Source organism: Coriobacteriia bacterium, from assembly GCA_014859305.1.
Lineage (GTDB): Bacteria > Actinomycetota > Coriobacteriia > Anaerosomatales > Kmv31 > Kmv31.
Genome location: JACUUM010000002.1, coordinates 1 through 55,851 on the forward strand (window position 1 = coordinate 1; position 55,851 = coordinate 55,851).

At 71.5% G+C, this 55,851-nt stretch carries 58 protein-coding genes and 2 tRNA genes (1 of these 60 only partly in view); 17 read left to right on the forward strand and 43 right to left on the reverse strand.

The window, feature by feature from the left end; genetic code table 11:
- The 8 genes from IBX62_00435 to IBX62_00470 all read right to left on the reverse strand — a co-directional run.
- Positions 1-1,092 (reverse strand): hypothetical protein (locus IBX62_00435; protein MBE0475559.1); only part of this gene is annotated, 1,092 nt, incomplete at its 3' end.
- Positions 1,093-1,310: 218 nt separating this feature from the next.
- A tRNA-Met gene (locus tag IBX62_00440) sits at positions 1,311-1,387 on the reverse strand.
- 185 nt (positions 1,388-1,572) lie between these two features.
- Positions 1,573-1,809 (reverse strand): DUF433 domain-containing protein, encoded by a 237-nt coding sequence (locus tag IBX62_00445; protein ID MBE0475560.1) that lies wholly within the window; start codon positions 1,807-1,809, stop codon positions 1,573-1,575.
- A gap of 176 nt (positions 1,810-1,985) precedes the next feature.
- Positions 1,986-2,537 (reverse strand): nucleotidyltransferase domain-containing protein, encoded by a 552-nt coding sequence (locus IBX62_00450; GenBank protein ID MBE0475561.1) that lies wholly within the window; start codon positions 2,535-2,537, stop codon positions 1,986-1,988.
- Positions 2,538-2,571: 34 nt separating this feature from the next.
- On the reverse strand, positions 2,572-2,994 hold the full coding sequence (locus tag IBX62_00455; GenBank protein MBE0475562.1) for a PIN domain-containing protein: 423 nt from the start codon (positions 2,992-2,994) through the stop codon (positions 2,572-2,574).
- Complete coding sequence (locus IBX62_00460; GenBank protein ID MBE0475563.1) at positions 2,991-3,233, reverse strand: antitoxin; 243 nt, start codon at positions 3,231-3,233, stop codon at positions 2,991-2,993. Before IBX62_00460 ends, IBX62_00455 begins: the two co-directional genes overlap by 4 nt.
- Before the next feature lie 68 nt (positions 3,234-3,301).
- Positions 3,302-3,730 (reverse strand): DUF86 domain-containing protein, encoded by a 429-nt coding sequence (locus tag IBX62_00465; protein MBE0475564.1) that lies wholly within the window; start codon positions 3,728-3,730, stop codon positions 3,302-3,304.
- A complete protein-coding gene (locus IBX62_00470; protein ID MBE0475565.1) occupies positions 3,727-4,335 on the reverse strand; it encodes a type II toxin-antitoxin system HicB family antitoxin in 609 nt (202 codons plus the stop codon). The genes IBX62_00465 and IBX62_00470 overlap by 4 nt, the downstream gene beginning before the upstream one ends.
- A 135-nt stretch (positions 4,336-4,470) precedes the next feature.
- On the opposite strand from IBX62_00470, the gene IBX62_00475 reads away from it, so the two are divergent.
- The 4 genes from IBX62_00475 (at position 4,471) to IBX62_00490 (ending at position 9,793) form a co-directional block, all read left to right on the forward strand.
- Positions 4,471-5,502 carry a site-specific integrase gene (locus tag IBX62_00475; GenBank protein ID MBE0475566.1) on the forward strand — a complete coding sequence of 344 codons (1,032 nt, stop codon included), beginning with the start codon at positions 4,471-4,473 and terminating at the stop codon, positions 5,500-5,502.
- Between the two features lie 153 nt (positions 5,503-5,655).
- Positions 5,656-7,011, forward strand: coding sequence for a C40 family peptidase (locus IBX62_00480; GenBank protein ID MBE0475567.1), 1,356 nt, complete (start codon positions 5,656-5,658; stop codon positions 7,009-7,011).
- On the forward strand, positions 7,008-8,450 hold the full coding sequence (locus IBX62_00485; GenBank protein ID MBE0475568.1) for a TldD/PmbA family protein: 1,443 nt from the start codon (positions 7,008-7,010) through the stop codon (positions 8,448-8,450). Before IBX62_00480 ends, IBX62_00485 begins: the two co-directional genes overlap by 4 nt.
- Entirely contained in the window at positions 8,447-9,793 is a 1,347-nt protein-coding gene (locus IBX62_00490; GenBank protein MBE0475569.1) for a TldD/PmbA family protein, read from the forward strand. The genes IBX62_00485 and IBX62_00490 overlap by 4 nt, the downstream gene beginning before the upstream one ends.
- A gap of 461 nt (positions 9,794-10,254) precedes the next feature.
- Here the strand turns inward: IBX62_00490 and IBX62_00495 are convergent, their stop codons facing one another.
- Genes IBX62_00495 through IBX62_00540 form a run of 10 tightly spaced genes read right to left on the reverse strand, consistent with a single transcriptional unit; the run spans position 10,255 to position 19,379 of the window.
- A complete protein-coding gene (locus IBX62_00495; GenBank protein MBE0475570.1) occupies positions 10,255-10,887 on the reverse strand; it encodes a V-type ATP synthase subunit D in 633 nt (210 codons plus the stop codon).
- A 28-nt stretch (positions 10,888-10,915) separates the two neighbouring features.
- Positions 10,916-11,107 carry a hypothetical protein gene (locus IBX62_00500; protein ID MBE0475571.1) on the reverse strand — a complete coding sequence of 64 codons (192 nt, stop codon included), beginning with the start codon at positions 11,105-11,107 and terminating at the stop codon, positions 10,916-10,918.
- A gap of 3 nt (positions 11,108-11,110) precedes the next feature.
- Entirely contained in the window at positions 11,111-12,607 is a 1,497-nt protein-coding gene (locus IBX62_00505; protein MBE0475572.1) for a V-type ATP synthase subunit B, read from the reverse strand.
- On the reverse strand, positions 12,608-14,470 hold the full coding sequence (locus IBX62_00510) for a V-type ATP synthase subunit A (GenBank protein ID MBE0475573.1): 1,863 nt from the start codon (positions 14,468-14,470) through the stop codon (positions 12,608-12,610).
- Positions 14,470-14,781 carry a V-type ATP synthase subunit F gene (locus IBX62_00515; protein MBE0475574.1) on the reverse strand — a complete coding sequence of 104 codons (312 nt, stop codon included), beginning with the start codon at positions 14,779-14,781 and terminating at the stop codon, positions 14,470-14,472. The genes IBX62_00510 and IBX62_00515 overlap by 1 nt, the downstream gene beginning before the upstream one ends.
- Positions 14,782-14,796: 15 nt before the next feature.
- On the reverse strand, positions 14,797-15,795 hold the full coding sequence (locus IBX62_00520; GenBank protein ID MBE0475575.1) for a V-type ATPase subunit: 999 nt from the start codon (positions 15,793-15,795) through the stop codon (positions 14,797-14,799).
- A gap of 5 nt (positions 15,796-15,800) precedes the next feature.
- Positions 15,801-16,388, reverse strand: coding sequence for a hypothetical protein (locus tag IBX62_00525; GenBank protein MBE0475576.1), 588 nt, complete (start codon positions 16,386-16,388; stop codon positions 15,801-15,803).
- 3 nt (positions 16,389-16,391) lie between these two features.
- Positions 16,392-16,871: a V-type ATP synthase subunit K gene (locus IBX62_00530; GenBank protein MBE0475577.1), complete on the reverse strand. Its 480-nt coding sequence runs from the start codon at positions 16,869-16,871 to the stop codon at positions 16,392-16,394.
- Positions 16,872-16,897: 26 nt separating this feature from the next.
- Entirely contained in the window at positions 16,898-19,069 is a 2,172-nt protein-coding gene (locus IBX62_00535; GenBank protein ID MBE0475578.1) for a hypothetical protein, read from the reverse strand.
- A 4-nt stretch (positions 19,070-19,073) separates the two neighbouring features.
- Positions 19,074-19,379 carry a hypothetical protein gene (locus IBX62_00540; GenBank protein ID MBE0475579.1) on the reverse strand — a complete coding sequence of 102 codons (306 nt, stop codon included), beginning with the start codon at positions 19,377-19,379 and terminating at the stop codon, positions 19,074-19,076.
- Positions 19,380-19,543: 164 nt separating this feature from the next.
- On the opposite strand from IBX62_00540, the gene IBX62_00545 reads away from it, so the two are divergent.
- Together IBX62_00545 and IBX62_00550 are read left to right on the forward strand one after the other, a co-directional pair.
- Positions 19,544-20,740, forward strand: coding sequence for a CapA family protein (locus tag IBX62_00545; protein ID MBE0475580.1), 1,197 nt, complete (start codon positions 19,544-19,546; stop codon positions 20,738-20,740).
- On the forward strand, positions 20,737-21,666 hold the full coding sequence (locus IBX62_00550; GenBank protein MBE0475581.1) for a hypothetical protein: 930 nt from the start codon (positions 20,737-20,739) through the stop codon (positions 21,664-21,666). The genes IBX62_00545 and IBX62_00550 overlap by 4 nt, the downstream gene beginning before the upstream one ends.
- An 81-nt stretch (positions 21,667-21,747) precedes the next feature.
- Here the strand turns inward: IBX62_00550 and IBX62_00555 are convergent, their stop codons facing one another.
- Positions 21,748-21,948, reverse strand: a complete 201-nt coding sequence (locus IBX62_00555) for a DUF951 domain-containing protein (protein MBE0475582.1) — start codon at positions 21,946-21,948, stop codon at positions 21,748-21,750.
- 116 nt (positions 21,949-22,064) lie between these two features.
- Here IBX62_00555 and IBX62_00560 point away from each other — a divergent pair, with 116 nt between their 5' ends.
- The 4 genes from IBX62_00560 (at position 22,065) to IBX62_00575 (ending at position 27,344) form a co-directional block, all read left to right on the forward strand.
- Entirely contained in the window at positions 22,065-22,364 is a 300-nt protein-coding gene (locus IBX62_00560) for an ACT domain-containing protein (GenBank protein MBE0475583.1), read from the forward strand.
- Between the two features lie 29 nt (positions 22,365-22,393).
- A complete protein-coding gene (locus IBX62_00565; protein ID MBE0475584.1) occupies positions 22,394-23,758 on the forward strand; it encodes a PFL family protein in 1,365 nt (454 codons plus the stop codon).
- Positions 23,759-24,007: 249 nt separating this feature from the next.
- Positions 24,008-26,707 carry a hypothetical protein gene (locus tag IBX62_00570; GenBank protein MBE0475585.1) on the forward strand — a complete coding sequence of 900 codons (2,700 nt, stop codon included), beginning with the start codon at positions 24,008-24,010 and terminating at the stop codon, positions 26,705-26,707.
- 169 nt (positions 26,708-26,876) lie between these two features.
- Positions 26,877-27,344 (forward strand): hypothetical protein, encoded by a 468-nt coding sequence (locus IBX62_00575; protein MBE0475586.1) that lies wholly within the window; start codon positions 26,877-26,879, stop codon positions 27,342-27,344.
- A gap of 87 nt (positions 27,345-27,431) precedes the next feature.
- Here the strand turns inward: IBX62_00575 and IBX62_00580 are convergent, their stop codons facing one another.
- The 4 genes from IBX62_00580 to IBX62_00595 form a co-directional block, all read right to left on the reverse strand.
- Positions 27,432-28,508, reverse strand: a complete 1,077-nt coding sequence (locus IBX62_00580; GenBank protein MBE0475587.1) for a hypothetical protein — start codon at positions 28,506-28,508, stop codon at positions 27,432-27,434.
- Positions 28,505-29,245 carry a response regulator transcription factor gene (locus tag IBX62_00585; GenBank protein ID MBE0475588.1) on the reverse strand — a complete coding sequence of 247 codons (741 nt, stop codon included), beginning with the start codon at positions 29,243-29,245 and terminating at the stop codon, positions 28,505-28,507. The genes IBX62_00580 and IBX62_00585 overlap by 4 nt, the downstream gene beginning before the upstream one ends.
- 160 nt (positions 29,246-29,405) lie before the next feature.
- Positions 29,406-30,773, reverse strand: a complete 1,368-nt coding sequence (gene gltA, locus IBX62_00590; protein ID MBE0475589.1) for an NADPH-dependent glutamate synthase — start codon at positions 30,771-30,773, stop codon at positions 29,406-29,408.
- Positions 30,774-30,844: 71 nt separating this feature from the next.
- Entirely contained in the window at positions 30,845-31,687 is an 843-nt protein-coding gene (locus IBX62_00595; protein MBE0475590.1) for a sulfide/dihydroorotate dehydrogenase-like FAD/NAD-binding protein, read from the reverse strand.
- Between the two features lie 73 nt (positions 31,688-31,760).
- Here IBX62_00595 and IBX62_00600 point away from each other — a divergent pair, with 73 nt between their 5' ends.
- Both IBX62_00600 and IBX62_00605 read left to right on the forward strand, forming a co-directional pair.
- The gene (locus IBX62_00600) at positions 31,761-32,849 is read left to right on the forward strand and encodes an FAD:protein FMN transferase (protein ID MBE0475591.1); all 1,089 of its coding nucleotides are present in this window, start codon (positions 31,761-31,763) and stop codon (positions 32,847-32,849) included.
- A gap of 781 nt (positions 32,850-33,630) precedes the next feature.
- The gene (locus IBX62_00605) at positions 33,631-34,206 is read left to right on the forward strand and encodes a M23 family metallopeptidase (protein MBE0475592.1); all 576 of its coding nucleotides are present in this window, start codon (positions 33,631-33,633) and stop codon (positions 34,204-34,206) included.
- 34 nt (positions 34,207-34,240) lie between these two features.
- Here the strand turns inward: IBX62_00605 and IBX62_00610 are convergent, their stop codons facing one another.
- From IBX62_00610 to metG, 14 genes are all read right to left on the reverse strand, one after another.
- The gene (locus IBX62_00610) at positions 34,241-34,807 is read right to left on the reverse strand and encodes an aminoacyl-tRNA hydrolase (GenBank protein MBE0475593.1); all 567 of its coding nucleotides are present in this window, start codon (positions 34,805-34,807) and stop codon (positions 34,241-34,243) included.
- A 6-nt stretch (positions 34,808-34,813) separates the two neighbouring features.
- Complete coding sequence (locus tag IBX62_00615; GenBank protein MBE0475594.1) at positions 34,814-35,449, reverse strand: 50S ribosomal protein L25; 636 nt, start codon at positions 35,447-35,449, stop codon at positions 34,814-34,816.
- A 64-nt stretch (positions 35,450-35,513) separates the two neighbouring features.
- Positions 35,514-36,476 carry a ribose-phosphate pyrophosphokinase gene (locus tag IBX62_00620; GenBank protein ID MBE0475595.1) on the reverse strand — a complete coding sequence of 321 codons (963 nt, stop codon included), beginning with the start codon at positions 36,474-36,476 and terminating at the stop codon, positions 35,514-35,516.
- A gap of 3 nt (positions 36,477-36,479) precedes the next feature.
- Positions 36,480-37,877 carry a bifunctional UDP-N-acetylglucosamine diphosphorylase/glucosamine-1-phosphate N-acetyltransferase GlmU gene (gene glmU / locus IBX62_00625; protein ID MBE0475596.1) on the reverse strand — a complete coding sequence of 466 codons (1,398 nt, stop codon included), beginning with the start codon at positions 37,875-37,877 and terminating at the stop codon, positions 36,480-36,482.
- 48 nt (positions 37,878-37,925) lie between these two features.
- Positions 37,926-38,000: transfer RNA gene (locus IBX62_00630), tRNA-Gln, on the reverse strand.
- Between the two features lie 103 nt (positions 38,001-38,103).
- The gene (gene spoVG / locus IBX62_00635) at positions 38,104-38,406 is read right to left on the reverse strand and encodes a septation regulator SpoVG (protein MBE0475597.1); all 303 of its coding nucleotides are present in this window, start codon (positions 38,404-38,406) and stop codon (positions 38,104-38,106) included.
- Positions 38,407-38,573: 167 nt separating this feature from the next.
- Positions 38,574-39,341, reverse strand: a complete 768-nt coding sequence (locus tag IBX62_00640) for a nucleotidyltransferase family protein (GenBank protein MBE0475598.1) — start codon at positions 39,339-39,341, stop codon at positions 38,574-38,576.
- The gene (locus IBX62_00645) at positions 39,338-40,243 is read right to left on the reverse strand and encodes a 4-(cytidine 5'-diphospho)-2-C-methyl-D-erythritol kinase (GenBank protein ID MBE0475599.1); all 906 of its coding nucleotides are present in this window, start codon (positions 40,241-40,243) and stop codon (positions 39,338-39,340) included. Before IBX62_00645 ends, IBX62_00640 begins: the two co-directional genes overlap by 4 nt.
- An 85-nt stretch (positions 40,244-40,328) precedes the next feature.
- The gene (locus tag IBX62_00650) at positions 40,329-40,601 is read right to left on the reverse strand and encodes a Veg family protein (protein MBE0475600.1); all 273 of its coding nucleotides are present in this window, start codon (positions 40,599-40,601) and stop codon (positions 40,329-40,331) included.
- A 205-nt stretch (positions 40,602-40,806) separates the two neighbouring features.
- Positions 40,807-41,676 (reverse strand): 16S rRNA (adenine(1518)-N(6)/adenine(1519)-N(6))-dimethyltransferase RsmA, encoded by an 870-nt coding sequence (rsmA, locus tag IBX62_00655; GenBank protein MBE0475601.1) that lies wholly within the window; start codon positions 41,674-41,676, stop codon positions 40,807-40,809.
- 5 nt (positions 41,677-41,681) lie between these two features.
- Positions 41,682-42,704, reverse strand: coding sequence for a G5 domain-containing protein (locus IBX62_00660; GenBank protein ID MBE0475602.1), 1,023 nt, complete (start codon positions 42,702-42,704; stop codon positions 41,682-41,684).
- A gap of 182 nt (positions 42,705-42,886) precedes the next feature.
- Positions 42,887-43,465 (reverse strand): flavodoxin family protein, encoded by a 579-nt coding sequence (locus IBX62_00665; protein ID MBE0475603.1) that lies wholly within the window; start codon positions 43,463-43,465, stop codon positions 42,887-42,889.
- Positions 43,462-44,343 carry a TatD family hydrolase gene (locus IBX62_00670; protein ID MBE0475604.1) on the reverse strand — a complete coding sequence of 294 codons (882 nt, stop codon included), beginning with the start codon at positions 44,341-44,343 and terminating at the stop codon, positions 43,462-43,464. The genes IBX62_00665 and IBX62_00670 overlap by 4 nt, the downstream gene beginning before the upstream one ends.
- 22 nt (positions 44,344-44,365) lie before the next feature.
- Positions 44,366-45,922 carry a methionine--tRNA ligase gene (gene metG / locus IBX62_00675; GenBank protein MBE0475605.1) on the reverse strand — a complete coding sequence of 519 codons (1,557 nt, stop codon included), beginning with the start codon at positions 45,920-45,922 and terminating at the stop codon, positions 44,366-44,368.
- 119 nt (positions 45,923-46,041) lie between these two features.
- On the opposite strand from metG, the gene IBX62_00680 reads away from it, so the two are divergent.
- Positions 46,042-46,287 carry an AbrB/MazE/SpoVT family DNA-binding domain-containing protein gene (locus tag IBX62_00680; protein MBE0475606.1) on the forward strand — a complete coding sequence of 82 codons (246 nt, stop codon included), beginning with the start codon at positions 46,042-46,044 and terminating at the stop codon, positions 46,285-46,287.
- Between the two features lie 52 nt (positions 46,288-46,339).
- Here the strand turns inward: IBX62_00680 and rsmI are convergent, their stop codons facing one another.
- The 5 genes from rsmI to IBX62_00705 form a co-directional block, all read right to left on the reverse strand.
- Entirely contained in the window at positions 46,340-47,170 is an 831-nt protein-coding gene (gene rsmI / locus IBX62_00685) for a 16S rRNA (cytidine(1402)-2'-O)-methyltransferase (protein MBE0475607.1), read from the reverse strand.
- Between the two features lie 2 nt (positions 47,171-47,172).
- Positions 47,173-48,345, reverse strand: a complete 1,173-nt coding sequence (locus tag IBX62_00690; GenBank protein ID MBE0475608.1) for a hypothetical protein — start codon at positions 48,343-48,345, stop codon at positions 47,173-47,175.
- Between the two features lie 36 nt (positions 48,346-48,381).
- On the reverse strand, positions 48,382-49,464 hold the full coding sequence (locus tag IBX62_00695; GenBank protein ID MBE0475609.1) for a DUF362 domain-containing protein: 1,083 nt from the start codon (positions 49,462-49,464) through the stop codon (positions 48,382-48,384).
- Between the two features lie 38 nt (positions 49,465-49,502).
- Positions 49,503-50,477: an ROK family protein gene (locus tag IBX62_00700; protein MBE0475610.1), complete on the reverse strand. Its 975-nt coding sequence runs from the start codon at positions 50,475-50,477 to the stop codon at positions 49,503-49,505.
- A 121-nt stretch (positions 50,478-50,598) separates the two neighbouring features.
- Positions 50,599-51,093: a hypothetical protein gene (locus tag IBX62_00705; protein MBE0475611.1), complete on the reverse strand. Its 495-nt coding sequence runs from the start codon at positions 51,091-51,093 to the stop codon at positions 50,599-50,601.
- Positions 51,094-51,257: 164 nt separating this feature from the next.
- Between IBX62_00705 and IBX62_00710 the strand changes: the two genes are divergently transcribed.
- The 4 genes from IBX62_00710 to IBX62_00725 all read left to right on the forward strand — a co-directional run bounded on the left by IBX62_00710 (position 51,258) and on the right by IBX62_00725 (position 55,422).
- Complete coding sequence (locus IBX62_00710; protein ID MBE0475612.1) at positions 51,258-53,156, forward strand: HEAT repeat domain-containing protein; 1,899 nt, start codon at positions 51,258-51,260, stop codon at positions 53,154-53,156.
- On the forward strand, positions 53,153-54,634 hold the full coding sequence (locus tag IBX62_00715; protein ID MBE0475613.1) for an HD-GYP domain-containing protein: 1,482 nt from the start codon (positions 53,153-53,155) through the stop codon (positions 54,632-54,634). The genes IBX62_00710 and IBX62_00715 overlap by 4 nt, the downstream gene beginning before the upstream one ends.
- 128 nt (positions 54,635-54,762) lie before the next feature.
- Entirely contained in the window at positions 54,763-55,263 is a 501-nt protein-coding gene (locus IBX62_00720) for a TMEM165/GDT1 family protein (protein ID MBE0475614.1), read from the forward strand.
- Between the two features lie 18 nt (positions 55,264-55,281).
- Positions 55,282-55,422 carry a TMEM165/GDT1 family protein gene (locus tag IBX62_00725; GenBank protein MBE0475615.1) on the forward strand — a complete coding sequence of 47 codons (141 nt, stop codon included), beginning with the start codon at positions 55,282-55,284 and terminating at the stop codon, positions 55,420-55,422.
- A 9-nt stretch (positions 55,423-55,431) separates the two neighbouring features.
- Here IBX62_00725 and IBX62_00730 read toward each other — a convergent pair whose 3' ends face one another.
- Positions 55,432-55,851, reverse strand: the 3' portion of a protein-coding gene (locus IBX62_00730; GenBank protein MBE0475616.1) for a SpoIIE family protein phosphatase. Its footprint extends 1,119 nt past the window's final position; the window shows 420 of its 1,539 coding nt (coding positions 1,120-1,539); its start codon lies beyond the right edge, outside the window — the gene reads right to left on this strand; it ends in the stop codon at positions 55,432-55,434.

A 55,851-nucleotide genomic window follows, 5' to 3' on the forward strand; every position in this document is an offset into this window, starting at 1 on the left:
CGGAGACTCTGCCAGGCCGCGATTGACGGTGTCGCCGCTGACCCACGTCACCGTTGCCTCGAACGCTGCCGCCTTCGACTTCTTGCCTCCGCGAAGGAATGTGCGGTCGGCGAGAAACGAGAAACACTCGCAACTCCTCGAATCCCCTAGTAGCCCGAGTGAGTCCGTGAGGGCACTCTTGCCGCTCCCCTTGTTGCCGATTACAGCAACCAGCCCAGGATTGAACGGAACTCGCACGCCTTCGAACCAGCGTTCGTCAGTAGTCTTCGCGCCCGTCCGGCTGAACTCGATCTCCTTCATGTACCGGGTCTTGTCCTGATCAACCCTCGACAAGATCAGCGGACTCCCGGCGTTGCAGACTCTGCTTCTTGGTTCGTTGAGCAACTGTCGGAGGCCTCTGAAAGTGGGAAGAGCCTTAATCCAGGACAGACCAGTAGGGTCATAGGCGGCGACGTCGTGGTTGTCGGAAGCGACGAGGAGAGGAATCGTCTTCTTCACCGAAGGGAAGACGATGGTCTGATACTCCGCCTCATCCGCCTCCTTGCCGATCTCGAATAGGTCAATCTGATTTCGCAGGGCATCTGTCTTGAATGCCCGCTTGAAGGCATCATTGTTCGGAATGCTCTCGAACGAGTTCGACTTCGTTCCCGCATGTACGAAGACGAGACCACTCAGCTTGTGTATGTGGGTCGCACCTTTTTCGAATGGAACGTAGATCTCTTCGTCCTTCTTGCCCTGTAGATCAGCAGGCGTCAGCTCGAGATTCCCCTGGAGGCTGGTCCAGAGACTGTCCAGATCGGCGTTCTCGGGAAACAGGCCGATGTAGTGAACGGCCAGCTTGCCGCCGAGTTCGCAACGTAGCTCGAGGCCGGGAAACACTGTCAGCCGGCCCTTGCCTCTTTCGCGTATCTCCTTGATGCCCCGGACATCTATTGTGTGATGATCTGTGATCGCGACCGCAACGATGCCAGAACTCACCAAAGCATCAACGATGCCCTTGCTGGTCGCGGCCTTGCCCAGATAGTCGAAGGACGCTGGGGTGTGGAAATGAAGATCCCACTTCCCCCACTGCGAGCCAAGCGACTTGTCCACTCCCCCGCCTCCAAGATCTGGTAGCACACGCTATCCATGCTACCACCCGCCCCCAAGATGGCAGGCAGAGTCGCCCGGAGACTGAGAGCCTCACGATGAGAGTCGACAGGGATGTGCGTGGGGGACGGGACTCCTTCACTGGGATGACCAGAGAGACCGTGGCCTTCGGGCAAACAAGAAGGCCGGAGCCACTTCTCGGCTCCGACCTGCATGTTCTTTGGTAGCGGGGGCCGGATTCGAACCGACGACCTTCGGGTTATGAGCCCGACGAGCTACCAGACTGCTCCACCCCGCAATATCCTGTTCGCGGCCCGGCCGCGGGTGAGTAATCTACCACGGCCTCATCAGCGATGCAATACCCCTGACCGGCTCGATCTCGGTCTCTACCCCCGGTCAACTCAGCCACGTACTCGACATCATGGCCCTCAGCCCTTAGCCGGCCGACGACTTGGGCCTCGACGCCCTCATCCGCCAAGATCTTCACGCGACCGACTTGGGTGTCGGGTACGTGACATCCGCCTTCAATGCCTCGGCGCCGAAGCGCACCGCAGCGAGCACGCCTTCTCGGGTGAGACGCGGGTGAGCCTCGAGAACCTGCTCGATCGACTCGCCGGCGCCAATATCCTCAAGAATGGACTCCACGGTGACCCGGGTGCCGTCAACGACGGGCTTACCCATCATCACGTTCGGGTCGGATGTGATTCCCTGCGCACACACTTCAGTTCACCTCCTGGTCCGCTCAAACGATACCACCAGGCGGGGCGTCGCAACCGCAGAAGAGGTGTCGAGGCGAAGTCTGCGTTCCGTCACATTACCCTCCCCGCACTCTATCGCGCCGCTGCCCTCAAGCCGACGTCCCCGTGATGATGCCCTCAACGCGTCTCCCCCGACGTTCAGTCCTCCGCACCTTCATCGATTGACCCCCACTCCGCCGGCGGCGTCCCCGCCACCGACACACCGTCGCGGACGACACCCGTCATCAGGTTGTCGCCCTCGGCGAGGAGGGATCTCGCTCGGTCCATCGTATAGCCGGACACTGACACGCTCGCGCCGAATCCGGCGTGCAGTTCCGCGGCGCGGTCATCGAACGCGCGAAGGCTCTGCTGCAGAGACCGCTCGTCGTCGGCGACGATCAGCAGGTCGATGTCGCTCTCGGGCGTCTGATCGCCACGCGCGTAGCTGCCGAACAGCACGGCGGATCGCACTTGCGGCGGAATGACGGCCCTCAGCTCGGCCGCGAGACGGTCGAACGAGGCATCCTCCGCGGCGAAGGCGGGCAGCACGAGGTCGCGGGCGATGAGGCTCCGCCGCTCCAGCCAGTGGACACGGGACCTGCCTGTCACCGTGACCGCGACCACGCCGAGCTGCACGAGCCCGTCGAGTGCGTCCGCGGCGGCGACATGACTGATCCGCGCCTGCGCCGCGACCTGCCGGATCGACAGCATGATCGCCCTCAACGCGTCCGGCGCGGGGCGTTCCCTACGCGCCCTTCGCAGCTATCGCCGCGAGCAGCTCGAGCGGTGCCAGGACAGGCATCGTTGCCTGGGCGAAGTCGAGGCCGTCGCGTGTCACGACGGCGGTTGCGCCGGCGGCTTGGGCTGATTCGTGCAGGACGGCATCCTCGTAGTCGGTCATACGAAGGTCGAGTGCGCGGTCGAGGACGTCTCGGTCGACCGGGGCGACATCGAACAGGCCCAGGAGATCCCGCACCAGCGTCACCGCCCGCCGACTCCCGAAGCTCTTGGCGGCGATGTGGTGGATGGTGGTCGCCGTCGTCGCGCAGATCATGCCCTCGATACGCCCGTTGTCGACCAGAGCGAAGAGCTTGGACGCGACGTCCACGTGCGGCTCCCTGTCAAGGAGGACGTCAAGCACGACATCCGTGTCGAAGACCACCCTCACCGGTACTTCTCCTCGAGGTGCCGGCGGTAGTCCTCCTCCGACACGGTGGCTCCCTTCAGGGATCCGATCATCGCGCGCACGCGGGGCGTCAGCTCGGTTCCCGGGACGTCCACGTCCGCCTCGATCAGTTCGAAGTAGTCCGCTACGAGCTGCGAGACGGACTTGCCTGACCGGTCCGAGTAGCGCTTCGCCTTGCTGACGAGGCGGTCGTCGAGACGTAGCGTCAGTTTCGTGTGCATCGCCTGCCTCCTGACGTACAAACCCTAACCCGATTATACGTCACCCGGGCGTTCAGGCAAACCGCCCGCTACCGCGTCGCCCACTCCCAGAGCCGGCGCGCGAAGCGCCTCAGCTCCCGCGCTCCCCGAAGCGCTTCATAGACGCGCGTGTGGTCCAGCCGCAGGTACTCGTGCGCCAGCGCGTTGCGCAGCCCGCTCGCCGCGACGAGCGCCCGGCCGAGCTCCTCCTCGACGATGCCGAGGCGGACCAGCGCCTCGATCGCGTCGCCGTACGTCTCGATCGGGCGCGCTCCCTGCGTCACCGCGACGTGCGCGGCCGCGTCGAGCATCGCCTGCAGCGCGATGAACAGGCGGTGCTCGAGCTCGTAGCGGAGGCTCTCCGCCTCCTGCGAGGCGTACTCAGTAGCCGACGCCGGAAGCCTCGCGGCGATCGCATCCGTCTCCACGACCACCCTGTCGAGCCGCTCGCGCAGCGCCTCCCTGTCGAGCTCCCTCACAGCCCCAGCCTCTCGCTAAGTCGCCGGTCGAGCATCCTCGAGACCTCGCGGAAGTCCGAGTACTCGCGCATGGCCGCGATCTCGGCCTCCGCCGCCGCCCGGCTGCGCTCCCCGTACACGCGGCTCCCCCGCACCACCGCGCGGTGCGTCAGCGGCACGCCGGCATCGGGCAGCACCGCCACATCCACACGCTGTACGCCGAGGACACCCGGCAGCCGGCTCATCAGGTCGGACCGCAGCGCCCAGCGCGCCTCGGCGTCCCGCTCGCCGGCCGGCAGCACGGCGACGTCGACGTCGGATACGGGTCCCGCCGTCCCCTCCCCCACGCTCCCGAACACCCACGCCGCCTCGACGTCGTCGCGCGCGGAGAAGAACGCGCGCAGCAGCGCCTCGACGGACGCGAGATCCAAGCGGCCTTCGGCTCCGCGCCGCGGCTCGGCCACCGGCGCGTAGGGAGCGACCGCCTCCCGCGCCATCCCCCCCTCGGTGAACGAAGTGAGGGCCTCAGCGATCAGGGCGCTGCGCGTGTATCGGTGCCGGCGGGCGTACTCGTCGGCAGAAGCGAGGATGTCCTCGGGAAGGGTGATGTTGATGCGCTTGTACACGCATCGAGTCTAGCATGAGTGTGTATCGGTGTGTATCGGCGACAATGCTCTGAACATTCTCTCATCGCACACTCTTCGCGTTCAGCCGCCCGAGGAGTCAGACCCCGGTAAGCCCTCCCCGCTACCCTCGGCCCCGTGCCGCACTCCGCCGACATCCCGCCTGCCGCCGGAACCGCCGGGCCCTCCACGCCCGCCGGGCCCGCCGACCTCACCTTCGCCGAGGCCTGGAAGCTGTGGCTCGCCTACCGGTCCTCGGGCGCCCGGCCGCTGCGCGCTTCCACGCGCGCGGACTACGAGAGCGCCTACCGGAGGCATCTCGCGCCCGCGTTCGCCGCCGTGCCGCTGTGCGCGATCGACGGCATGGCCGTCGCGCGGCTCTCGATCGCGCTGGGCACCGGCGGGCTTACGGCCAAGCGCGTCTCCAACATCCTCGTGCCGCTTCGCGCCTGCCTGCGCTGGCACCACCGCATCGGGACGCTTCCAGCCGACCCCTCCCCCTGGTTCGAGGCCTCCGCCCGGCCCGCGGACGAGCGGTGCGTTCTCACGCCGGTGCAGGTCGAGGCGCTGCTCGCAGCCCTGCCGCCGTTCTACCGCCCCATGGTCGCCTTCGCGGCGGGCGTGGGCGTGCGGGCCGGCGAGCTGCGAGCGCTCACCTGGCACGACCTCGACCTGTCCGCGCGCACCGCGCGCATCGACAAGTCCTTCTACCGCGACCGGCTGCAGCGCTGTACCAAGACCGGCGCGGGCCGCACCGTCCCGCTGCCGCCGCACGTCGTCGAGACGCTCCTCGACTGGGGGGCGCACTGCCCGCGAAGCGATCCGGCGCTCGTCTTCCCGCGGCCCAACGGGGCGCCGCTGGACCTCGACACCTTCCGCGCCCGCGTCTTCAAGCCCGCCGTCGCACGCGCGGGACTGCCGGCGAGGTTGCGCTTCCACGACCTGCGTCACACGAGCGCGACGCTGTACCTGCGATCCGGAGCGACGGTGCGAGAGGTGATGGAGATCCACGGCTGGACCCAGATGCAGACGGCGATGCGCTACCTGCACGCCGGAGACGGTCTCGCCGAGGCCGCCGAGCGGTTCTCGAGAGCGCGAGCGGATGCGCTTCGCGCCGCCTCCGGAAGCCGAACTTGGGAAAGACACAAGTTGCCCACAAGTGGAAGGTAGGATGACGGCGCCGACAGCTGAGGGCGCGCCGCACGAGAACGCCTGGTGAGAGGGACGTGCGGTTGGAAGGTACAGGCAGTACCTGGTATGATTGTTCATTGCACCGCCGGCGTTGGCCGGTGACGACGGACGCGGCGCGACTGGAAGGGATCTATGCGAACCGGGTTCCTCAGGGGTAGCGCGACCAGGACGGTCTCGATCGCCCTGCTGGTGTCGCTGACCCTCGGCACGATCCCGGCCTTCGCCGAGCCCACCGCCTCGGTCACCGCCACGACCACGCCGGAGCCTCCGGCGCCCAAGCCCGCGCCCCAGCCGCCCGGCGGCGGCTCCACCCCCGCTCCCTCCCCGAGCACGCCGCCGCCTTCGCCCTCGCCGAGCACCCCGGCGCCGGACAGCGGCACCCGCAGGGCTCCCGAGGACCCCTCGGCACTGCCGGTGCCCGAGGACGAGCAGACCAGGGAGTTCCGCGAGGAGTTGGCCAGGCGCCAGGCGCGCCTGGACGAGTTCATGGCGCAGCTCGACGAGCTCGACCGCGAGCTGGCGCTGGCCGCCGAGGCCTACAACGAGGCCGTCGACCGGCTGCGCGCCACCGAGAAGCGCCTGGAGCTGAGCGAGGAGGACCTCGAGAAGGCCAAGCAGGCCTTCGACATCCAGAACGAGCTGCTCGAGGCCCGCGCCAAGACGATCTACCGCGGGGGCGGCACCGGCTTCGCGGCCATCGAGGTGCTGCTGGCCTCCAAGTCCGTCGGCGACTTCTTCGCGCGGTTGCGCTTCCTCAACCAGATCGGCGTCAAGGACGCCGAGGTCGCGGCGATGCTGCAAGCCCAGAAGGATCAGATCGAGGCATACACGCGCGACCTCAAGGACGCCGAGACGCTGGCCCAGGCGCTCGAGTTCGATCTTAAGGCCCGCCAGCTCGAGATCATGATGCGCATCCAGGAACGCCAGGAGATGCTCGCCGGCGCCCAGGCCGACCTGCTCGAGCTGCTGGATGCCGAGGCCGCCCGCCGTCAGCTCGCCGACATCGCGCTGCTGCAGCAGATCCTCGCCAGCGCCGAGAAGATGGGCGTGGACGTCTCGCCGGGCAGCCCCGTGGAGACCGCGCTGGCCTACCACGGCGTCCCGTACCTGTGGGGAGGCGAGACGCCTGCCGGCTTCGACTGCTCGGGCCTGATCCTTTACGTCTTCCGCCAGCACGGCGTCACGCTGCCGCACTACTCGGGCAGCCAGTTCGCGCTGGGCACGCCGGTCCTGCCCACCGACCTGCACGCCAACGACGTGGTCTTCTTCGGCAACCCGATCCACCACGTCGGCCTCTACATCGGCGGCGGCTACTTCCTGCACGCGCCGAGGACCGGCGACTTCGTCAAGGTGAGCCGGCTGGCCGAGCGCCTCGACTACGCGGGAGCGCGCCGCTACGCGTGGCAGCCCCGCCTCGGCGCGCCGATCGGCATCTCACAGATCCCCGCCAACGCCAACCACACCACCGGCGTGCAGCTGACGCCGTGAGGCGATTCCTGACCGAGTGCCTGGACGCGGCCACCGCCGCCGGGGCCGCCTATGCCGACGTGAGGGTCGTGCAGACCGAGCAGGAGAACGTCTCGGTCCGTTCGGGACGCGTCGACGCGATCGGATCCGCCGCCTCGGTCGGCTTCGGCGTGCGCGTCATCGCCGACGGGGCCTGGGGCTTCTCCTCCTCGGCGGAGATGACCGAGGCCGAGGCCGTGCGCGTGGCGCGCGCGGCGGTCGCCATCGCCAAGGCCTCCGCCGGCGTGGGCGGCAGGCGCGTCGCGCTCGCGCCGGTCGAGGCGTACGAGGACGCCTGGGAGTCGGCCTGCGAGGTCGACCCGTTCGCGGTGAGCCTGGAGGACAAGCTCGCGGTGCTGCTCGCGGCCGACGAGGCGCTGCGCGGGCAGGAGGCGGTCAAGGTCTCGCGCGCCCACATGGACTTCCAGCGGGTGCACAAGCACTTCGCCTCCACGCTGGGCAGCTTCATCGAGCAGCGCACCACGCACAGCGGCGGCGGCATCGTGGCCTACGCGGTGGCCGAGGGCGAGGTGCTGCCGCGCAGCTACCCGAACTCGCACGGGGGCGGCTGGGCGCAGGCCGGCTACGAGTTCGTGCGCGGGCTGGACCTCGTCGGCAACGCTCCTCGGGTGGCCGAGGAGGCCGCGGCGCTGCTGTCCGCCGAGGAGTGCCCGAGCGGCGTCACCACGCTCATCGTCGACGGCAGCCAGCTGGGGCTGCAGGTGCACGAGTCGATCGGGCACCCTAGCGAGCTGGACCGCGTGCTGGGCGACGAGGCCGCCTTCGCGGGCACGTCCTTCCTGAGCACGGAGGACCTCGGCTCCCTTCGCTACGGCTCCGAGCACGTCACCGTCACCGCCGACGCCACCGTGCCCGGCTCGCTGGGCTCCTTCGCCTACGACGACGAGGGTGTGCCGGCGCAGCGCGACCACATCGTGGACCGGGGGCTGTTCGCGGGCTTCCTCTCGAGCCGCGAGAGCGCGCCGGCCATCGGGCGGGCGAGCAACGGCTGCATGCGCGCCGACGGCTGGAACCGCATCCCGCTCGTCCGGATGACGACGGTGAGCCTCGAGCCGGGCCAGTGGAGCCTGCCGGATCTCATCGCCGACACACAAGACGGCCTCTACGTCGAGACCAACAACTCGTGGTCCATCGACGACAAGCGCCTGAACTTCCAGTTCGCCTGCGAGATCGGCTGGCTGGTCGAGAGCGGCAGGCTCACGCGGATGGTGAAGAAGCCCAACTACACCGGCATCACGCCGAGGTTCTGGAACGCCTGCGACGCGGTGTGCTCGCGGGAGCACTGGCGCGTGTGGGGGCTCGCGAACTGCGGCAAGGGCGAGCCGATGCAGGTCGCCCACGTGGCGCATGGCGCCGCGCCCGCCCGCTTCCGCGACGTGCAGGTGGGGGTGGGCAGATGAGCGAGCGCTTCGACGAGGCACGGATCGCGGAGCTGGCCGCCTCGACGGTGCGGGCGACGCGGGCGGAGCAGGCCGAGGCGATCGTGCTGGCCTCTTCCTCGGCGTACACGCGCTTCGCGGGCAACCGCATCCACCAGAACGTCGAGGAGCGCGACGTCCAGGTCTCGGTGCGCGCCGTGCTCGGCAAGAGGCAGGGCGTGGCGGCCACGAACCGCGTCGACGAGGACGGGTTGCGCGAGGCCTGCGAGCGCGCGGTGGCCTTCGCGCGGCTCGCGCCGGAGGACGAAGGCTTCCCCGGGCTCCCGGGTCCGGAGCCGATCGAGCGCGTCGAGCGCTTCTCGGCGGCCACCGAGGGGTTCGGCCCCGAGGAGCGGGCGCGTGCGGTGGCCGGCATCGTCGCGCAGTCCGCCGAACGCGGGCTGACCGCTGCCGGGACGGTGCAGCGCGAGGTGCGCGTGGTCGCGGTCGCCAATTCGCTGGGCGTCTCCACCTCGGCGCCGCTGACCGACGTGCGAGCGACCGTGCTCTCCATGGGGACCGCCGGCGGGTCGGGCTGGGCGTCGTTCACCGGCAGCGATGCCGCCGGCCTCGCGCCCGAGGCCCTCGGCGCCCAGGCGGCCGACCTCGCCTCGCGCTCCGAGGAGCCCGGCGACCTCGCCCCCGGCCGCTACACGGTCCTGCTCGCTCCCGAGGCGGTCTCGACGATCCTGCAGTTCCTCGCCTACACCGGCTTCTCGGCGAAGTCCGTCGAGGAGGGCAGCTCGTTCATGACCGGCCGGCTCGGCGAGCGCGTGATGTCGGAGACCGTGACGATCGCCGACGACGCGCTCGCGCCCGAGGCACTCGGCGCGACCTTCGACTTCGAGGGCGTGCCGAAGCGCCGCACGCCCCTGGTGGAGCGCGGCGTGGCCGTCGCACCGGTGACGGACTCGTACTGGGCCGCCCGCACGGGCCGGAAGAACACCGGGCACGCGCTGCCGGCTCCGAACGCGTTCGGCCCCTACCCCCTCAACCTCGAGATGGCGCCCGGCGAGACCACCGAGGACGCCTTGCTGGCCTCGGTCGACCGCGGCGTCTACGTCACGCGCTTCCACTACGTCAACGTCGAGGACCCGGTCAAGGTCCTGCTGACCGGCATGACCCGCGACGGGACCTTCCTCATCGAGGGCGGCGCCCTGACGCGCCCGTTGAAGAACCTGCGGTTCACGCAGGGCGTGATCGAGGCGCTCGGCGAGGTCGCCGGCATCGGCGACGTACGCCAGCACGTGGGGGAGGCCGGCGAGTCGGCACTCGTGCCGGCGCTGCTGCTGGACGGGTTCGAGTTCACCGGCCAGACCAGCTAGCCCTCCGGCACGTCCCGCCGCCTGCGCCGCCGGCCGCGCTCCCGCCGTCACCGCGCTCCTCGCCGCCGCACGCCCGAGACGCTCCAAGGCCCCGGCGCTTCCGCCGAGGCCTTGGGGTGGGACGCGGTTCCCGAGTGGAGGGGCGCCACCGGATGGGAACCGCGTCCATCAGGCACCTTTGTCCTGACAATCTCGTTATCGGGCACTGTGACCTGGCACTTTAGCGACATCGCGCGGTGTGACACCGGTCACATCGGACGGGCGCGGACGCGCGGCGGGGACCGCGGAGGCGGCGTGCACGGGAGGCCGGCGGCGGGGACCGAAGCGAACACTCCGCAGCCGGGGAGGGCGGCGAAGCCGCCAGGGGGCCCCGGCGAGGACCGTGAGCGCAGCGTCCCCGCCGCCGGCCCACCCCGGCGGGGACCGTGAGCGCAGTGTCCCCGCCGCCGGCCCGACGGACGCTACCGCTTCTCCTGCGCCGCGATGATCTCCTTGACCTTCATCAGCCGCGTCAGGTTTCCGCGCTCCGCCTCCTCCAGCTTCATCTGGATGGAGCGGATGGTCTCCTGCAGCTGGGGGATGAGCACGTGCTCGAGCGCGTTGACGCGGCGGCGGGTGCGCTCGATCTCCCCGGCGAGCAGCTCGATGGCCTTCTCGCGCTCGGCCAGCTCGACCAGCCTGGGCGCGACGGCCGCGAGGCGGTCCAGCGCCACGTCGAGCACGGCGGGCGTGCTCAGCAGCGAATAGCCGCCCGGCACGCGCAGCGGCGCCAGCGTGAAGACCGGGATGCGCACGCTCATCAGGCTGCGCTCGGTCACGGTCAGCACGTCGGCGGGCTCGCCGGAGGACAGCGCCTGGGCCAGCAGCGCCCGGCCGGTCTCGCCCCGCGCGACCGCGATCCAGCCGTACGCCGCGTTCAGCTCGCGTTCGACGTCGCGGCGCAGCCTGCTCGTCTCCCCGACGCGCTCGAGGAACTCCTTCATCAGCTCGTCGAGCTTGTCCTTGAGCAGCTTGTGGCCGCGCTGCGCCACGGCGGTGCGCCGGCGCAGCTTGAGCAGCTCCATGCGGTTGGGGTTGACGCGCAGCGCCGGCATCAGCGCCTCCCCCTTCTCGGACAGCGGCTCACGGCCGGGTCACCCGCCACAGCGCGTAGGCCAGGATGCCGAGGACCGCGAGGTAGTTGAGCACGCGGATCGCGGTCACCGTCCTGTTCGGACGCAAGCCCAGGCGCCGCAACGCACGCTGCCCGATGAGCTGCAGCACGGCCAGCACCAGCAGCAGCGCCGCGACGGCCAGCCAAGCCACCGGGCTCACGCACTACGCCCCCTCGGTCGATATCGTGCCCTCGGCCAGCGTGCCGGTGGCCGGGCCGACGAGTTGCGAGGGGTACTCGAGCCCCTCGGCGCCGTGCTTGGTCGGCAGGTAGCGCTCGACGTACTCGTCCTTGATGCGCTTGAGCTCGGTCACCGGCAGCATCGCGGCGAGCTCCCAGCCTATCCGCAGGGTCTCGGCAACGTCGCGGTCCTCGTGCTCGCCCTGGGCGATGAAGCGCTCCTCGAACGCGTCGGCGAAGCTCGAGAACGCCTTGTCGGTATCGGAGAGCGCCGCCTCACCGAGGATGACCGCCAGCTCCTTGGCCTGGATGCCGCGCGCGTACGCGCCGAAGAGCTGGTTGGACAGGTCGGCGTGATCCTCGCGGGTCTTGCCGGGGCCGATGCCCTTCTGCTTGAGGCGCGAGAGCGACGGCAGGACCGCCACCGGCGGGTAGACGCCGCGGCGGTGCAGGCTGCGGTCCAGGATGATCTGGCCCTCGGTGATGTAGCCGGTCAGGTCGGGGATCGGGTGGGTCTTGTCGTCCTCGGGCATGGTGAGGATCGGTATCTGCGTGATGGAGCCGGCGCGGCCCTTCACGCGCCCGGCGCGCTCGTAGATGGTCGCCAGGTCGGTGTACATGTAGCCGGGGAAGCCGCGGCGCCCGGGGACCTCCTTGCGCGCGGCGGAGACCTCGCGCAGCGCCTCGGCGTAGTAGCTCATGTCGGTCAGGATGACCAGCACGTGCATGTCGAGCTCGTAGGCGAGGTACTCGGCGGTGGTCAGCGCCATGCGCGGCGTGGCGATGCGCTCCACGGCCGGATCGTCGGCGAGGTTGAGGAAGAGCACGGCGCGCTCGATCGCCTCGGTGTTGCGGAACTCGCTGATGAAGAAGTCGGCGTCCTCGAAGGTGATGCCCATCGCCGCGAACACCACGGCGAAGGCGCCGGGGACCTTGCTCCCCGCGCGCTGCGCGTCGTCGCTGCGCTCCAGCACGCCGGACTGCCGCGCGATCTGGGCGGCGAGCTGGTTGTGCGGCAGGCCGGAACCCGAGAAGATCGGCAGCTTCTGCCCGCGCACCAGCGGGTTGAGCCCGTCGATGGAGCTGACGCCGGTCTGGATGAAGTCGTCGGGGAAGTCGCGCGCGGTCGGGTTGATGGGGCTGCCGTAGATGGAGCGCCGGTCCTCGGCGATGATCTCGGGCCCGCCGTCGCGCGGGCGGCCCAGGCCGTCGAAGACGCGGCCGAGCATGTCGCGGCTCACCCCGAGGGTGAGCCCGCGGCCCAGGAAGCGCACCTTGGTCTGCGACGGGTTCGAGCCGCGCGTGCCGGCGAAGGCCTGCACGAGCGCGACGTCCTCGGTGACCTCCAGCACGTTACCGAGGCTCTGCGTGCCGTCGGGGAACTCGAGCTCCACGAGCTCGCCGTAGGCGACGCCGGACACGTCCTCCACCAGCAGCAGCGGGCCGACGATGTCCCGGGTGGTCATGTACTCGCGTTCCATCTACGCCTCCCCCCCGGCCATCGCGTAGGCCTCTTCGGTCCCGGGGCCCACGACCTGCGTGTCGATGTCGGAGGAGATCTCGGCGAAGAGCCGCTCGGCCTCGTCCTCCTCGGCGTACTTGAAGCGCGCGATGCGCTCGCGCACCGGAGCCGCGAAGATCTCCGCCAGCGCGGCGCCGCCCGCCTGCGCCTCGATCGCCTTGACGTGGAAGCGCAGGATGAGCTCCAGCAGCCTGTCCTGCTTGGCCAGCGACGTGAACTGGTCGTCGTCGCGGAAGGCGTTCTGCTGCAGGAAGTCCTCGCGGATCGACTTGGCGACCTCCATGATGATCTGCTCCTCCGCGGACAACGCCTCGACGCCCACGAGCCGGGCGATCTCCACCAGCTCGCTCTCGCGCTGCAGGATCGCCATGCACTCGTCGCGCCGCCGGCGGTAGGCCGGCGAGACCTGCTGCGACCAGTATGCCGAGACCTTGTCCAGATACAGGGAGTAGGAGACGAGCCAGTTGATCGCTGGGAAGTGCCGCTCGTACGCCAGGCGGTCCTCCAGCGCCCAGAAGGTCTTCACGACCCGCAGCGTGTTCTGCACGACCGGCTCGGACAGGTCGCCGCCGGGCGGCGAGACCGACCCGATGACGGTGACGGAGCCGAGGCGCTCGTGGCCGTCGGCGGGCGAGGCGTCGTAGACGCGCTCGCCGTCCTCGGCCTCGTGGCGCTCGTGACCCGGCACCGGGCCGCCGAGGCACACCACGCGCCCGGCCCGCTCGTAGAAGGCCGCCAGCCGGGTGCCGAGGTAGGCCGGGAAGCCCTCCTCGCCGGGCATCTCCTCGAGGCGCCCGGAGATCTCGCGCATCGCCTCGGCCCAGCGCGACGTGGAGTCGGCCTGCAGCACGACGTTGTAGCCCATGTCGCGGAAGTACTCGGCCATGGTGACGCCGGTGTACACGCTGGCCTCGCGAGCGGCCACGGGCATGTTCGACGTGTTGGCGACGAGCACGGTGCGCCTCATGAGCGGCTGGCCGGAGTACGGGTCGACGAGCTCGGGGAACTCCATGAGCACGTCGGTCATCTCGTTGCCGCGCTCACCGCAGCCGATGAAGACCACGATCTCGGCGTTGGACCACTTGGCGATCTGGTGCTGGGTGACGGTCTTGCCGGCACCGAAGGGCCCGGGGATGCACGCCGCGCCGCCCTGCACGCACGGGAAGAACGTGTCGATCACGCGGGTGCCGGTCACCAGCGGGCGGTCCGCCGAGACCTTGCGCCCGTACGGGCGCGGGATGCGCACCGGCCAGCGCTGCATCATCGTGAGCTCCTCGGTGCGGCCGTCGCCGGTGTTCAGGACCGCCACCGTGTCGGTGACCGTGTGCGTGCCGCCCCGGATCGACTCCAGCACGCCGGAGAGCCCCGGGGGCACCATGACGCGGTGGCTGATGACCTCGTTCTCCTGCACCACCCCTATGACGTCGCCGCCGCGCAGGCGCTCGCCCACCTCGGCGGCGGGGGCGAAGAGCCACTGCGCCTCGCGATCCAGACCCGGCGCATGAACGCCGCGCTCGAGGAAGGAGCCCGAGCGGGCCTCCAGAGCGTCCAGCGGGCGCTGCACGCCGTCGTAGACGCCGCCGAGCATGCCCGGCCCGAGCTCGACCGAGAGCGGCGCGCCGGTGGAGACGACGGGGTCGCCGGGGCGCAGGCCCTCGGTCTCCTCGTAGACCTGTATCGAGCTGCGCTCCCCGCGCATCTCGATGATCTCGCCCATGAGGCCCTCGTCGCCCACGCGCACGAGGTCGTACATCTTCGAGCCGGCCAGCCCCTCGGCGATGACCAGGGGCCCCGCGACCTTGACCACCTTGCCTTGCTCCATCAGTCTTCCTCTTCCTTGACGAACGCCGTCGTCCCGAGCGCCCGCACTATCGCATCGTCCAGCTTGGCCTGCCCCACCCCGGCCGCTCTGCCCGCGCCGGGGATCACCGTCACCGCCGGGACGGGCCTGTCCACCACCTCGGCCGCCAGATCGGCCACCGCCTCGTATGCCGGCTCGGTCACCAGCACGACGCCGTACTCGCCCGCGACCAGGCGCGGCCAGGCCTCCCGCGCCTCCTCGGCCGTCTCGGCCGGGAACACGGCGATGCCCAGCGGCCTGAACCCCGCTACGCTCGTCCTGTCTCCCAGCACCGCGATCCTCATCGCCTACACGACCGTTTCCCTCATGCGTCCGCGAAGCACGTCCACGCTCACGCCGGCGAGCTTCCCCAGCAGCAGGGTGCGGACGGCCTGGTTCTGCGATCGCATCGACATCACGTACGCCAGCACCGGCTCCGGCCCGACCGCGATGCGGTGGGCGCGGTGCAGGAAGCGCGCGAGCTCGGTGTCGAGCGCGACGTCGGTGCGCTCCGGGTCGACGAGCTTCTCGACCGAGGCCCGCCTGAGCTCCCCGGCACGCGCGAGCCGCTCGACGGCCTCGGGCAGCGGCAGCCGGTAGAGCGCCGCCAGGTCGCGGCGCTCGAGAGAGCCGCCCTCGGGGAGCATCGGCCACACCGCGGCCGCGGTGAGCTCGCGGGCCCGCCCGCGGACGAAGACCCTCACGTTCCCCGAGTCGATCAGCAGCCGCACCAGGTCGCGCAGGAACGCGCTGCCCGACTCCTCGGCGTTCAGCCGCATGTCGGTCAGCATCGCGGCGTCCACGACGCGGTCGGCGATCTCGGGCATCAGCTGCCCGTCCGGGCCGGCCGCCGAGGCGCGCGCCGCCGCCTCGGTCTCGGCCAGCCGTCCGGTGAGGCGACCGGTCGGGCCGAACGCCTCCGCCGGGACCCGCCCGAGCGGCTCGAGCATCTCGTCGATGGGGATGCCGAGCGCCTCGGCGCGCAGCTTGGCCTTCAGGTTGTCGTAGTCGTGCTGCACGCGCAGCAGGGACACGAAGGGCTCGGGCAGGTTCGAGCGCTCCAGGAGGTCCACGTACAGCTCCTCCAGGGCGCGGTCCAGCGCCAGCTCGACGTCCACCGAGGTGTGGGCCCGCTCCAGCAGGCCGCCGTAGACGGTCTCGGAGAGGATGCGCTTCTGGTCCTCGAACGCAGGGGCGTCCGCCAGCCTCTCGTAGGTGCTCCGCCCGAGCAGGCGGGCCTCGAGCACGCGCACGCGCCCGACGGCGTAGCCGTAGCGCAGCGGGTCGCCTATCGCGCGCGCGAACATCCCGGCTATCCCTCCTCGCCGAAGAGCACCTCGGCCGCCTTGGCCGTCAGCTCCTCGGACCTTGCCCGCACCATCGCCGCGGGCGACACCTCGACGCGCATGCGCGACCCCTCCAGCATCACGCCCCGCTCCACGGGCGCGGGCTCCCGCGCGACGGTCACCTCGGGCCCTCCCGCGGCCCGCACGGCCTCCGCGAGCCTGCCGTCGAGCCGCGCGGCGTCGGCGGGTGCGATCAGCACGCGCTCCCCGCCGCGAGCACCTCTCGCCACGCCGGCCGCGAGCAGCGCGACATAGGCGTCGTCGGGCAGGGCGTCCAGTTCGCGGACGGCCTCGGACAGCGCGTGCTCGACCACCCGCCTGCGCTCGGCCACCGCCCGGTCCCGCGCGCGCAGCCTGGCCCCGGCCAGCATCGTGCGCGCCTCGGCGTCGGCCTCCGCCCTCGCGCGCGACACCGCGGCCTCCTTCTCGGCCGCCGCCCTCGCCTCGGCCTCACGGACCCGCTCCTCGGCGGCGTGCCGGGCGGACTGCACCATCGCCGCCGCCTCCCTGCGGGCGTCCGAGTGGATCCGTTCGAGTATGTCCGCCAGCGCCACCTCTCACGCTCCGGCGGCCTGGGAGGCGAGCAGGAGCAGGAGGATCGTCACGATGAGCGAGAACACCGCGTACGTCTCGACCAGCGCGGGCAGGATGAGCGCCTTGCCGGCGTCCTCCTCGCGCCTGGCCACCATGCCCGCCGCGCCGACGGCTGCGGCACCCTGGTAGATGCCGCTGAACAGGCAGATGAACGCGACCGGCAGGCACGAGAAGAAGATGCGCAGCCCCTCGGCGACGCTCAGGTCCGGCGGGCCCTCGAAGAACCCGAAGAAGATGAGCACGAGCAGCGCGGTGATCAGCCCGTAGATGCCCTGCGTGCCCGGCATCGCGATCAGCGGGAGGACCTTGCCGAACTTCTCGGGTTCCTCGGAGATGATCCCGGCGGCCGTGTTGGAGATGGTCGTGATGCCGATGGCCGAGCCGATGCCTCCTCCGATCGCCGCCAGTGCGGCGCCGAAGTAGGCCCACTCGAGCCCCCCCATCCCGGATAAGCCCAGTATCACGTCGTTCACGACCCGGTTCCTCCTTCCGGCCGACCCTGTGACGGGTGCAGCACCAAAGACTTCCTGCGCAGCGAGAACGGTGTGAAGTTGCGCCCGCCGCCTTCGTAGAACTTACTGAAGAACTCGACGTACTGCAGGCGCGTGGGGTGCACGAACGCGCCGAGCAGGTTGATGGTGAGGTTGAACGCGTGGCCCACCACGATGATCAGCACCGCGAGCAGGATGCCGAGGACCGGCAGGGAGCCGGAGACCAGCCCCGCGAGGCGGTTCATCACATCCCCCACCAGGAAGCTCGCCAGCCCTAGGGCGGCCAGGCGGGAGTACGACAGGAAGTCCGACGCGAAGCCGACCAGCCCGTAGACCCCGTACAGCCCCGTGAGCGTGCCGACGACGGCGGCCCTCGCCGCGCGCGAGACCGCCAGGCCGAGCACCGTGACGGCGAGCAGGGGCCACCCGAGGCGGACCGGCAGCGCGAAGGCCGCCGCGAGTATCCAGGCCGCCAGCAGCGCGACGAACGCCCAGCCCAGCGCCCGGTCCCACAGAGCCGCCCCTTGCGGCTTCAGCGGGGCGGCGAAGACGCGCCCCTTGGCGAACACGGTCGCCCCGAAGCCGGCCAGCAGCACCGTGGACACCGGCGCCGCGGCCGCCGCCGGCACGAGGCCGATGACGATGGCCAGCGCGTAGAGCGCCACGCCGATCACGAACACGGTGGAGAGCTCGTCGAGCACGGCGTCGGCCCACTCCCCCTCGCGGAAGTGACGGTACGCGCGCGTGAGCACCCCCACCAGCACGTGCACGACGCCGATGGCCACGGAGAAGACCAGGAGCGGCAGGATGTCGATGGGCAGCTCTATGAGGGCGTCGTAGGCCAGCGGTCCGGGCAGCGCCGTCGAGGCGATCGAGAAGTACGAGCCCGTGGCGACACCGACGATGAACGTGGCGACGCTGCCCATCATGAGCAGGTCCATGAAGCGCTTCACGCCGTCGGCCACGTCGAGCCTGTGCTTGATCAGCCAGGCCACGGCGAAGAGCACCACCCCGTAACCGGCGTCGCTCAGCGCCATGCCGAAGAACAGGAAGAAGAACCCCGCCAGCAGCGGCGTCGGGTCGAGCTCGCCGTAGCGCGGCCGGCCGTAGAGGTCGGTGAGCACCTCGAAGGGCCGGATGAGGCGCGGGTTGGCCAGCGTCACCGGCGGCTCCTCGGAGGGGTCGGGTCTCTCGAAGGACACGTCCACCCTGGAAGCCACCGGCTCCAGCTCCCGCAGCAGCGCGTCGCGCTCGGCCTCGACGACCCAGCCTTTGAGCACGAACGCGCGCTCGGTCGAGCCGAACGACTCCCGAAGACCGACCGCGTCGCGCCGCGACAGCAGCGACTGCACCAGGGCGACGGAGCGGTGGTAGTGGCGCGCGGAGAGGTCCCGGGCGCGCGCCACGGCCTCGGCCTCCTCCTGGTCCAGGCGTCCCAGGCGCTCCTCGGCGCGGCTGATCTCCTCGGCGGGATAGTCGCTCAAGCCCGGGAAGGAGACCTCCTCGAACTCCGTGGTCGCCAGCACCGCCTTCACCTCGGACACGACGTCGCGGTGGGCCATCACGACCCAGGCCTGCCGCTCGGCGACCACGCCGAGCTCGGCCACGGTCACCTCGTCGACGGCCCCGCGCAGCGCCTGCCGGATGTCTTCCGAGCGCGACGGGGGCACCGTGCCGGTGAACAGCGCCACGTTCTCGGTGCCGCGCCACATGGAGATCTGGAGGTGGAAGTCGCGCCATGGATGGAGGTCGTGGACCACGTCGCTCAGGCGCTCGCGCTCGCGTTCGATGGTCGCGACGGCGTCGGCGAGCTGCTCGGCCTCCCGGTACAGTGCCCAGAAGGGCTCGTCGGCGGCCAGCGCGAGGTACTCGTCGCGGGCGATGTGCACCTTCTCGGACACGAACGTCGAGAACCGGCCGGTCATCCGGTGGTACCGCCCGAGGAAGTCCCGGACGAACTGCGCGGAGGCGATCTGCTCGTCGAGCCCGCGCAGCCGCTCGAGGTCGGCTTCCTCCAGCCGCGGCGGCGCCTGCTCGAAGCGCTCCTCGGTGACCTCCACCGCGCCGGCGTTCTGGAGCCTGCCGACCACCTCGTCGAGGTCCGGCCGGTACCCGAACACGGTGATCCTCAGCATCCTCGCGACGGCCATGACGCTACCCCGCGACCTCCCGGACGACCGCCGCGACGGCGGAGGGCAACCGCTCCTCGGCACGGCGGAGCTGTTCGGAAAGGCGCGACTCGGCGTCCCGTTCCACCTCGGCGCTCTCGACGCGTGCGCTCTCCAGCGCGCGGTCGCGGATCGCGGCGGACCGGTCGGCGGCCTCCCGTTCGGCGGCCGCCATGGCCGCCTCGGCCTCCTCGGCCGCTTCGCGCGCGATCGTGCGCGCACGCTCCCTGGCGGCGTCCATGGCGCGGCGAGCCTCTTCCTCGGCCCGCAGGATCTGGTCGAGCTTCTCCATAGCCCCTCACTCCGGCCCGGCGCGTTCCCGCGATTGTAGCACTGGCCTCCCGGAGTACCTCGGGGGTGCCTGGGAGCGTGTCGCCAGCCTCGGTGAGCGGTCTGCGTTACGGCGCGAGCGGCCGTATAATCGTGCGCGTGAGCCCCTCACCCCTCAGGCGGCCGGTGCCCCTCCGCACGTACGGCAGGGCGAGGCGTCGGAGCGGCCGCGCGCTGCGCGGCGCCGGCGCCGTGCTGCTGCTGGTCGCCGTCGTCGCCGCGGCGGTCGCGCTGGTCTCCGGCGTACCGCTGCCGCTGGCCCGGGGATCGCGGGGCGCGGGCGCGGCATCGCCCCCCGCCTCCGAGCCCTCGACGGCGGCCATCCCGGCTCACGCGGCCGAGCCCGAGCCCGAGCCCGTCGAGTCGCGCCAGGCGACGCTGACCGTGGCGGCGGTCGGCGACATGATCTTCGACCGCAAGGTCGCCGCCCTCATCGCGGCCTCCGGCGGTGAGGCGCCGCTTGCGCGCGTCGCGCCCCTGCTCGCGCGAGCCGACATCGCCGTCGGGAACCTGGAGTCGCCCCTTGCCTCCGGTGGCACCAGGAAGGCCGACAAGGACGTGACCTTCCGAGGAGACCCGCGCGGCATCGAGGGGCTACGGCTGGCCGGCTTCGACTTCCTGTCGCTGGCGAACAACCACGCGCTCGACTACGGCCCGGAGGCGCTGGCCGAGACGGTCGCCGCGCTGGACGCCGCGGCCATCGGTCACGCGGGCGCCGGCGGGGACCGCGAGGCCGCCTGGCGGCCGGCGATCGCCGAGCGGCACGGCGCGTCGGTGGCCTTCCTGTCGTTCTCGCACATCCTGCCCGCGGGCTTCATCGCCACCTCCGGGAAGGCCGGCATTGCGCAGGGCCGCGAGAACATGCCCGCCGTGCTCGAGGCGATCCGGGCCGCCAAGGAGGAGCACGACTACGTGCTCGTCTCGTTCCATTGGGGCGTGGAGTACGCCGACCACGCCAACGGCGACCAGGTCCGCGACGCCAAGGCGGCCGTGGACGCGGGAGCCGACATGGTGCTGGCGCACCACCCGCACGTGATCCAGGGCGTGCAGCGGTACCGGGGGGCGCTCATCGCCTACTCGACCGGCGACTTCGTCTTCGACCACTACTCGCGCAAGACCGGCGAGGCGTTCATCCTCGACGCCGAGCTCGGGCCGGACGGCGTGGGAGACGTGAGCTTCACGCCGGTCTACCTCGACGGCAACGGCCGCCCCGATGTGGTGACCGGCCCCGAGGCGCGCGTCATCCTCCAGAGGCTTCGCGACATCTCCGCGCCGCTGGGGGGCAAGGTCGTCCTGACCGGCGACACGGCGGTGCTGCGATGAGCCGAAGACCGTTCGACGCCGAGCGCGACACGGTCTCGTTCGCGCCTCCGCGCGCGGAGCGGCCCCCGGGGCCGCAGGCGCCTCGGCTGGGGGCGGTCAGGGACACCGGCATCCTCCTCGGGCCGCCGCGGGCGCGCTGGGGACGCCGACGACGCCACCCCCTCGCTGCGCTGCTGACCGCGGCCCTGCTCGTCGCGGCGGCCTCCTTGCTCGCGTGGTCCCTCTCCGCGCGCGGCGCGGCCCGGTCCGGCGGAGGGACGGGAGAGGGCGCCTCGTACCGCCTCGAGGTGCTCCCCGATCCCACCCCGGTCTTCGCCACCTACCGCTCCCTGCAGATCCACCTGCCGCTGCGGCCCGAGGAGGCCACCGCCATCGCCTTCCACCAGGCCTCCGGCGGCGACAGCCTGCGTATGGGATCGCTCGTGCCCGACGCGGACATGGCTGCCGCCGCGCGAGGCGACGTGCAGCTCAAGCCCGCGGTCGCCCGCGTCGAGGCCCCCGAGGGCGTCCCGGCCGTGCTCGACGGACGGGTCCTTCGCCTGTGGCGCAGCAACCGCCGAGGAGCGCCGGACACCGCCTGCGACGCGGGAGCGGCGCCCGGCACCGTCGTCTACGCGCCGGTCAGCGGGACGGTCGCCGCCGTCACCCGCTACGAGCTCTACGGCCGCCATCCCGACTACGAGATCCACATCTCGCCGGACGGCTGGCCGGAGGTCGACGTCGTGCTCATCCACGTCGACGCCGTGAAGGTGCGCCCCGGGGACCGCGTGGAGGCCGGCGCGACCGGTATCGCCGAGGTGCGCAGGCTGTCCGACCGCTTGGACCACCAGCTCGCGGCGTACACGGGCGACGGCGGGGACCACGTCCACATGCAGCTCAACCGCGTCGGAGCGCCCGGCGAGCTGCGTCCCATCGGGGGGTCGTAGCACTGGCGCGAGAGCGGGGAAGGTCCCGCAAGGCGACGAGTGCGGCGACGGCGGGCGTGAGCGCCTCTCGGGGCGCTGACGCTACTCGTCGGCCGGCCGCCGAAGGAAGCCGCGGAACCTCCGGTCGAAGTCGTAGCGCATCAGCTTCACGCGCCGCCCGCAGCCCAGACACTCCAGGCCGATGTCCATGCCGAGCTTCTCGACGCGCCACTCGTTCGCCCCGCAGGGGTGGGGCTTCTTGAGCCTCACCACGTCGCCGAGGCGGATGGGGACGATGGGGATCGGCACGAAGCCTCCTTCGGCGGGCCGCGGGAACCGGGACCGGCGAGCCGTCCGTTGCTGCTCGGGACGGCTAGAGTATATCCTGTGAGCCCGCCCCGAGGCGCCGCGGGACGTGCATGCCGGTGAAGGGAGAGCCCGTGAAGACCCGAGCGATCCTCTCCGTGCTGGGAGAGGACCGAGTCGGCATCGTCGCCGGCATCTCGAGCGTGCTGGCCGAGACGGGGACGAACATCGAGGACATCCGCCAGACGATCCTGTCGGGCACCTTCTCCATGACGATGCTAGTCACCGTCGACGAGGACGTCACGCCCTTCGAGACCGTCCAGGCCCGCCTCGCCGAGGCGGGAGAGCGGATCGGCGTGCAGGTGACGCTGCAGCGCGAGGACGTGTTCCGCTACATGCACCGGATCGGCTGAGCCGTCCTCCCCCCGCCCGAGGAGCCCGCTTGGAGCTGAGCCCCGAGGAGATCGTCGAGACGCTGCTGATGGTCACGCAGCAGAACCTCGACATCCGCACGGTCACGCTGGGCGTCGCACTGGACGCCTGCGCGGGACGCGACGTCGAAGACGTCTCGCGCAGGGTGTACGAGACGGTCTGCCGACGAGCCGAACGGCTCGTGCCGGTCGTGGAGGCCGTGGAGCGCGAGTACGGGATCCCGGTCGTCAACAAGCGCGTCTCGGTCACGCCCGCCGCCCAGCTCGCTGCCGCGTGCGAGGGGGAGGATGCGGTGCCGATCGCCGAGGCGATGGACCGGGCGGCGGCCGAGGTCGGGGTGGACTTCATCGGGGGGTTCTCGGCGCTCGTGCACAAGGGCATCGGCGCGGGCGACCGCCGCGTCATCGACTCCGTCCCGGAGGCGCTGGCGGCCACGGAGCGCGTGTGCTCCTCGGTGAACGTCGCATCCACGCGCGCGGGAATCAACATGGACGCGGTGCTCCGTATGGCCGAGGTGGTCAAGGAGACCGCGCGCCTGACCGCCGAGCGGGACAGCATCGGCTGCGGCAAGCTGGTCGTGTTCTGCAACATGGTCGAGGACAACCCGTTCATGGCCGGGGCGACGCTCGGTCCCGGCGAGCCCGACGCCGTCGTCAACGTCGGCATCTCCGGCCCGGGCGTGGTTCGCGCCGTCGTCTCTTCGCTGTCCGAGGAGGCCGACCTCACGGAGGTCGCCGAGGCGGTCAAGGCGACGTCGTTCAAGATCACCCGCGCGGGCGAGCTGATCGCGCGCGAGACCGCTCGCCGCCTGGGGGTCGCGATGGGCATCGTGGACCTCTCGCTGGCGCCCACGCCGGCGGCCGGCGACAGCGTGGCCGGGATACTCGAGGCGATGGGACTGCAGCGCTGCGGCGCCCCGGGGACCACCGCCGCCCTCGCTCTGCTCAACGACGCCGTCAAGAAGGGCGGCGCGATGGGCACGAGCTCGACCGGAGGCCTCTCCGGCGCCTTCATCCCCGTCTCCGAGGACGCCGGGATGGTGCGGGCGGTGGCCGAGGGAGCCCTGACGCTCGAGAAGCTCGAGGCCATGACGGCCGTGTGCTCGGTCGGGCTCGACATGATCGCCCTGCCGGGCGACACGAGCGCCGAGACTATCGCCGGGATCATCGCCGACGCCTGCGCGATCGGCATGGTGAACGGCAAGACCACTGCCGCGCGCCTCATCCCTGCCGCCGGCAAGTCCGCGGGGGACCGCGTCGACTTCGGCGGGCTGCTCGGGGCGGCGCCGGTGATGTCCGTGAGCGCGTGGTCGGGCGCGGCCTTCGTGCGTCGCGGCGGCCGGCTGCCGGCTCCGCTGAGGAGCCTGGGCAACTGAGCCTCCCCGGATAGGCGATCCGGCGGCCGGCCCGCCACCCTCCTGTGGGTTTCCTGCGCGCCTACATGCCGTTCAGCGCATACTTCCGCCCGTCTATCCAGGAATCCCGCCGTTCGGACTGCTCGCGCTGTAGCGGGCGTCACACGTCCCGATGCATTCACCTGGCGGGCGAAGGGCCCGATCCCCAGGACCCACGGAGGAGGGGCCGTCCGGCGGCGGGGTGCGCGCCGGACACCTCCGCGAGGACAGATGCGACCTCGACACTCACACAGGACGTCGCCGCGCCCGGCACGGAGTCGGGCACGCCGGCTGCGTGCCGCCGCGGCGCTGGTGCTGGCCGCGGCGCTGCCTTCGGCGGCCGCAGGCGTCGGTCTGGTCTCCACGACCATCGCCATCGACGGGGACATGACCGACTGGGCCGGCGTCCTGTCCAGCGCGCCCAACGTGACCTCCGACCCCATCGGCGCCGCCGACCCCGACAACCCCGGCTCGGCGAACCGCGACCTGTGCCTGGCCGCCTACACCTGGGACGCCGAGAACCTGTACGTCTACCTGCGCCGCACCGCCAGCGGCAACAACTCCGTGCACTACATCATCTACGTCGACGTCGACAACAGCGGGACGATGAGCGACGTCGACCGCGTGGTGGACCTCAACTACAACGGGTCCGCGTTCCAGCCCGGCGGCAGCGGCGTGTTCGGTTACGCGCCGGCGGCGCCGGGCGGCGACCCGCTCGTCGGCGACGGACAGGCCATGCCCGGACGTCTCGGCGCCCCGGTCCCGGACCCCGGCCTGAACGCCTCTGCGAACGGCGACGGCATCAGGCACGAGGCGGCGATCCCATGGGCGGCGCTCGGCTTGCCGGCGGGCTCTCCCGTCCAGCTCAAGTTCGCGTGCTCCCTCAACACCAACCTGCCCGCGTCGATCCAGGACAACACGGCGGTCGCCTCGCTGATACGGCGGCAGGTGGCCGTGTCGGCGGGGACGACCAGGGGCGGCGCGGCAGGCAACGACGTCGAGTTCGCACACACGGTCACCAACCACGGCAACGTCGACGACACGTACGACCTCTCCGCCGTCTCGGCGCGAGGGTGGCCGCTGCAGCTGACGGACGAGGCCGGCTCCCCGATCGCCTCTCTCGCGATCCCCGCCGGCGGCTCGGCCGGGATCCGCGTGCGCGTGACGATCCCGGCGGGGACCGCGGACGGCACGAGGGACACGCTGACCGTCACCTGCACGAGCTCCTCGGCGAGCCACGTCACGGCGAGCGCGACGGACCACGCCGTCTGCGGCGAGGTCATCGTGATCCCCGATCTCACCAACTCCGTCGCTCCCGGCTCCGTGTCGGTCTTCCGCAACACGCTGGCCAACCACGGCGACCGGACGCTCACCCTCGCGCTCACCGCCGCCTCCGACCGGGGGTGGACCGCCGAGGTCTTCGCGGCCGACGGCGTGACCCCGCTGAGCGAAGCGGTACTGCCGCCCGGAGGCTCGCGCGCCGTGCGCGTGCGCGTCCACGTGCCCGCCGGCGCCGCGCTGGGCACCGCCGATGTCACGTCGCTGCGCGCCGTGGCCCTCGACGACCCCGGCGTCGGAGGCACCGGCAGGGACACGACGCTCGTCCGGCCAGAGCTTTCCGTGGTGCCGGACAACACGGGGACCGCCGGGGCCGGCACAGCCGTGACGTACCTCCACACGGTGACCAACAGCTCGTCCGAGACGCGCACGGTCACCCTTGACGCCACGGACTCCTCCGGGTGGCCGGTGCAGGTGCTCGAAGCCGACGGCGTCACGCCGCTGGCCTCGGTCGCACTCCCGCCGTTCGGAGGCTCCTCTCCGGTCAGGGTAAGGGTCTCGGTGCCCGCCGGTGCGGCCTCGGGGGCGGTCTCGACCACGACCCTCAGGGCCGGCTGGGGCGCGCTCACGGCCGTCGCCACCGACGTCACGACCGTCTCGACCCTCGTGTTCTTCGCGGACGGCTCCTACGCCGAACCGACGGAGCACTTCGTCCTCGGCGACGCCGTCCACGTTCGGGCCTCGGGGCTGGCACCGGGGTCGACGGTACGCTTCCGCTGGCTTGACACCTCCGGCGCCGTCGTGCACGCCAGCCCCGACGTCCCAGTCGACACGGGGGGCCAGGCGGCCTCCTCCTACACGATCCCTGCCGCCGGCCCTCCCGGCGCGTGGACGTGCGTCCTGGTCACGAACAAGGGTGCTGAGCTCGCACGCCGCACCTTCTACGCCGGCTACAGGGCGCACATCGAGTCGGTGTCGGCTCCCGACGTGCCCTCCGCCGCCTCCGACGTCTCCGCCGATGTCGTGCTGCGCAACCACGGAGCGGTCGTCATCGCCGACTCCACCCTGACGTACCTGGTGTGGCACGACGTCGACTCCGACGGCGTGTGCTCCAACGGCGACCTGTACGTGGACGAGGCCGGAGAGATCGCCACGTACGCCGGGACCGGCGGCGAGAGGACGCGCCTCGGCAGCGGCGTGTCCGTCCCGGCCGGCGGGAGCTGGTCGGAGCCGGCGACCTGGACGGTCCCGGCGGCGAACCTCCCCTACCCCGGCACCTACCACGTGACGGCGGAGTGGCGGGCGGCCGACGGAACGGTCATCGACACGCGGGGGACGACGTTCCTCGCCTCGGCCTACCGCCTGACGCTCACGATCAGCGAATCCGCGCTCGACGCGGGCACCGTGGAGCCCGGCAGCACGCACGTGTTGGCTCCGGTCAACGTCGCCGTCGAGGCGAACACCCGGTTCGACCTCTACAAGGCGGTCGGGGGGGATGCGGCGCTCATGGGGCTGTCCTCGGGGCTGCTCTCCCAGGTGGACCAGTCCTCGGGCCTGCACTTCTACGTCGACTCGATCTCCCTCGACATCCCCTGGGAGGCGGAGCCGGGTCCTCTCGGCGCCGTCCTCACCTACACGGTGGTGGCTCAGTGAGCCGCCGGAGATCAACGCTCGCCGCCTTCGGCCCCTCGCACATCCGGGCGCGGTGGCCGGGGGGCGGGCTGCACATAGAGGGGGGTGGTCCCTGAGAGACGACCACTCCGCAGAACCACGTGTTCGAGAGTCACGTACATGTCAGCAGGTAGTTGGAAGGAGAAGGACCATGAAGAGAACGTTGATGGCAGGGTTCCTGGCAGTGGTGCTGGTCGCCGGGCTCGTCACGACAGCGACCGCAGCCCCGCAGTCCTTCAGCGGGAACCTCGTCGGGGGCAAGTGGCAGGCCGGCCCCGGCGACGTGGTCGTCACCGCCGCCGTGAACCCGAAGGTCGAGCTCACGCTCTCCGAAGACCTGGTCGACGCCGGCGCCCTCGACCCCGACATCCCCGCACCGCAGTGGACGCTCGCGGTGAACGTGGATACAGCGGCCAACGTGCCCTGTGACCTGACCAAGAGCGTCGTGACCGACATGGACGGCATCGCGACGCCGCTGTTCGAGTCGGACCTGGCAGCGCTCATCGCCGATATCCGCGGCGTGAACAACTACACCGACAACTACGCCATCTCGGTCGGCTACGACACGGACCCGGGCAACTACAGCGCGACCGTCACCTACACGCTGGTCCAGAGGTAACACTGCCGGACGCAGCATGAAGGTCCCGCCGTCCGTCCCGGGCGGCGGGACCTTCCTCGCGTCCGCGGACGATCCCCCGGAGGTCTCCTAAGCCGTCCGGTCCACGCTCCGCTCGTCCGGCGGCCCGGCGGAGTCGGAAGGCGGGGGTCCGTCCCCGCGCTCGCGACGCATGCGGTCCCTCCCTCGGGAGCCCTCCGCACGGGCGCGGCGCCGGGCGGCGAAGACGGCGAGCCGCCAGAGCAGCCACAGAGCCATGAGCCCCGCCGCCCCGGCCGCGGCGCCTATAGCCCATGCCGGGACGATCCAGACGGCCCGCTCCTCGACGATGCTCTCGGTCGATCCGCCGTCCTCGGTCCGGTACTCGACCACCAGACGGGCGACGTGCTTGCCGACCACGTCCCCCTCCAGATCGAGTCGCCCTCCGCCGGACAGGTCCGTGCCTGCGTACACGGTGGTCTCGGTCATGACCGAGCTGCCGGCCCTCTCGACGCCGCCGGGTCCCGACAGGATCAGGGCGGCGCGCACACGCTTGTCGATGTTGCCCGTGTTGCGCACGGCGAAGCTGTAGGGGAGGTTGTCCCCGGTGACCAGCGCGTCGGTGGTGAACGAGCCTATGCTCAACCGCTCGACGACCTCGCCGCGTACGCGCGTCTTCAGCCTCGTCCCGATGCGTCCGGAGACCCGCGAGATGGACCCGCCGGCTACCGGGTCGAGCGAGGCCATCTCGAAGAAGATGACGCTGTTGTGATCGCCCGGCGGGGTGTTGGGCGGTACCTCGAACCGGAACTTGACGGGCACCTTCTCTCCGGCCTCGAGTTCCATGTACGGCGTGTTGCCCACGGCCTTGGCCCGTTTGGGCAGCTCGAGCCGGACCCAGCTGGCCGGCCCGGCGAAGGCCGTCATGCTCTCGCGGTCGGGGGTGGTGAAGGTCAACTCCCCGGTCTCGCCGACCTCCTGGTCCGCAACGTAGACCAGCACGGTCATCGGCTCGCTGCCCTCGTTCATGACCACGACCTCGCCCTCGCCGCTCCCGCCGGCCTCTACGTCGAAGCGGAAGCTGAGCGCCGAGAGCGCGATGGTGCGCTGGGCGGCCGCGGGCGCCGGCGCGAGTAGCGCCGCGGCCAGGAGTATCGGCGCGAGCGGCCGCCAGCGGCCGCGCCTCATATCCCTACCGCCTCGCGGAACGCGCGGGCCTGGCGCCGTGCGACCGGGATGTGCGTCTCGTCCCGGTCGCCGGCGACCACGACGTAGCCGCCGTCCAGCCGAAGTATCTCCTTGATCCGGTTGAGGTTGATCATGTAGCTGCGGTGCAGCCTGTTGAAGGCGTCCTTGGACAGCTTGCGCTCCAGGTCGGTGAGGGTGAGGTCCACGAGGTACTGGTTCTCGTAGGTGTGCACGTACGTGGACTTGTTGCGGGCCGAGACGAAGACGATGTCGTCGATGTTGAGCAGGACGGTCCGGCCGCCCTTGCGCACCGCCAGCTTGCGGAACTCCCCCTCGCCGCCCGCCCCCTGCTGGGCGGACTGACGCCCCGAGCGCGCGAGGCTCTGAACCCGCGCGGAGAGCTCGAGGATGCTGAAGGGCTTGGTCACGTACTGCTGGACGCCCTGCTTGAAAGCCAGGATCTTCGCGAGGTCCTGCGTCTTGGCGGTGAGCATGATGACGGGGATGTCAGCGGTCATGGGGTCGTTGCGGATCTCCATCAGCGTCATCCAGCCGTCGACCCGGGGCATCATGATGTCCAGGACGACGACATCGACCGGTTCCCGGCCCAGCACGTCCAGGGCCTCGGCGCCGTCGCCCGCGCCGAGCACGCGCATGCCGTCGGCCTCCAGTCCCATCCGGATCATCTCGACGACCGAAGCGTCGTCGTCGACGACGAGGACGTTGACTCCCTCCATGGGTGCCTCCGACTGAAAAGGGCCCGGCGTGGGCACGCTCGAGCCGACTCCGCACGTCGCCCCTGGAGGGAGTATACAGTACGGACGGGCCCCCACGGTGGCGAGCGGGGAGCCTCGGACGAGGCCGGTCGCCGACCGAACCGGACGCGCCGGCTCCCGGTCAGGCTCCCGTCAGCCAGCCGTCCATCGCCCGCGCCGCGCGCACCCCCGCGCCCATCGCGAGTATCACCGTCGCCGACCCGGTCACGCAGTCGCCGCCGGCGTAGACGCCGGGGATGGAGGTCGCGCCGTCCTCGTCCGTCTCGACGTATCCCCGGCCGGTCAGCCCCAGGTCCGGAGCGGTCGCCGACAGCAGCGGGTTCGCGCGAGTACCCACGGCCACGACCACCGTGTCGCAGTCGACGGTGAACTCACTGCCCATGATGCACACCGGCGCGCGACGGCCGCTCTCGTCGGGCTCGCCGAGCTCCATGCGCTGCGCGACGAGCCCCGTGACCCACCCGTCCTGCCCGAGGACCTCCACCGGCGAGCACAGCATCTCGAAGCGGACGCCCTCCTCGCGGGCGTGGTGGACCTCCTCGCGCCGGGCGGGCATCTCGTCCTCGGTCCGGCGATACACGAGGAAGACGTCCTCGGCGCCGAGACGCAACGCCGTGCGCGCCGAGTCCATCGCGACGTTGCCGCCGCCGATCACGGCCACCTTCCGCCCCCGCCACACCGGGGTGTCCGCGCGCGGGAACTCGTAGGCGCGCATGAGGTTGACGCGGGTGAGGAACTCGTTCGCCGAATACACGCCGTTGAAGTTCTCGCCGGGGATCCCGAGGAAGACCGGCAGCCCCGCCCCGTTCCCGAGGAAGACCGCGTCGTAGCCGAGCTCCTCGCGCAGCTCGCCCAGCGTGTGGGTGGCGCCGATGACGGCGTCGGTGACGATCTCGACGCCGAAGCCGCGCAAGGCGTCGATCTCCTCGGCGACGATGGACTTGGGCAGGCGGAACTCCGGTATCCCGTACACGAGCACGCCGCCGGGCTCGTGCAGGCTCTCGAAGATCGTGACGGCGTGCCCCAGGCGCGCGAGCTCGCCCGCGCACGCCAGTCCCGCGGGGCCGGACCCCACCACGGCGACGCGCTTCCCGGTGGGCTCGCCGGGCACGGCGACGCAGCGGTGCCGGGCATCGCAGGCGAGGTCGAAGTCGCCGAGGAATCGCTCCAGGCGCCCGATGGCGACCGGCTCGCCCTTCTTCGCGAGCACGCACGCCACCTCGCACTGATCCTCCTGCGGACAGACGCGGCCGCACACCGCGGGAAGGGGGTTGCGCTCCTTGAGCAACGACACCCCGTCGGCCCAGTCGCCGCGCTGCACGGCGGCGATGAACGCCTTGATGTCGATGTTGACCGGACAGCCCTCGATGCAGGTGGGGTTGCGGCACTGCAGGCAGCGCTCGGCCTCCTCGCGGGCCTGCTCCTCGGAGTAGCCCAGGCCGACCTCCGAGAAGTCGCCGGCGCGCTCGCGCGCGTCGCGCTCGGGCATCGGGGTGCGCGCGGCCCGCGACGGCTTCCGGCGCTCGCCCTCGGGCTTGCGCGCGCCGCCTCCGGTCCCGCTCACTCCTTCGGCCGGCACGTGCACTCCTCCTCGTACGCGGCCGCGGAGACGCGCTCCTCCTCGGCGTAGATGCGCTGGCGGCTCATCAGCTCGGCGAAATCCACCGCGTGCCCGTCGAAGTCCGGCCCGTCCACGCATCCGAACCGCGTCTTCCCGCCCACGGTCACGCGGCAGGAGCCGCACATGCCGGTGCCGTCGACCATGATCGGGTTGAGGGAGACCGTCGTCGGCACGCCGAACTCGGCGGTCGTGTCGGCGCAGAAGCGCATCATGATCGCCGGCCCCACGGCGAACGCGTGGTCGATCGCGCCCGCCTCGCACAGCTCCTTCAGCGGCGCGGTGACGAGCGCCTTGCGCCCGGCCGACCCGTCGTCGGTCACCACCTCGAGCTTGACGCCCATCGCGCGGAACTCGTCCTCGAGCACGAGCAGGCCGGCGTTGCGCGCGCCGAGGATCGCCGTGACGTCGTCGCCCGCCTCGACCATCGCACGCGCCACCGGGTAGGCCACGGCCGCGCCCACGCCGCCGCCGACGACCGCCACCCGCCCGAGACCGCCGGCGTGCGTGGGGTTGCCGAGCGGGCCCACGAGGTCGGCCAGGCTGTCACCGGGGGCCATGTGCGACAGCGCGTGGGTCGTCTTGCCGACCCGCATGAAGATGAACCGGACCCAGCCCTCCTCGGCCGACCAGTCCGAGAACGTCAGCGGGATGCGCTCGCCGCCGGCACCCACACGCAGCATGAGGAACTGCCCGGCACGGACCTTGCGTGCTATCGTCGGCGCCTCGACACCCATCTCGAAGACTGCGTCCGAGAGCTGCCTCGTGTGCAGGATGCGGAACATGGGCTCCCTGGTCTACGGTGTCCGCTAAGTATACTAGCCGCGTGGAACCCGGCAACGTCGATTTGGAGGCCTCGTGCCGCTCCCCCGCCGACACACCTCCCGCGCGGCGCTGCTCTCGCTGGCGGCGCTGCTCGCGGCCTCCCTCGCCGTTCCCGCCTGCTCCCGGCGCGAGGGCCCCGTGCGAGAGAGCCGGGACGCGCTGGGGACCGTCGTCACCGTCACCGCCTACGCCGAGGACGACGGGGCGGCGCGCGAGGCCGTCGACGCCGCGTACGCCGGGATGGCCGAGGTGGAGAGCGCTCTCGACGCGCATGACGAGTCCTCGGCGGTCGCCGCCTTCAATCGCGACCCGTACCGCCCCCAGCCGCTGCCGGCCGAGGCCGTCGAGGTCCTGCGCATCGTGGACTCGCTCGACGTCGGCGAGTGGTTCTCGCCGGCGATGATCGGGGTCGTGCGCCTCTACGGCTTCGAGGAGGGCGGGCGCGTGCCCGAGGAACGCGAGCTCTCCGAACAGGTCGCACTCGCGGCGTCGTTCGGACCGGCGGGCCCGTCGGCGGCCGAGCCACCGCCTGGAGCCGCGAGCGACGAGGTGCGCTGGGCGTTCTCCTCCCGGCCCGCGACGGCACCGCCGTCCGACCCCCCGGGGCTCGACTTCGGCGGGGCCGCGAAGGGGGTCGCGCTCGACCGCGCGGCGAAGCGCCTGCGCGACGGCGGGGTCGCCGCCGCGCTGCTGAGCTCCGGCAGCAGCACCGTCGCGTACGGCGGCAAGCCCGACGGGGAGCCGTGGCGCGTAGGCCTCGAGGACCCGCGCGAACCCGAGACGGTCGTCGCGACGGTGCACGCCGACGGTGGGCTCGTCCTCTCGACCTCCGGCGACTACCAGCGGTACTTCGAGCGTGGGGACGCACGCTACCACCACATCCTCGACCCCTCCACGGGCCGTCCGGCGCGCGGCCTGCAGTCGCTGACCGTCCTCGGCGGGGAGCTCACGGCGCTGGAATCGGACATCCTCTCTACCGCGCTGTTCGTGGCAGGGGGCGAGCGCGCGGAGGCTTACGCACGCGAGCGCGGGTTGGGGCTCGTGACCGTGGACGACGAGGGCCTCGTGCACGTCGTGCAGCCCGCGGGCGAGGGCGTGCGCGTGCAGCGAGCGGCGCCCTGATCCTCACGCATACGTCACGACCAGCCGATATCCTCGACGAGAGCTGGACCTCCTGGTAGAATCTCGGTGGTTGTGCGCCTTCCGGCGGCCCGCAGACGCGTTTCGGCAGCCACCCCGGAGGAGTCGAAGCATGAGACGTAGAAGCGCCATACTCCCCCTCCTTCTCGCCGCGTCGCTGTTGCTGCCCTCCGCTCCCCCGGCCGCCGCCGTCTCCTCTTCGGATGCCGAAGCGCACCGCCGCAAGGCGGCCGACGCGCGCAAGGCCGCCGCCGAGGCCGAGGCGCGCGCCTCGGAGCTGCTGAAGGAGACCCGCGCGCTCGACGAGCGGATCGACGCGCTCGCCGGCCAGCTCGCCGACCTCGCACCCAAGATAGACGAGGCATCCGGCCGCACCGCCCGGCTGCAGGCCGAGGTCGGCAAGCTCCGCAGCCGGATCCAGGACAAGGAACGCGAGATCACGCGCACCCAGGCCGAGCTCGAGCGGCAGCAGAAGCTGCTGGCCGCCAGGATGACCTCCTCGTACAAGCAAGGCGGCTCGTTCTTCATCGACCTGCTGCTCGAAGCACGCGACATCAGGGACCTCATCGCGCGCACCGCGCTGGTGCAGCGCGTCATCTCGGACAACGAGCGCATCGCGGCGGACCTGGCCGACACGCGCACCACTCTGGAGGCGCAGCGCGAGGCGCTCGACCGGGACCTGGAGACGGTCTCGACGAAGCGCACCGAGGCGGCGACGGTCGAGAAGCAACTCAAGGACCTGCGCGCTCAACGCCGGGGCGCGATGAACGAGCAGAAGCAGGTCCAGTCCGCCAAGCTCGAGCTCGTCAAGGAGAACAAGGCCAACGCCGAGCGGCTCCGCAAGATAGCCGCCGAGGAAGAGGCCGAGTCCGCTCGCATCGAGGCCGAGCTCCGCAAGCGCTCCTCGGCCGGCTCGGGCGTCTACAACGGGGTGATGGCCTGGCCGGTGCCGGGCTTCTACCGCGTCAGCTCGCCGTACGGGTACCGCATCCACCCGATCTTCGGCACGCGGAAGCTGCATACCGGCATCGACGTCGGACGCGACGGAGGCCGCTCCATAGACGGGGCGGCGATCGTGGCCTCCGGTGACGGCGAGGTCATCTACGCGGGATACCGCGGCGGGTACGGCAACACGGTCATGGTCGACCACGGCAACGGCGTCGTCACGCTCTACGCGCACCAGCGTTCGGGGGGCATCAGGGTCGGCGTCGGGCAGCGGGTGAGCAAGGGCGACACGATCGGCACCGTGGGCTCGACGGGGTACTCGACGGGCCCGCACCTCCACTTCGAGGTGCGCGTCAACGGCGCGCCGGTCGACCCGATGCCCTACCTGCGCTAGGCCGCACGCGCGGCGCGAGCGCCGCAGGCCGCGGTCAGTCCGCGTTGTACTCCCGCATCGCGCTGTCGACGCCGTGCTCCAGCACGTGCATGACCGCCTGCGCGGCGGTCGGGATCGAGGCCATGAGGCGCTCGAGCGTCTCGCCGCGCAACGGCTCCAGGACGTAGTCCGCGGGGTCCATCCGCCCCGGCGGCCGCCCGATCCCCACGCGCACGCGCACGTGCTCGCCGCTGCCGAGATGCTCGGCGAGCGAGCGCAGGCCGTTGTGCCCGCCGTGCCCGCCTCCGCGCTTGACCCGGACCGCGCCTTCGGGCAAGTCGATGTCGTCGTGGACGACGACCGTCTCGCCGACGTCCGCGTCGTAGGCCTCGAGCACGCGCTTCACGCTCTTGCCGGAGAGGTTCATGTAGGTCTGCGGCTCGGCGAGCACGAGGTCCTCGTCGCCCAGACGCACGACAGCCACTCGGGCGCCGGCCTGGTCCTTCCAGTAGCCGGCGCGCAGGTTCTCGCCCAGCAGCTCCACGACGAGGAAGCCGGCGTTGTGCCGCGTCCGCTCGTATTCGGGCCCGGGGTTCCCGAGGCCCACGACGACTCTCGGCATGGCCCGCTACGCCTCTTCCGGCGCCGTCTCCTCGCCGACGACCGCGGGCTCGACCTCCTCGACGACCTCCTCGGGCGTGGGCTCCACGGTCGGAGCGGTGACGGAGCACACGATCGTCTCCGGGTCGTCCAGCACGGTCACGCCCTCGGGGACCTGCAGCTGCCCGACGTGCAGGCTCTCGCCCACCGCCAGCGGCGTGACGTCGACCTCGATGGACTCGGGCAGGTCGCCCGGGAGCGCCTCCACTGTCACCTCACGGAGGTTGTGCATGATCACGCCGCCCGCCTTCTCGCCGGCGGACTCGCCGGCGAAGTGCAAGGTCACGGTGGTGTGGATGGCCTTGTCCATCTTCACGGCGAGGAAGTCGATGTGCTCGATGCGGCCCTTGACCGTGTTGGTCTGCAGCCCCTTGATGACCGCGTTGACGGGCTTCTTCTCGCCCTCTATGACCAGGTCCAGCAGCGCCGAGGCCGCGTTGTGCGCTATGAGCACCTCGAAGTCGTGGCGGTCGACGGAGATGGGCAGGGGCGTGCGCCCGGCACCGTAGAGCACGGCCGGGATCAAGCCCGCTTGTGCCAGTCGCCTGTTCGCCTTCCCGATGATGTCGCGCGGCTTCGCCGTGATCGTGGTCGTCTGGGCCATGGTTGTGCGCTCTCTCCCTTCGAGCGGGACTGACTGCGTCCCCGTTCCGGTACTCTCGCTCGTCTCAGAGCTGGAAGTCCGGGTCGAACAGCTCGGACACGGACTCGTTGTTGAACACGTTCTCGATGGCATGCGCGAACAGCGGCGCCACCGACAGCACCCGAATGCGCCCGTGCCGGCGCTCCTCGGGGACCGGCACGGTGTTGGTCACGACCACCTCGGTGATCGGCGAGGACTCGATCCTCTCGTAGGCCGGAGCGGAGAAGATGCCGTGCGTCGCCGCCGCGTAGATGTCGCCGGCACCGTTGGTCTTGAGCGCCTTGGCGCCCTCGGTCACGGAGCCGGCCGTGTCGATCATGTCGTCGATCATGATGCATGTCTTGCCCTCGACCTCGCCGATGACGTGCGTGATCTCGGCGACGTTGTGCTGCGGCCGACTCTTGTGCAGTATCGCCAGCCCCGCTCCGATCATGTCCGCGAACTTCTTGGCGACCTTCACGCGGCCCACGTCGGGCGAGACGATCACGCGGTCCTCGAGATTGAGGCTGTCGAAGTAGTCGGCCAGGATCGGCAGCGCGGTGAGATGGTTGACCGGCTGGTCGAAGAAGCCCTGTATCTGGCCCTGGTGCAGGTCCATCGCGATCACCTTGTGGACGCCGGCGACCGTCAGGAGGTCGGCGACCAGCTTCGCCGTGATCGGCTCCCTCGCGGCGGACTTCTTGTCCTGCCTCGCGTAGCCGTAGTGGCTGATGACCGCGGTGATGGAACGCGCGGACGCGCGCTTGGCCGCGTCGATCGTGATCAGCAGCTCCATGAGCATGTGGTTGACGGGGCAGCACACCGACTGCACGAAGAACACGTCGGCCCCCCTCAGGGACTCCAGGAAGCGCACGTAGATCTCGCCGTCGGCGAAGGTGCGGATCTTGACGTTGCCCAGCTCGATGCCGAGGTGCTCGGCGATGCCGTCGGCCAGCTCCTGATTGCTGGTCCCCGCGAAGACCATCATGCGCCGATCGCTCTCGGTCATGCGCTACGAACGCTCCTTCTCGTCCCGGGACCGCTGCTCGGCCCGCCTGCGCTGCTCGGCCCAGCCTTCGACCGTGCGCTGCTCGCCGCGCTCCAGCGCGAGCGCGTCCGCCGGCACGTCGTGACTGATGGCGCTGCCCGCTCCGGTGACCGCTCCGGGACCTACCGTCACGGGGGCCACGAGCATCGTATCAGAGCCGATGAAGGCCCCGTCGCCGATCTCGGTGCGGTGCTTGTGGAAGCCGTCGTAGTTGCACGTGATGCTCCCGGCGCCGACGTTGACCCGCTCGCCCAGCGTCGCGTCCCCGATGTAGGAGAGGTGCGGGACCTTGGAGCCGGCTCCGATCTCGGCGTTCTTGATCTCCACGTGCGTCCCGGCCTTGGCGCCCGGCCCCAGGCGCGTCCCCGGCCTCAGGTAGGCCGAAGGCCCCACCGTCGCGCCCCGGCCCACGTGCGCCGAGACGACCACCGAGGAGTCCACCACCGCGTCCTGCTCGACGACCGAGTCGGTCACCCGGCTGTCCGGACCGATGCGCGCACCCTCGCCGACGCTCGTGGATCCGAGCAGGAGGGTCATCGGCTCCAGGACGACGTCGCCCTCCAGCGTCACGTCCGGCCCCACCCAGACGAGATCGGGAGCCGTCATCGTCACCCCGGCGAGCATGTGGGCGGTGTTGATGCGGCGCTGCAGCACGCCGGCGGCCTCCGCGAGCTGCACGCGCGTGTTGACGCCCATCGTCTCGGCCGGGTCCTCCGCACGCAGAGCCGTCACCCGCAGGCCCTCCGAGGAGAAGAGCGCGATCATGTCGGTGAGGTAGTACTCGCCCTGCACGTTGTCGGTGCCCAGGCGATGCAGGCGCTCGAAGAGCACGCGTGCGTCGAAGCAGTACGTGGACGTGTTGACCTCGGCTATCCCCTCCTGCCCGGGTGAGAGGTCCTTCTGCTCGACGATCTCGCGAAGCGAGCCGTCCTCACCCCGCAGCACGCGGCCGTAGCCGGATGGGTCCTCGAGGACGGCTGTGAGCACCGAGGCCGCGGCACCCGCGGTCTCCCGCGCCTCCACCAGGGCGCGGATGGTCTCGGGGCGGATGAGCGGGGTGTCCCCCGCGAGCACCACGAGCGAGCCTTCGAAACCGGCCAGCGCGTCGGCCGCGCACATGACGGCGTGACCCGTGCCGAGCTGGCGCTCCTGGCGCACGCACGTCTCGCCGGCCAGCAGCGCCTCCACCTCCTCCGCCCGATGCCCCGTCACCACCACCACGCGCTCGCTCCCGGCATCACGCGCGGCGGAGACGACGAGGCGCGCCATGGGCACGCCGAGGATCGCGTGGGCGACCTTCGGGAGTCGGGACCGCATGCGAGTGCCCTCGCCGGCGGCAAGGATCAGCGCTGCTACGCTCACGAGCACCCTTCCGCCGGCACGGACTCGCACGACCCCCGTATCGATCGGTGGCTGGGGCGGTAGGATTCGAACCTACGGATCGGGGATCCAAAGTCCCCTGCCTTACCACTTGGCTACGCCCCAATGAGTACCCGAAGTGTAGGTATCGCGACAGGGGCAGTCAACCCGGCGCCGGACCGGGCCCGGGGGCGCGACTAAGAGGGAAAACGCTGGTAAGAGCGCAGGCTCAGTCCCCGACCGCGGCGTGGTCCTCGGCCTGGGCCGTGAACGCCTCGACACCCCCCTCGAGGTTGAACTGATCCAGCACGGCCTGCTGGATGCGTGTGCGAGCGTCGGTGTTGATGGGATGGCACACGTCCCTGAACTCGCCGTTGGGCAGCTTGCGCGACGGCATGGCCACGAAGAGGCCCTTGTCTCCGTTCACCACTCGCAGGTCGTGGACCACGAACTGGTCGTCGATGACGATGCTCGCAATCGCGCACACCTTGTTCATGGCGACGGGGCGCAGCGTAACCTTCGTGATGTCCATGTACTCCCCCCAACGAACGCTCCTCGGCGCCCAGTCTGTGTTCTGTCGCTCCAGAAAGGTATTCGATGGGCCCCATCGAAACCCTTCGCGTGAAAGCGCCGGGCGCCCGCGCGTCGTGGACCGGAACCGGGGACCGGGCCGGCGGCGCGGCGCGCCTCCCCCGCCGCTCACGCCTCCTCGCCCGCGGCCAGCTCGTACAGGACCCGCTCGGCCACCACGACGTCGCCGGGCTTGTCGACGTCGGCACCGATGGCGGCGCGGTCCGTGAACACGGCGGCTGCCGTTCCCCCGAGCAGCTGGCCCATCTTGGCCTCGACCTCCGCCGGGACGAGCCGCCCGGCGGCGAGCCTCACCACGAAGCCCAAGCCCAGGATGCGGGCCATCTGGATCGCGTTCTTGCGCGTGTCGAAGAGCCTCTGGCCGATCTCGCGGTTCGTCCTGACCAGCAGCGGGTTCACCAGAGCCATGTTCCCGCCCGTCACAGCCCCGGTGGCCAGCCGGACGTAGGTCCTCTCGCTCCCCGGGTACGCCGCCAGCACGTCCTCCTTGCTGATGAGCGGGTAGGTGAAATCCGCGCCGGTGGCGATACTCGCCCTCACGAAGGAGTCCACGTCGGCGGCGATGACCGTCGGGATGTCCCCGGTCGAGATGAGGATCGGGCGGTCGGACCTGAACGAGTCCACCCCGGCTGCCACGTTGGTCATGAAGCCGCCGCGAGAGACCACGAGCTTGTCCACCTTGTCCACCCAGGGCCCCAGGTCCTCCGCGGTGGGCACGACCACGGCCACCTCGTGCACCAGCTCCGCCGCCCTCATAGCGTCCACCACCCACTCGATCATGGGGCGGCCGCCGATGGGCAGCAGGCCCTTGAAGCGGCACGACGGGTCGATGACCCCGCCGTCACCGCCTCCCAGCACCACCGCGTCGACGCTCATCGCAGGTCCTCCTCGATGCGCTCCGGCGCCCCTCGGGACAGCCTCGCTGAGCGCGTCCACCAGCCGCGTTCCCTCAGCGCCCCGGCCGCCTCGCGCGCGGCCTCGTCGTCCTCGGTGATGCCGAAGACCGCCGAGCCGCTGCCGGCCGGCAGCGCACCCATCACCCCGGGTTGCGAGCGGACGGCCTCGAGGACGTCCGCTACCACGGGCGCCACCGCGACCGACGCCGCGGTGAGGTCGTTGTACAGGTTACGCGAAACGGCGGCGGCGTCGCGCGCCTCCAGCGCCGCGACCATCGCCTCCGCTGAGCGCCGCGCGCCGGGCGAGCGGCCGTCGCGGTGCGCCAAGCGGTCGAAGGCGGCGTACGCCGCCGGCGTGGGCACCGGCTCACCGGGGAAGGCGAGCACCACCGGCGCGCTCAGGGCGGGCAGCAGGCGCACGAGCTCGTCGCCGCGCCCCGAGAACAGCGCCGCTCCGCCCATCAGCAGGAACGGCACGTCGGCGCCCAGCGTCCGCGCCGCGCCCACGATGCGGGGGTCGCCGGCGTCGACCTCCCACAGGCGCGCCGCCGCCCGAAGGACCGCCGCCGCGTCGGCGCTGCCGCCCCCGAGGCCGGCGCGGGCGGGGATGGCCTTGCGGAGGCGGATCGCCAGGGCCGGCTCCCGCTCCAACGCGGCGCCGGCGGCGACAGCCGCGCGCAACGCGAGGTTCTCCTCGGCGGGCAGGCCGAGGTCGGGCTCGCACACCAGCGACAGCGAGTCCGCGGGCTCGGCCGAGACCTCGTCGGCGAGGTCGACCGTGTGAAGCACGGTGACGACGTCGTGGTAGCCGTCGGGACGCGTACCGCCCACCGCGAGGTGCAGGTTCACCTTCGCATGCGCGGCCACGGTCACGCGTGCCACCCGCGCCCCCTTAACGACGAGGCGCGGGGGGGAGCCCCGCGCCGCTCGCTGCCGCACATACCGGGCCTTCGCGCCCGCGCCGCCGTCAGTTCAGCCAGGGGAAGACGCTCTCCCCGCTCTCGCAGTACGTGAGCTCGACCGTGCCGGTGAGCACGTCGACGTAGCTGTAGGAGACGCGTGCCTTGCGGTCGCGCTTCTCGTCCACGGTCAGCACGAACAGAGACGGGTGGCACTCCTGCAGCATGCCTTCCCGCTCGAGCACCTTCGATCGTCCCATGTTGGCGCGAAGCCGCATCCGCGTCCCCATCAGTGATTCCAGGTCGGAGCGAATGCGGCCGACGACCTCGGCCTGCTTCATCACATCCATGCGCACCCTCCTCAGGATTACCATGGCAGTATAGCCCAAGACCTGTCAGAACTCAAGGGCGACGGCGAAGAAACCGGAGGTAGAAGGGCCTATCCTCCCCGAGGACGGGTCGTGACCGCGGGTCGCGGCAGCCCCCGCGGCGGCAGCCCCGCCGCCACCGCGAGGCCCGCTCCCCGGAGCCCTCGCCGGGGAAGGGTCAGCCTCTCAGGAGCCCGGCCGCCAGCAGCGCCCGACCGAGGGCGAGGTACTCCTCGACGTCGAGGGTCTCGGCGCGCCGCGCGCCGTCGACGCCCGCCTCGACGAGTGCGGCGGCGACGGCTTCCGGCGAGGCCCCGAGAGAGGACGCGAGCGAGTTGCGCAGCGTCTTGCGCCGCTGTGCGAAGGCCGCGTTGGCCGCGCCGGCCGCGCCGGCGAGCTCCTCGGCGGGCTCGGGCCGCCCGGCGCGCTCCAGGCGGATGACGGCCGAGTCCACGTTCGGCGGCGGCAGGAAGGAGCGCCGCGACACCGGGAAGCGGCCCGCAGGCGCCGCGACCAGGCGCAGCTTCACCGTGTACGCGCCGTACTCCTTGCCGCCGGGCGAGGCCGACATGCGGTCGGCGACCTCGGACTGCACCATCACCGTGGCCTGCCGCAGCGACGGCAGTCCCTGGAGCGCGCGCAGCACGACGGTGGCCGCCACGGCGTAGGGCAGGTTGGCGACGAGCGCCGTCGGGGGGCCGAGCGGCGTGGACAGCTCCTCGGGCGCGAGATGGAGCGCGTCGGCGTGGACGACCCGCACCTCCGGGCACGCCGCGGTGGTCTCGGCGAGCACCGGCAGCAGCTCCGCGTCCCTCTCGACCGCCACCACGGCCCCCGCCGTGCGGCACAGCGCCAGCGTGAGCGTCCCGATGCCAGGACCAACCTCCAGGACGGCGTCGGCGGCGGAGAGCCCGGCGAGGGCAAGGATGCGCCCGACGACGTTGTCGTCCACGAGGAAGTGCTGCCCGAGCGACTTCTTGGCGTGCAGGCCGTGGGCGCGCAGGACGTCGAGCGTCGCCGAGGGGCTGGCCAGCGGCGAGTGGGGCATGACGGTCAGGGGAGGATGATGATGGTGACGGTGCGGCGGCCCCAGGCCATCGCCTCGGCGCGGGTGTCGAAGCACAGGTCGATGCGGTTCCCGGAGATCGACCCGCCCGTGTCCGCGGCGACGGCGTTGCCGTACCCGGGGACGTACACGCGCGTGCCCAGCGGGATGACGGAGGGGTCCACCGCCACCACGCCCTTGCCGGCGCGCGCGCCGGTCGCGGTCGTGCGGTCCGCTCCGCCCGAGCCGGGGGCGTAGGCGGTGGCGACCACCTTCAGGCGCCTGCCGTGCGTGGGAGGCGCCTCGCGGGAGGCGGCGCGCGAAGCCACCTTCACGCCGCGAGAGCGCCCTGTGCCGACCACCACCACGCGATCGGCGGGCCGCTCGACGATGCGTTCGGCCTGCAGCACAGGCTCGCCCGCCTCCCCACCGGTCACCAGGACGCGGAAGACCTGGAGGAGGCGGCCGCGCTCGCCCTCATGGCGGACCTCGCGGAAGCCCCTGGGCCTGGCGGGGTCCTCGATGGTGACCACCTCGAAGGGCACGTCGCGCTCCTTCTGGATCAGCCGGACGAACACGTCGGTGGCCACGACCCGCATCCCGGGGGAGAGCGGCGTGTCGACCGGCGGCGTCACCGTTATCCCTGCGGTAGGGTCGGCGCCGGCCGCGATGAGCGCGTCGGCGACCGTGGAGCCGACGACGTCGAGCTCGAAGGCCCGGTCTCCAAGCACCACCTCGACGGGGACCGAGTGACGCACGGTCACCACCAGGCCGCCGCGCAGCGGGGTGTCGAGCGAGGGGTTCACGAGATCGCCGGAGCCGTGGTCCACGCCCGCGTCGGCGAGCAGGTCGCGCACGTCGGCGGCACGCGAGGACATCCGGCTCGACTCACCGTCCACGATGACGGTGACGTCGTGAGCGGCCCATGCGAATCCGGTGAAGGCGAGTGCGGCGACGATGGCTGCGACGAGTCCTGCGACGATGTAGTGGATACGGCGGGATGGAGCCGGGGCGGCCGGCCTGCGTCCCATGGGATCCCTTCGCGTAGTCAACGCCTGGTCGACATCCAAGTCACGGATTCGACATCCAAGTCACGGATTATAGAGGAACCGCGAGAGGCTCCACAAACTCCCAGGTCGCCTTGAGGCGCCCCGTTCGGCCACCCGGCAGGCGCGCCGCCGAGGAGCGCCGGCGGCGTGCCGCCGGTCGCCCTTCAGCCGCTCCGCGCGCCCGCCAGAGCGGCTCCGATCCGTCCCGCGCGGGCCAGGTCCTCGGTGCGCCGGCCGATGTCGGCGGGGGAGTCGACGCCCTTCACGACGAGTTCGTGAGCGTACTCGACGCGCAGCACGGCGAAGACGCTGCGCGTGGTGAGGACGGCCCCCTCGGCGCCGAACGGGTCCCCGCCCCCGCCGGCGACGAGCAGGGCGCCGGGCCGCTTGGGTCCGGGCTGCTGCTTCAGCACGTAACGCCGTGCCCAGTACGGCTGGCAGCGGTCGTACAGCGCCTTGAGGACCGCGGGGACGGTCGCGAAGAACAGCGGGCTGGCCACCACGACCGCCTCGGCCCCGTCCAGCATCGGGTAGATCTCGTGCATCCGGTCGCGCAGCACGCACTCGCCGTCCTCGGAGCAGGCGTGACAGCCCTCGCAGGGCTGGATGCCGTAGTCGCGCACCACGAGCTTCACGGCCTCCCCGCCGGCCTCGCGCACGCCCGAGAGGCATGCGTCCAGGAGCTGCTCGCTGTTGCCGTGCCGCCGGGGGCTGCCGGCGATGCCCAGGACGCCGCCGTTCACGCCGCATCCTCCTTCTCCAGCCCGAAGAGCCGCCGGGCGTTGGCGTAGGAGACGCGGGCCAGCTCCTCGGCGGGGACGCCGAGGGAAGCCGCCAGGCGCGCGGCCGTCAGCGTCACCAGCGCCGGCTCGTTCCTCCGCCCCCGGTACGGCTCCGGCGCGAGGAAGGGCGCGTCCGTCTCGACCAGGAGGCGCTCCGGCGGCACGACCGCAGCGGCCGCGCGGACCGCCTCGGCCTTCTTGAACGTCGCCAACCCGCTGAACGATACGTGGCAGCCCCTGTCGAGGAAGGTCTGCGCCCATTCCGGCCCCTCGGTGAAGCAGTGCAGCACGGCGCCGGCGGGCGGCACGCCGATCTCGTCGAGCACCTCCCGCCCGGCCTCGTGCGCCTCGCGCAGGTGCACGATGACGGGCAGCCCTGCCTCGTGCGCCAGGCCGAGGTGCTCTCGGAAGACCGCCAGCTGCGCGTCGCGCGGGGAGTGGTCGTAGTGGAAGTCCAGGCCCACCTCGCCGAAGGCCACGACCTCCGGCCGCGACGCCAGCGCGAGCATCCGCTCGTCGAGCCCGGGACGCCAGGCCGAGGCGTTGTGCGGGTGGGCGCCGACGACGACGCGCACGTCGGGCGGCCCGGCGTCCCCGCCCGCCTCCCCGAGCCGCTCGCGCGCCTCGGCGAGCAGGCCCGGCAGCCCGTCGAGCCACTCCTCGCCCGCCTCGGTGAGATCCGCCACGGTCAGGACGAGCCTCACGCCCGCGACCGCCGCGCGAGCGAGCGCGCCCGCGGGGTCGGGCAGCATGTCGAGGTGAGCGTGCGTGTCGGCCAGCGGCGCGCCCAGGACGGGCAGGGCGGAGGGCTCGATGGGCGTCTCGCGGTTCTCGCTCATGACCGGGCGGCGCGAACCGCCGTCACTCCTCCTCGACGATCCTGGGGAAAAGCACCTCGCCCTTGACGACGCGGCTACCCGCCGGGAGAGCGCCCCAGGCGGCCTCGGCGGCCAGGTCGTCCACGGCGTGCACGTCCCCCACGCCGAGCCGGCGCCACACCTCGGCGGATGTGAGCGGCATCACCGGCGCCGTGAACAGGGCCGCTATCCGCACGGCCTCCAGCGCGTTGTAGAGCACGGCCTCCAGCCGGGGGCGGTCCTCGGCGGACTTCGCCAGGTTCCACGGCGCGGCGTCCTCGATGTAGCGGTTCGCGCGCTTGACGAGGTCCCAGTCCGCCTCCAGCGCCGCACCGTAGTCCAGCCGCGACATCGCATCGTCGTAACGCGCGGGCACCGCCTCGGCCACGGCCCGAAGCTCGAGGTCGTCCGCCGTGGAGTCCTCGTCGCGCGGCGGCTCGGGCGCGATCCCTCCGAGGTACTTCTCCGTCATGTTGAACAGCCGGCTCACGAGGTTACCCCAGTCGTTCGCGAGGTCGCCGTTGTAGCGCTGGATCATCCCCTCCATCGAGATGGAGCCGTCCTCGCCGAAGCGCACGTCACGTAGGAAGTAGTAGCGGTACGCGTCCACCCCGAAGCGTTCCACGAGGTCGGCGGGGGCCACGACGTTGCCCTTGGACTTGCTCATCTTCTCGCCCTTGGCCAGCAGGAACCCGTGAGCGAAGACGTGCTCGGGCAGCGCGAGGCCCGCGGCCATCAGCATGGCCGGCCAGATGACGCAGTGGAAGCGGATGATGTCCTTGCCCACATAGTGGTAGTCCGCGGGCCAGTACCGCTCGAACTCCGCCTCCTTGTCCGGGTCGCCGTAGCCGACCGCCGTGATGTAGTTGAGGAGCGCGTCGATCCACACGTACGTGACGTGGCCGGGGGCGAAGGGCAACGGGACCCCCCACGCGAACGTGGTGCGCGAGATCGAGAGGTCCTTCAGGCCGCCCTCCACGAAGGAGACCACCTCGTTGCGGCGCGTCTCGGGCTGCACGAAGGCCGGGTGGGAGTCGTAGTGCTCGAGCAGGCGCTCCCGGAACCCGGAGAGCTTGAAGAACCAGTTGTCCTCGCGAACGAACTCGACCGAGCGCTTGCACTGCGGGCACAGGCCCTCCTCGATCTGGTCCTCGGCCCAGTACGTCTCGCACGGCACGCAGTACCAGCCCTCGTAGTGCCCCTGGTACAGGTATCCGGCGTCGTGCAGCCTCTGCCAGAACGCCTGCACGCCGCGCTTGTGCCGCTCCTCGCTCGTGCGGATGAAGTCGTCGTTGCTGATCTCCAGCATCCGCCAGGCCTCCGCAAACTTCGGCGCGACGGCGTCCACCCATTCCTGAGGCGTCAGGCCGGCCTCCTGGGCGGCCTGGGCGACCTTCTGCCCGTGCTCGTCCAGCCCGGTCACGAAGCGCACGTCCTGCCCGAGCGACCTGCGGTAACGGGCGAGCGCGTCGGCTGCGACGGTCGTGTAGGCGGTACCGAGATGAGGCACCGAGTTCACGTAGTAGATGGGAGTGGTCACGTAGAAGGTGCGTCGGTCCATGTTTCGGCCGTCTCGAGACGTGGGCAATGATGGAATGTGGGTAAAGTACCCGGGCACGGAATCATAGCGCATTTCCTCAGCGCCGGTTGAGGGGAGCCGACGGGAAGCGAGGGTACGCGATGAACGACACGGGAATCGTACGCAGGGTGGACGACCTGGGACGGATCGTCATACCGATGGAGTTGCGCCGTACGCTCGGGATCCACGTCAAGGACCCGATGGCGATCCTCGTGGAGGGCGAGCGCATCATCCTGGAGAAGCACAAGGACGCGTGCGTGCTCTGCGGTACCCAGGAGGAGATCCACGAGGTCAAGGGCCGCCCGATGTGCGAGGAGTGCATCGAGGCGATCAGGAACCGGGCCTAGCCCCGGCGAGGCGCCGCCCGTTCCCCCCGCGGCGGCACCTCCGTCGGTTCGCTCACGGGCTCCCGTGGACCGCCTCGTAGACGGCGTTGCGCGGGAGCCCGTGCGTGCGCGCATAGCGCCTCACCGCCTCGCTTCGCGTCAGGCCGGACGCCACGAGCGCATCCACCCCCTCACGGATGGCCTCGTCCGCGGGGAGTTCGGCGGGAGCGGGGAGCGGCGGGCCGATGAGCAGCACCACCTCGCCTCTCAGCTCGCGCCCCTCCAGCGCCTCGGCGAGCTCGCCCACTTCCCCGCGCACCACCTCCTCGTGCACCTTCGTGAGCTCGCGCGTCATGGCCGCACGGCGGGCCGGCAGCACCTCGGCCAGCGACGCGAGCGTCGCTGCGGCACGGCGCGGGGACTCGTAGAAGACCAGCGTGGCGTCGAGCCCGGCGAGACGCTCCAGGGCGCGGCGGCGCGCTCCGGGCTTGCGCGGCAGGAAGCCGCCGAAGTAGAAGGCGTGGGTGGGGAGCCCCGACGCGACGAGTGCGGTGACGATCGCCGAGGGGCCCGGGAGCACCTCGACCGGCAGCCCCGCCTCGATGCACGCGTCCACCAGGCGCGCGCCCGGATCCGAGACGCCCGGAGTGCCGGCGTCGGAGACCAGCGCGACGACGGCGCCGTCACGGACGCGGCGCACCAGCACCGGCGTGCGCGCGCCCAGGTTGTGCGCGTGGTACGGCTCCATCGGCGTCGATACGCCGTAGCGCGCCAGCAGCTTGGCTGTCACCCGCGTGTCCTCGGCCGCGATGAGGTCGGCCTCGTGCAGCGCGTCGAGCACGCGCAACGTGACGTCGCCGAGATTGCCGATCGGCGTCGCGCAGACGAGCAGCCTGCCGGCCATGGCTACGCCTCCCGGGGTGGCTCCTCGGGCGCCCGTGGCGGGGGCTGCGGCGGCTCCTCGGGCGGCCGTGGCGGCGCCGCCGGGGGGGCGGCCGGCGGGGGCTCCCGCGGGCGCTCCGGGGCCGCCTGCGGCGGCGGGGGCGGCAGGAACGTCTCCTCGGGATGCGGCGCCGCCGGCGGCCGCGCCGGCGGGGGAGCCGCCGGCGAGGGCCACGGCGACCCCGGGGCGCCGGGCGCCGCCTCGGCGGCCGCCACCGGTCCTCGGCCTGTGAGGTCGCGGAAGAACACGGTCCAGATCGCCGACTGGAAGGCGCCGAAGATCGCGCTCAGCGGCAGGAGGACGAAGAACAGCGCGACGAAGATGAGCGCCGCGCCGAACAGGTTGCCCGCGAACAGCATGAAGATCGCCGGCAGCGCGAGCAGGCCGGCGATCAGTCCCGCCACGATCGCGTAACCGATGCTCACGGCCAGGACGAGCAGCCACATGAGCGCGACGTCCTTGAAGCGCCTGCGCACGGCGCTCCACGCCTTGCCGATGGCGCCGAACACCGTTTCGCCGCCGAGCACGAGGAAGCGCAGCCCCAGCGTGTAGATCAACCCGACCAGTATGCTCGCGACGATCAGGACGAGCACGAACAGGCCGCCGAAGCAGCACACGCCGAAGAGCGCCCCCGCGGCGGCCCCGCCGCCCATGTCGCCCTGGAAGAGCGGTGCCAGAGCGATGACGCCCGATCCGATGAGCACCAGGAACCCGGCGATGAGCGGCAGGTACAGCACCAGCGCGAGACCGAGGTGCCGCCACCAGAAGCGGAAGCCGACTCGCCAGCCCTCCCCGCCGCGGACGGGCCGTCCCTCTTCGGCCTCGTCCACCAGGCGCACGAGGGCGGGCGCCGCCGCGATGCTCAGGATCAGCCAGATCAGCCCGATCAGCAGGAACAGGCCCCCCGCCGCCAGGAGCAGCGCGACGTTCTGCTCCGCCCACCGGACCAGCCGCTCCAGCTCGCGGTCGAGGCGCTCCAGGCCAGGCGGCAGCGCCTCGCCCCCGCCGAACCGGTAGTTGACCTGGCCTCCTCCCCCGCCGCCTCCGCCGCCGCCGACGAACAGGCCGAACAGCCACAGGATCCTGTAGCGCCAGGTGATGCGCCACGCGCGCTTTATGACTCCCGTGTAGTCCACGAGCCGCTCCTCCCCGTTCGGCGGCGCGACCGCTGCTCAGCCGGCCGTCACCAGCCGGTAGGCGCGAGTCCCCAACCCCAACTCCTCAGCGTACGCGAGCGCCCGGGTGCCGTCGATGCCGGTGAGGCGGTGGAACTTATCCTCGCCTGCGGCGAGGCCCTCTCCGCGCGAGCCCGGGAGGCCCGCGGCGCCGTTGACGAGGTCGAGGGCCGCCTGGTCGACGGCGACGGGGTCGACCGAGGCGAGCACGCCGAGGTCGGCGACGACCGGGGCGTCGGAGAAGTGCCAGCAGTCGCAGTCGGGCGAGACGTTGGTCACGAAGGACAGGTGGACCGTCTTGCCCTCCTTGCCGGCCAGCGCGCCCGCCGCGTGCTCGACGATCTTCTCCTGTATCGAGGCCGGCTCCGTCTTCCACTCGATCGCGATCGCCCCCTCCGGGCATGCGGCCACGCACTCGCCGCAGCCGTAGCACAGCGCGCGGTCCACCGTCGCCACCCTGTCCGGTCCGATGGCCACGGCGTCGACGGGGCACCAGCGCACGCAGCGCGAGCAGGCCGTGCACTTCTCCGGGTCGGGCTCGGGGCTGAAGTCGGCGTGCATCCGCTGCTTCGCCGAGCGGGACCCCAGACCCATGCCCACGTTCTTGAGCGCGCCGCCGAACCCGGTGGCCTCGTGCCCCTTGAAGTGCGTGACCGCGACCATCGCGTCGGCGTGAGCCGCCGCGGCGCCGATCCGCACGCTGTCGAAGTGCTTGGAGCCCGCCAGCGGCACGTCCACGGCGTCGCGGCCGTCCAGACCGTCGGCGATGACGACAGGGGCGCCGACAGTGGCGTAGGAGAAGCCGTTGCGCACGGCGCAGCCGATGTGGTCGACGGCGTTGAACCGCTGACCGCGGTAGAGGGTGTTCGAGTCGGTGAGGAACGGCCTGCCTCCGGCGGCCTTCACCCGCTCGACGACCTCTCTCAGGTACATGGGCTGGACGAAGCCGGTGTTGCCGAGCTCGCCGAAGTGCGTCTTGACCGCCACCAGATCGCCCTCGGCCACGGCGTCGGGCAGCCCCGCGCGGACCAGCAGCTCGCCCGAGCGGGTGATCAGGCTGCGCTTGCCGGTCGTGCGCACCGGAGCGAAGTAGACCACGCTCGCCCGGTCCTCGGCGCTCACCGGTGCAGCCCCTCCCTGGAGTCGTACTCGTCCAGCGCCAGCGCCGCCGCCCCCAGCACGCCCGCGTCGTTGCCCAGCTCGGCCTGGACGACGCGCGCGTCCCTCCTGCCCGCCAGGGCCCTCTCCGCCATCACCGACGCGGCGCGCTCGACGAGGAAGCCCGCCGACTCGCCGGTGCCGCCGCCCACGACCACGAGCTGCGGGTTGAGCAGGTTGACGAGCCCGATCAGCGCCTCGCCGAGGACGTCGCCCGCCTCCAGGAGGATGCCCCGCGCGACCTCGTCGCCCTCGACCGCGGCCTCGACCACGTGCAGCCCTGTCACCGCCTCGGGGTCTCCTCCCGCGAGCTCGCGCAGGCGCGACCCCGCGAAGGAGCGCGCCTCCTCGCGACCGCGCCGGCCCAGGGCGATGCGCCCCACGTACGCCTCCAGGTGCCCCTTGTCGCCGCAGGGGCACGGGGCGCCGTCCGACCGGACCGGCATGTGACCCACCTCGCCGCCGAGCCCTCTCGCCCCCCTGTACGGCTGCCCGTCGACGAACATCCCGCCGCCGACACCGGTCCCCAGCGTGACCATCAGGAAGTCGCGAACGCCCTTGGCGGCACCGAAACGGTGCTCGCCCAGCGCGGCGCAGTGGCCGTCGTTATCCAGCGTCACCTCGTGCTTGAGCCGGGACATTATGAGCGAGCGCATGTCCACGCCCGCCAGCGGGAGGTTCGTGCAGAACTCCACGGACTGCCGGAGGAAATCTATCTGCGCGGGCAGGCCGACTCCGACGCCGCTCACCTCCGAGGGATGGGCGCCGGACCACGCTTCCTGCACGGCGTCGATCACCTCGTCGACGACACCGAACGGGCCGTTTCCGGGAGTGAGGCGCTTGGCCTCCTTGACGATGCGGCCCTTCCGGTCCACCAGGCCGGCGGCGATGCGCGTCGCCCCGACGTCGACACCCAGGGCGTAGGCGGCTCTCATCGCGCTCCTTCCCTCCGGCGAGCGGGAGACCCCCCGGCCGACCGGGAGGCGGCGTCCATGATAGCAGCCGTACGGGACACGCCCGCTGTGCGGGGAGGCGAGCCTCGCAAGGGACGGAGAGTCAGTAGTCCCAGTAGATGCCGTGGTCCTGGACGAGGCCCAGGTCCCGCATCTTCTCCAGCATGTCCCCCTCGCTCACAGCGAAGAGCCGCGCCAGATAGCGGTAGTCGTTGAACCACTTGCGCGCCTGCTCGGAGATCATGAACGTCGGCAGCACGAGCTCCTCGGCGACCACCTCCGCGTCGTGGTGCTCGATCACGCCGTCGCGCGGGAAGCGGGCCTCGGGGTCGTCCAGGATGACGAGCAGATGCCCCAGGAGGTGCGCGAGCGTCTCCCGGGCGGCACGCTCTTCCCGCGAGCCGTTGAGGAGCGCCATCGGCATGCCGTCGACCGAGACGATGGCGCCCGAGAAGAACGGCGGGAACGGGTACCGCCGCACGGGGAGCGCGTAGACGGCGGCCAGCGCGTCAAGCGACACGGGCGGCTCGGACATGCCGGCGTTCCGTAGGGCGTCCTCGGCTAGCTTCCTGTAGTACGCGTCGGTCCTCAGAGGCACCGGGGCTGCTCCGTTCGTGCGATGAGGGCGAACAGCGGCCGATAACGCCCTAGCACAGTATCGGCACAACTCCGCCCAGGAATGAAGCGACAATCCCGCCTTGCCGATATACGCTGGTGACGAACGGCCCCTTCCGGCGCCGGGGACGAGAGGAGGACCTGGGCTTGAGCGGAGAGGCACACACACGCGCCGAGGAGGTCCTCCGCGCTCTCGCCGGGGCGGTGAACGTCGCGCGCCTCTACCCGCCCTCCAGCGAGCTCCCGCGCCAGGCCGTCACCCGCTTCCTCGCGGCCTGCCCGGACGCCGCCGACGGGCCGGTGCGGTTCGCCGTGGACCGCAAGGGGTTCCGCAGCGGCGAGGGGGACGCCTGCGCGAGCATCCCCCAGGTGCTCAGCCTGGCCGAGACCCTGCACGCACTGCAGATCGCGCAGCTCATCGTGGCCCCCGGCGTCACCGAGGCCGAGGCGGTCGCCTTCGTCGGCCTCGTGAACTCGGACACCCGGGCTCTCCGCGAGGGCGGCGGGCTGCGTCGAGGGCTGGGCGCGGCCGGCGTGGAGCGCATAGCGGTGATCGAGGTGACGCTGCGCGCCTCGGAGGAGGAGGGTATCGCCGGGCTGGACCTCACCGCCGCGCCGCTCGAGGAGATCGGACGCGCGACCGCGGTGGCGGCCGAGGAGTGGGCCCGCAGCGCATCGCAGGGCGACGGCGCGGACAGGCTCTCCGAAGCGCTCGACGGGCTCGAGGAGGCCGCCTGCGAGCTCGCCGAGCAGCGGGTGGCCGAGGCCATGATGATCCTGGACGAGCCGACCCGCGTGAAGCTGCTGGGGCAGGCCCTCGCGCCGGACCTCTGCGGGCAGCGCATGGGGGGCATGATGCGCGTGATATCGCGGATGCAGCCGGCCGCGCTCGCGCGGCTGCTGCGGCTCGTGGCGGAGCGCGCCGGGACTCGGCCCGACAAGCTGCTCGCCTCGCTGGAGCTGCCCGAGGAGCTCATGCGCGAGCTCGGCGTCCTGCTCTCCCCGCCGCCCGAGGCCGGGCCGGAGCGCGGCGTGCCCGCCGAGGCCGACGCCACCGCCATGGCGGCCGACGTCGCGGAGGAGGACGAGAGCTGCGAGATCGAGCGCCAGATCGCGCTCTCCGCGCCGCAGCTCGCGGCCGGCAAGGCGTTGCTGACGACGGTGGCGGTGGCGAGCGAGCATCCCTCGCTCGAGGCGATCGAGGCTATCCGCGCAGCGCTGGCGCCTGCCGCCCGCGACGGAGCGCTGCGCGAGGTGCGCGAGGCCCTGGCGCAGCTGAGCGAGATGGAGTCAGACCCGGCGCTGGCGCTCGCCGCGGAGGACGCGCTCACCTCGCTGGCCGACATCGACGTGCTGACGGCCGTGTGCCGGGCGCCGATGTCGCACGCCGACGCCGTGGTCGCGGGCGAGATACTGAGGGCCGCCGGACCGCTGGGCGCCGAAGCCCTGCTCTCCTGCTACGTGGAGGCCAACGGCTCGGCGCGGTCGCTGCTGCGGCCGGTACTGCGCAGCATGGCCGAGGGGGCGCTGGCCGCCGCGAGCCGCCACATGCGCACGGCGGACAGCGCGGTGGCCGAGGCGGTCGTGCGGATACTCCCCGACTTCGGCGACCGGCGGGCCGTGTCCGGCGCCAACCACGCCCTCGAGCACCTGGACGCGCGGGTGCGCAAAGCCGCGGTGACCGCCTTGGGCGAGATGCGCTCCGAGGAGGCCACCGCCGGCCTCGCCAAGGCGCTGGCGCATTGGGACCCCGAGACCCGACGGTTCGCGGCCCGCGAGATCGGGCGGGCCGGCGCGGCCGGGGCGCTGCCGGCGCTGCTGCGCATCCTCGAGGAGATCACGATGTTCGAGCGCAACTACGAGCTCAAGAAGGAAGTGATAAAGAGCCTGGAGATCCTCGGGAGCCGCGACGCGATCCCGATGCTGCGCCGCATCGCTCAACGTCCGTTCGTCTTAGGCCGAAAGAACAAGGAGCTACGGTTCCTCGCCCGAAACGCCCTTGCGAGCCTCGAGAGGATCCGGGACGAGAAGGAGGTTGCGACGTGATCGACCCGAAACGCGACGAGGACGAGCGGCTCGAGAGCCCCGAGGAGCTTGCCGCGGAGACGCGCGCCGCCTCCGGGGCCCCGTTCGCCAAGGCGCAACAGCTCCAGTGCGCCAAGGAGCTGCTCCGCTCCCTCGCCGTCATGCAGAACAACGCCTCCCTCTACCCGAAGAGCCACCCGCTGGTCAAGCAGTCGGTCGGAGAGCTGATCGCCGCCGTCGCCGGCCTGGGCGAGATGGACTTCGACGAGGTGTCGGTCAACGTCTACAAGGGCACTCTGTTCGTGGAGAACCAGGTGTTCCCCGAGGAGAGCGTGACCTACCGGAAGCTCGTCGAGGAGCTGCTCCGCCGAGGCGTCTCCGCCGTCACTGCCTCCACGGCCTTCTCCGAGGCCGATGCCACCGCGCTCGCCGAGCTGCTGGTCGACGACGGCGTGCACGACATCGACGCGGCGCGGGCGTTCCTGGCCGCGCGCGGGGCGACCGGCGTGACCGTCGCCGAGACGACGGTCCTCGACGAGCAGGCGGCCGAGGGCGAGGGCCGCGAGAACAAGCTGCGCGCCCGCGAGACCTACGACAGCGGCGTGGCGGCGATGCGCGACGTCGAGACCCAGGTCAAGCTGGGGAAGGTCTTCGAGGTCGAGCCACTGCAGCGGGTAGTCAACACGATGCTGGACAACCTCTTCCGCGACCCCGCGGCGGTCCTCGGCCTGACCGCTATCAAGAGCCACGACGACTACACGCTCAACCACGCGATCAACGTCTGCATCCTCTCGCTGGCGCTGGGCAGCTCGCTCGGGCTGGACGCCGACTCGCTCCGCAGCCTGGGCCTGTCCGCGCTCCTGTACGACCTCGGCAAGGTCCGCATCCCCGAGGACATCCTCAACAAGGAGGGCCCGCTGACGGCCGACGAGTGGGCGATCGTCAAGTCGCACGCCACCGAAGGGGCCGATCTGCTGAAGCGCATACAGCTGACCGACCAGATGCCCATGATCGTGGCCTACGAGCACCACCTGCGCCACGACATGCAGGGCTACCCCGAGCCCAAGACCGGCCAGGAGCAGCACCTGTACAGCAAGGTCGTGGCGCTGTGCGACGCCTACGACGCGATGACGACCCGGCGCCCGTTCCGCCGCGAGATCCGCCCCGACAAGGCGCTGGCGGTGCTGATGCAGGGCCGCGGCAAGGCGTACGACCCCTCGCTCACCAAGGCACTGGTGGCGATGCTGGGCATCTACCCGATGGGCGCCGTCGTCCGCCTCGACGACGGAAGCACCGCCGTCGTCTTCCGCGTGAACCGCGACGACCTGCTCCACCCGCGCGTGAAGGTGCTCATAGACCCGGCGGGCCGGTGGCTGGAGGCGCCTGAGATCGTCGACCTGCGCGTGGTGGACGCGGACAGCGGCAGCTTCGCGCACTCCATCGAGGAGTGCGTCCCGGCTTCCGACGCCGGCATCGACGACGTGTGGCAGTACCTCTGACCTACGTGTAACCTGTGCTCCCAGCGGAGGCGCCTGCGCGCCCCACGGAGGGGGGCACTCCGAAGCGGAGAGGGGGGAGGCCCGCCCCGGAGGACGGGCCTCCCTTCACTTGCTCGTAAGGGGTCGACGTGTTCCATGCGTTCGCCGTCGCGGCGATCCTCGTCGCGCTGGCCGAGCTCGGCGACAAGACGCAGCTGCTCACCCTCGCACTGGCCGCGCGATACAGGACGTGGCAGGTCGTGACCGGCGTCCTGTCGGCGATACTGGCGCTGCAGCTGATCGCCACGGCCGCCGGATCGCTCGTCGGCGAGCTGCTTCCCGGGTCGTGGCTCGCGGTGCTGACCGGCGCGCTGTTCATCGGGTTCGGTATCTGGACGATCAGGGGCGACGGCGGCGCCGAGGAGATGGCCGCGGCGCGGGGGAGGTACGGCGTCGTCCTCACCGTCACCGCGGCGTTCTTCATCGCCGAGCTCGGCGACAAGACGCAGGTCCTCACGATGGCGATAGCCGCCGACCCGGGCGCCGTCCTGCGCGCCTTCGGCACCCTGGGGCCGGCGCTGGAGGGAGCGCTCGGGGGCCCGGGGGCGATCGGTGGGGCCGGTCGAACGGGGATGTTCGTCGGCGTGTAGCTGGGCTCGGCGCTGGGGATGGCGCTCGCGAACGGGATCGCGCTGCTGGCCGGCGCGCTGCTGGGCCGGCGCCTCCCCCGCCGGCTCATCGCGCGGGTCTCCGGCGCGGTCTTCATCGTGTTCGGGCTGCTCGCGCTGGCCTCCGCGCCGTTCCGGTAGGGCGGCGCCTCACGGGCGGCGCCGCAGCGCCACCATCGCCACGTCGTCGTGCAGCCTGCCGCCGGCGAAGTCCAGGATCGCGCCCAGCACGCCGTCCACGAGCGCCTGGGGCCCGCCGCCGTAGCATCCGCCCAGCACTCGCCGGAGCCGCCCCTGGCCGAAGAAGCGCCCTTCGCGCCTGACCTCGGTCACGCCGTCGGTGTACATCAGCAGCGTCTCGTGCTCGAGCCGCAGCGTCACCTCGGCGTAGCGTCCCTCGAACGCGCCGAGCACGGTCCCGGGCGGCATGTCGACGAAGCGCGCGCGCTCGCCGCACACGACCGGCTCCGGGTGACCCGCCGAGGACAGCCGGACCTCACCGGAGCTGGGATCGACGACCGCGAACAGGGCGGTGACGAAGGTGCCCGGCTCGAACTGCCGGACCAGAGC

What these genes read in the sequence shown, in the direction of transcription:
- IBX62_00450 (MBE0475561.1), bottom strand. Translation starts at nt 2,537, where the DNA reads ATGCTGTCGATCCGGCAGGTCGCGGCGCAGGCGCGGATCAGTCATGTC.
- IBX62_00460 (MBE0475563.1), bottom strand. Translation starts at nt 3,233, where the DNA reads ATGCACACGAAACTGACGCTACGTCTCGACGACCGCCTCGTCAGCAAG.
- IBX62_00480 (MBE0475567.1), top strand. Translation starts at nt 5,656, where the DNA reads ATGCGAACCGGGTTCCTCAGGGGTAGCGCGACCAGGACGGTCTCGATC.
- IBX62_00490 (MBE0475569.1), top strand. Translation starts at nt 8,447, where the DNA reads ATGAGCGAGCGCTTCGACGAGGCACGGATCGCGGAGCTGGCCGCCTCG.
- IBX62_00495 (MBE0475570.1), bottom strand. Translation starts at nt 10,887, where the DNA reads ATGCCGGCGCTGCGCGTCAACCCCAACCGCATGGAGCTGCTCAAGCTG.
- IBX62_00505 (MBE0475572.1), bottom strand. Translation starts at nt 12,607, where the DNA reads ATGGAACGCGAGTACATGACCACCCGGGACATCGTCGGCCCGCTGCTG.
- IBX62_00510 (MBE0475573.1), bottom strand. Translation starts at nt 14,470, where the DNA reads ATGGAGCAAGGCAAGGTGGTCAAGGTCGCGGGGCCCCTGGTCATCGCC.
- IBX62_00520 (MBE0475575.1), bottom strand. Translation starts at nt 15,795, where the DNA reads ATGTTCGCGCGCGCGATAGGCGACCCGCTGCGCTACGGCTACGCCGTC.
- IBX62_00530 (MBE0475577.1), bottom strand. Translation starts at nt 16,871, where the DNA reads ATGGGGGGGCTCGAGTGGGCCTACTTCGGCGCCGCACTGGCGGCGATC.
- IBX62_00535 (MBE0475578.1), bottom strand. Translation starts at nt 19,069, where the DNA reads ATGGCCGTCGCGAGGATGCTGAGGATCACCGTGTTCGGGTACCGGCCG.
- IBX62_00540 (MBE0475579.1), bottom strand. Translation starts at nt 19,379, where the DNA reads ATGGAGAAGCTCGACCAGATCCTGCGGGCCGAGGAAGAGGCTCGCCGC.
- IBX62_00550 (MBE0475581.1), top strand. Translation starts at nt 20,737, where the DNA reads ATGAGCCGAAGACCGTTCGACGCCGAGCGCGACACGGTCTCGTTCGCG.
- IBX62_00560 (MBE0475583.1), top strand. Translation starts at nt 22,065, where the DNA reads ATGCCGGTGAAGGGAGAGCCCGTGAAGACCCGAGCGATCCTCTCCGTG.
- IBX62_00570 (MBE0475585.1), top strand. Translation starts at nt 24,008, where the DNA reads ATGCGACCTCGACACTCACACAGGACGTCGCCGCGCCCGGCACGGAGT.
- IBX62_00575 (MBE0475586.1), top strand. Translation starts at nt 26,877, where the DNA reads ATGAAGAGAACGTTGATGGCAGGGTTCCTGGCAGTGGTGCTGGTCGCC.
- IBX62_00580 (MBE0475587.1), bottom strand. Translation starts at nt 28,508, where the DNA reads ATGAGGCGCGGCCGCTGGCGGCCGCTCGCGCCGATACTCCTGGCCGCG.
- IBX62_00585 (MBE0475588.1), bottom strand. Translation starts at nt 29,245, where the DNA reads ATGGAGGGAGTCAACGTCCTCGTCGTCGACGACGACGCTTCGGTCGTC.
- gltA (MBE0475589.1), bottom strand. Translation starts at nt 30,773, where the DNA reads ATGCCCGAGCGCGACGCGCGCGAGCGCGCCGGCGACTTCTCGGAGGTC.
- IBX62_00595 (MBE0475590.1), bottom strand. Translation starts at nt 31,687, where the DNA reads ATGTTCCGCATCCTGCACACGAGGCAGCTCTCGGACGCAGTCTTCGAG.
- IBX62_00605 (MBE0475592.1), top strand. Translation starts at nt 33,631, where the DNA reads ATGAACGAGCAGAAGCAGGTCCAGTCCGCCAAGCTCGAGCTCGTCAAG.
- IBX62_00610 (MBE0475593.1), bottom strand. Translation starts at nt 34,807, where the DNA reads ATGCCGAGAGTCGTCGTGGGCCTCGGGAACCCCGGGCCCGAATACGAG.
- IBX62_00615 (MBE0475594.1), bottom strand. Translation starts at nt 35,449, where the DNA reads ATGGCCCAGACGACCACGATCACGGCGAAGCCGCGCGACATCATCGGG.
- IBX62_00620 (MBE0475595.1), bottom strand. Translation starts at nt 36,476, where the DNA reads ATGACCGAGAGCGATCGGCGCATGATGGTCTTCGCGGGGACCAGCAAT.
- spoVG (MBE0475597.1), bottom strand. Translation starts at nt 38,406, where the DNA reads ATGGACATCACGAAGGTTACGCTGCGCCCCGTCGCCATGAACAAGGTG.
- IBX62_00640 (MBE0475598.1), bottom strand. Translation starts at nt 39,341, where the DNA reads ATGAGCGTCGACGCGGTGGTGCTGGGAGGCGGTGACGGCGGGGTCATC.
- IBX62_00650 (MBE0475600.1), bottom strand. Translation starts at nt 40,601, where the DNA reads ATGAAGCAGGCCGAGGTCGTCGGCCGCATTCGCTCCGACCTGGAATCA.
- rsmA (MBE0475601.1), bottom strand. Translation starts at nt 41,676, where the DNA reads ATGCCCCACTCGCCGCTGGCCAGCCCCTCGGCGACGCTCGACGTCCTG.
- IBX62_00660 (MBE0475602.1), bottom strand. Translation starts at nt 42,704, where the DNA reads ATGGGACGCAGGCCGGCCGCCCCGGCTCCATCCCGCCGTATCCACTAC.
- IBX62_00670 (MBE0475604.1), bottom strand. Translation starts at nt 44,343, where the DNA reads ATGAGCGAGAACCGCGAGACGCCCATCGAGCCCTCCGCCCTGCCCGTC.
- metG (MBE0475605.1), bottom strand. Translation starts at nt 45,922, where the DNA reads ATGGACCGACGCACCTTCTACGTGACCACTCCCATCTACTACGTGAAC.
- IBX62_00680 (MBE0475606.1), top strand. Translation starts at nt 46,042, where the DNA reads ATGAACGACACGGGAATCGTACGCAGGGTGGACGACCTGGGACGGATC.
- rsmI (MBE0475607.1), bottom strand. Translation starts at nt 47,170, where the DNA reads ATGGCCGGCAGGCTGCTCGTCTGCGCGACGCCGATCGGCAATCTCGGC.
- IBX62_00700 (MBE0475610.1), bottom strand. Translation starts at nt 50,477, where the DNA reads ATGAGAGCCGCCTACGCCCTGGGTGTCGACGTCGGGGCGACGCGCATC.
- IBX62_00725 (MBE0475615.1), top strand. Translation starts at nt 55,282, where the DNA reads ATGGCGCTCGCGAACGGGATCGCGCTGCTGGCCGGCGCGCTGCTGGGC.